The 56979-nt window shown below is 68.8% G+C and carries 56 protein-coding genes, 1 pseudogene and 1 riboswitch (2 of these 58 only partly in view); of the genes and pseudogenes, 23 read left to right on the plus strand and 34 right to left on the minus strand.

Annotation, left to right across the window (positions count from 1 at the left end; genetic code table 11):
* Both HUN07_RS16270 and HUN07_RS16275 read right to left on the minus strand, forming a co-directional pair.
* Positions 1-934: the 5' portion of a class II 3-deoxy-7-phosphoheptulonate synthase gene (locus HUN07_RS16270; RefSeq protein WP_114719430.1), read on the minus strand. It extends 452 nt beyond the left edge of the window; 934 of the gene's 1386 nt are visible here — the first part of the coding sequence; the start codon lies at positions 932-934; its stop codon lies beyond the left edge, outside the window.
* A 100-nt stretch (positions 935-1034) separates the two neighbouring features.
* Positions 1035-1526 carry a polyadenylate-specific 3'-exoribonuclease AS gene (locus tag HUN07_RS16275; protein WP_114719268.1) on the minus strand — a complete coding sequence of 164 codons (492 nt, stop codon included), beginning with the start codon at positions 1524-1526 and terminating at the stop codon, positions 1035-1037.
* A gap of 66 nt (positions 1527-1592) precedes the next feature.
* Here HUN07_RS16275 and HUN07_RS16280 point away from each other — a divergent pair, with 66 nt between their 5' ends.
* Positions 1593-2909, plus strand: a complete 1317-nt coding sequence (locus HUN07_RS16280; protein WP_174911038.1) for a glycosyltransferase 87 family protein — start codon at positions 1593-1595, stop codon at positions 2907-2909.
* 42 nt (positions 2910-2951) lie between these two features.
* Here HUN07_RS16280 and HUN07_RS16285 read toward each other — a convergent pair.
* The 8 genes and pseudogenes from HUN07_RS16285 to HUN07_RS16320 form a co-directional block, all read right to left on the minus strand.
* Positions 2952-3728 (minus strand): annotated as a pseudogene (locus HUN07_RS16285) (DUF4436 family protein); the annotation flags it as partial.
* Between the two features lie 100 nt (positions 3729-3828).
* The gene (locus HUN07_RS16290; RefSeq protein ID WP_397484382.1) at positions 3829-4464 is read right to left on the minus strand and encodes a vancomycin high temperature exclusion protein; all 636 of its coding nucleotides are present in this window, start codon (positions 4462-4464) and stop codon (positions 3829-3831) included.
* Positions 4465-4521: 57 nt separating this feature from the next.
* Complete coding sequence (locus HUN07_RS16295; protein ID WP_174911040.1) at positions 4522-5259, minus strand: lysophospholipid acyltransferase family protein; 738 nt, start codon at positions 5257-5259, stop codon at positions 4522-4524.
* Positions 5260-5326: 67 nt separating this feature from the next.
* Entirely contained in the window at positions 5327-6307 is a 981-nt protein-coding gene (locus HUN07_RS16300; RefSeq protein ID WP_174914800.1) for an ROK family protein, read from the minus strand.
* 44 nt (positions 6308-6351) lie between these two features.
* A complete protein-coding gene (locus HUN07_RS16305; RefSeq protein WP_254622554.1) occupies positions 6352-6777 on the minus strand; it encodes a hypothetical protein in 426 nt (141 codons plus the stop codon).
* Entirely contained in the window at positions 6774-8018 is a 1245-nt protein-coding gene (locus tag HUN07_RS16310) for an ArsA family ATPase (protein ID WP_368077055.1), read from the minus strand. The genes HUN07_RS16305 and HUN07_RS16310 overlap by 4 nt, the downstream gene beginning before the upstream one ends.
* Positions 8015-8452, minus strand: coding sequence for an SRPBCC family protein (locus tag HUN07_RS16315; RefSeq protein WP_114719264.1), 438 nt, complete (start codon positions 8450-8452; stop codon positions 8015-8017). Before HUN07_RS16315 ends, HUN07_RS16310 begins: the two co-directional genes overlap by 4 nt.
* An 87-nt stretch (positions 8453-8539) precedes the next feature.
* The gene (locus HUN07_RS16320) at positions 8540-8926 is read right to left on the minus strand and encodes a polyketide cyclase / dehydrase and lipid transport (protein ID WP_114719263.1); all 387 of its coding nucleotides are present in this window, start codon (positions 8924-8926) and stop codon (positions 8540-8542) included.
* Between the two features lie 169 nt (positions 8927-9095).
* Here HUN07_RS16320 and HUN07_RS16325 point away from each other — a divergent pair, with 169 nt between their 5' ends.
* Entirely contained in the window at positions 9096-10907 is a 1812-nt protein-coding gene (locus tag HUN07_RS16325) for an AMP-dependent synthetase/ligase (protein WP_174911043.1), read from the plus strand.
* An 82-nt stretch (positions 10908-10989) separates the two neighbouring features.
* Here HUN07_RS16325 and HUN07_RS16330 read toward each other — a convergent pair whose 3' ends face one another.
* The 4 genes from HUN07_RS16330 to HUN07_RS16345 form a co-directional block, all read right to left on the minus strand.
* On the minus strand, positions 10990-12117 hold the full coding sequence (locus tag HUN07_RS16330; RefSeq protein ID WP_174911046.1) for a glycosyltransferase family 4 protein: 1128 nt from the start codon (positions 12115-12117) through the stop codon (positions 10990-10992).
* A 37-nt stretch (positions 12118-12154) separates the two neighbouring features.
* Positions 12155-13531 carry a hypothetical protein gene (locus HUN07_RS16335; protein ID WP_254622556.1) on the minus strand — a complete coding sequence of 459 codons (1377 nt, stop codon included), beginning with the start codon at positions 13529-13531 and terminating at the stop codon, positions 12155-12157.
* A 96-nt stretch (positions 13532-13627) separates the two neighbouring features.
* Positions 13628-14653, minus strand: a complete 1026-nt coding sequence (locus tag HUN07_RS16340; protein WP_254622557.1) for an NlpC/P60 family protein — start codon at positions 14651-14653, stop codon at positions 13628-13630.
* A gap of 280 nt (positions 14654-14933) precedes the next feature.
* A complete protein-coding gene (locus HUN07_RS16345; RefSeq protein ID WP_174911049.1) occupies positions 14934-15545 on the minus strand; it encodes a C40 family peptidase in 612 nt (203 codons plus the stop codon).
* A 15-nt stretch (positions 15546-15560) separates the two neighbouring features.
* Positions 15561-15725: riboswitch (cyclic di-AMP (ydaO/yuaA leader) on the minus strand.
* A gap of 503 nt (positions 15726-16228) precedes the next feature.
* On the opposite strand from HUN07_RS16345, the gene HUN07_RS16350 reads away from it, so the two are divergent.
* Together HUN07_RS16350 and HUN07_RS16355 are read left to right on the plus strand one after the other, a co-directional pair.
* Positions 16229-17977: a DEDD exonuclease domain-containing protein gene (locus tag HUN07_RS16350; protein ID WP_174911051.1), complete on the plus strand. Its 1749-nt coding sequence runs from the start codon at positions 16229-16231 to the stop codon at positions 17975-17977.
* Between the two features lie 9 nt (positions 17978-17986).
* Positions 17987-18262, plus strand: a complete 276-nt coding sequence (locus tag HUN07_RS16355) for an Lrp/AsnC family transcriptional regulator (protein WP_174911054.1) — start codon at positions 17987-17989, stop codon at positions 18260-18262.
* Between the two features lie 51 nt (positions 18263-18313).
* On the opposite strand, the gene trpD is transcribed toward HUN07_RS16355, so the two are convergent.
* On the minus strand, positions 18314-19405 hold the full coding sequence (gene trpD, locus HUN07_RS16360; protein WP_174914807.1) for an anthranilate phosphoribosyltransferase: 1092 nt from the start codon (positions 19403-19405) through the stop codon (positions 18314-18316).
* 76 nt (positions 19406-19481) lie between these two features.
* Positions 19482-19925 (minus strand): hypothetical protein, encoded by a 444-nt coding sequence (locus HUN07_RS16365; RefSeq protein WP_174911057.1) that lies wholly within the window; start codon positions 19923-19925, stop codon positions 19482-19484.
* A 126-nt stretch (positions 19926-20051) separates the two neighbouring features.
* Here HUN07_RS16365 and ctaE point away from each other — a divergent pair, with 126 nt between their 5' ends.
* The 5 genes from ctaE (at position 20052) to HUN07_RS16390 (ending at position 26022) form a co-directional block, all read left to right on the plus strand.
* Positions 20052-20663, plus strand: a complete 612-nt coding sequence (ctaE, locus tag HUN07_RS16370) for an aa3-type cytochrome oxidase subunit III (RefSeq protein ID WP_114719255.1) — start codon at positions 20052-20054, stop codon at positions 20661-20663.
* A 63-nt stretch (positions 20664-20726) separates the two neighbouring features.
* Positions 20727-21599: a cytochrome bc1 complex diheme cytochrome c subunit gene (gene qcrC / locus HUN07_RS16375; protein WP_174911060.1), complete on the plus strand. Its 873-nt coding sequence runs from the start codon at positions 20727-20729 to the stop codon at positions 21597-21599.
* Positions 21596-22732 (plus strand): cytochrome bc1 complex Rieske iron-sulfur subunit, encoded by a 1137-nt coding sequence (qcrA, locus tag HUN07_RS16380; protein ID WP_114719421.1) that lies wholly within the window; start codon positions 21596-21598, stop codon positions 22730-22732. Before qcrC ends, qcrA begins: the two co-directional genes overlap by 4 nt.
* Positions 22729-24387, plus strand: a complete 1659-nt coding sequence (gene qcrB, locus HUN07_RS16385; RefSeq protein ID WP_114719253.1) for a cytochrome bc1 complex cytochrome b subunit — start codon at positions 22729-22731, stop codon at positions 24385-24387. The genes qcrA and qcrB overlap by 4 nt, the downstream gene beginning before the upstream one ends.
* A gap of 183 nt (positions 24388-24570) precedes the next feature.
* On the plus strand, positions 24571-26022 hold the full coding sequence (locus HUN07_RS16390) for a carotenoid oxygenase family protein (protein WP_174911063.1): 1452 nt from the start codon (positions 24571-24573) through the stop codon (positions 26020-26022).
* 26 nt (positions 26023-26048) lie between these two features.
* Here HUN07_RS16390 and HUN07_RS16395 read toward each other — a convergent pair whose 3' ends face one another.
* From HUN07_RS16395 to ctaC, 3 genes are all read right to left on the minus strand, one after another.
* The gene (locus tag HUN07_RS16395) at positions 26049-26546 is read right to left on the minus strand and encodes a hypothetical protein (protein WP_174911066.1); all 498 of its coding nucleotides are present in this window, start codon (positions 26544-26546) and stop codon (positions 26049-26051) included.
* Between the two features lie 157 nt (positions 26547-26703).
* A complete protein-coding gene (locus tag HUN07_RS16400) occupies positions 26704-27120 on the minus strand; it encodes a cytochrome c oxidase subunit 4 (RefSeq protein WP_174911068.1) in 417 nt (138 codons plus the stop codon).
* Positions 27121-27162: 42 nt separating this feature from the next.
* Positions 27163-28227 carry an aa3-type cytochrome oxidase subunit II gene (gene ctaC, locus HUN07_RS16405; RefSeq protein ID WP_254622559.1) on the minus strand — a complete coding sequence of 355 codons (1065 nt, stop codon included), beginning with the start codon at positions 28225-28227 and terminating at the stop codon, positions 27163-27165.
* Between the two features lie 300 nt (positions 28228-28527).
* Between ctaC and asnB the strand changes: the two genes are divergently transcribed.
* The gene (gene asnB, locus HUN07_RS16410; protein ID WP_174911071.1) at positions 28528-30453 is read left to right on the plus strand and encodes an asparagine synthase (glutamine-hydrolyzing); all 1926 of its coding nucleotides are present in this window, start codon (positions 28528-28530) and stop codon (positions 30451-30453) included.
* A 68-nt stretch (positions 30454-30521) separates the two neighbouring features.
* On the opposite strand, the gene HUN07_RS16415 is transcribed toward asnB, so the two are convergent.
* The 3 genes from HUN07_RS16415 to HUN07_RS16425 form a co-directional block, all read right to left on the minus strand.
* Positions 30522-31496, minus strand: coding sequence for a carbohydrate kinase family protein (locus HUN07_RS16415; RefSeq protein ID WP_174911074.1), 975 nt, complete (start codon positions 31494-31496; stop codon positions 30522-30524).
* A 109-nt stretch (positions 31497-31605) separates the two neighbouring features.
* A complete protein-coding gene (locus tag HUN07_RS16420) occupies positions 31606-31956 on the minus strand; it encodes a HesB/IscA family protein (RefSeq protein ID WP_114719248.1) in 351 nt (116 codons plus the stop codon).
* A 59-nt stretch (positions 31957-32015) separates the two neighbouring features.
* Complete coding sequence (locus tag HUN07_RS16425; protein WP_174911077.1) at positions 32016-33104, minus strand: glycerate kinase family protein; 1089 nt, start codon at positions 33102-33104, stop codon at positions 32016-32018.
* A 107-nt stretch (positions 33105-33211) separates the two neighbouring features.
* On the opposite strand from HUN07_RS16425, the gene HUN07_RS16430 reads away from it, so the two are divergent.
* The 4 genes from HUN07_RS16430 (at position 33212) to HUN07_RS16445 (ending at position 36417) form a co-directional block, all read left to right on the plus strand.
* Complete coding sequence (locus HUN07_RS16430) at positions 33212-33892, plus strand: DUF3043 domain-containing protein (RefSeq protein ID WP_114719246.1); 681 nt, start codon at positions 33212-33214, stop codon at positions 33890-33892.
* A gap of 65 nt (positions 33893-33957) precedes the next feature.
* A complete protein-coding gene (gene cobU / locus HUN07_RS16435) occupies positions 33958-34530 on the plus strand; it encodes a bifunctional adenosylcobinamide kinase/adenosylcobinamide-phosphate guanylyltransferase (RefSeq protein WP_114719245.1) in 573 nt (190 codons plus the stop codon).
* Between the two features lie 25 nt (positions 34531-34555).
* The gene (gene cobT / locus HUN07_RS16440; RefSeq protein ID WP_174911080.1) at positions 34556-35653 is read left to right on the plus strand and encodes a nicotinate-nucleotide--dimethylbenzimidazole phosphoribosyltransferase; all 1098 of its coding nucleotides are present in this window, start codon (positions 34556-34558) and stop codon (positions 35651-35653) included.
* A gap of 2 nt (positions 35654-35655) precedes the next feature.
* Positions 35656-36417: an adenosylcobinamide-GDP ribazoletransferase gene (locus tag HUN07_RS16445; RefSeq protein WP_254622560.1), complete on the plus strand. Its 762-nt coding sequence runs from the start codon at positions 35656-35658 to the stop codon at positions 36415-36417.
* 63 nt (positions 36418-36480) lie between these two features.
* On the opposite strand, the gene HUN07_RS16450 is transcribed toward HUN07_RS16445, so the two are convergent.
* Together HUN07_RS16450 and gcvT are read right to left on the minus strand one after the other, a co-directional pair.
* Positions 36481-37584, minus strand: coding sequence for a branched-chain amino acid aminotransferase (locus tag HUN07_RS16450; RefSeq protein WP_174911081.1), 1104 nt, complete (start codon positions 37582-37584; stop codon positions 36481-36483).
* A 53-nt stretch (positions 37585-37637) separates the two neighbouring features.
* Complete coding sequence (gene gcvT / locus HUN07_RS16455) at positions 37638-38753, minus strand: glycine cleavage system aminomethyltransferase GcvT (RefSeq protein WP_174911084.1); 1116 nt, start codon at positions 38751-38753, stop codon at positions 37638-37640.
* A gap of 134 nt (positions 38754-38887) precedes the next feature.
* Between gcvT and HUN07_RS16460 the strand changes: the two genes are divergently transcribed.
* On the plus strand, positions 38888-40411 hold the full coding sequence (locus tag HUN07_RS16460) for a leucyl aminopeptidase (RefSeq protein WP_174911087.1): 1524 nt from the start codon (positions 38888-38890) through the stop codon (positions 40409-40411).
* A gap of 73 nt (positions 40412-40484) precedes the next feature.
* On the opposite strand, the gene HUN07_RS16465 is transcribed toward HUN07_RS16460, so the two are convergent.
* Positions 40485-40859, minus strand: coding sequence for an oxidoreductase (locus HUN07_RS16465; RefSeq protein WP_174911090.1), 375 nt, complete (start codon positions 40857-40859; stop codon positions 40485-40487).
* 305 nt (positions 40860-41164) lie between these two features.
* Between HUN07_RS16465 and sucB the strand changes: the two genes are divergently transcribed.
* The 5 genes from sucB to HUN07_RS16490 all read left to right on the plus strand — a co-directional run bounded on the left by sucB (position 41165) and on the right by HUN07_RS16490 (position 46626).
* On the plus strand, positions 41165-42883 hold the full coding sequence (sucB, locus tag HUN07_RS16470) for a 2-oxoglutarate dehydrogenase, E2 component, dihydrolipoamide succinyltransferase (protein WP_174911093.1): 1719 nt from the start codon (positions 41165-41167) through the stop codon (positions 42881-42883).
* Positions 42884-43006: 123 nt separating this feature from the next.
* Entirely contained in the window at positions 43007-43897 is an 891-nt protein-coding gene (locus tag HUN07_RS16475) for a TIGR01777 family oxidoreductase (RefSeq protein WP_174911096.1), read from the plus strand.
* A gap of 81 nt (positions 43898-43978) precedes the next feature.
* The gene (gene lipB, locus HUN07_RS16480) at positions 43979-44740 is read left to right on the plus strand and encodes a lipoyl(octanoyl) transferase LipB (RefSeq protein ID WP_174911099.1); all 762 of its coding nucleotides are present in this window, start codon (positions 43979-43981) and stop codon (positions 44738-44740) included.
* Positions 44741-44792: 52 nt separating this feature from the next.
* Entirely contained in the window at positions 44793-45809 is a 1017-nt protein-coding gene (lipA, locus tag HUN07_RS16485) for a lipoyl synthase (RefSeq protein ID WP_114719415.1), read from the plus strand.
* Between the two features lie 61 nt (positions 45810-45870).
* Entirely contained in the window at positions 45871-46626 is a 756-nt protein-coding gene (locus HUN07_RS16490; RefSeq protein ID WP_114719236.1) for a DUF4191 domain-containing protein, read from the plus strand.
* 91 nt (positions 46627-46717) lie between these two features.
* On the opposite strand, the gene HUN07_RS16495 is transcribed toward HUN07_RS16490, so the two are convergent.
* On the minus strand, positions 46718-47194 hold the full coding sequence (locus tag HUN07_RS16495; protein ID WP_174911102.1) for an RDD family protein: 477 nt from the start codon (positions 47192-47194) through the stop codon (positions 46718-46720).
* Between the two features lie 240 nt (positions 47195-47434).
* Here HUN07_RS16495 and glnA point away from each other — a divergent pair, with 240 nt between their 5' ends.
* Together glnA and HUN07_RS16505 are read left to right on the plus strand one after the other, a co-directional pair.
* Positions 47435-48871 (plus strand): type I glutamate--ammonia ligase, encoded by a 1437-nt coding sequence (gene glnA / locus HUN07_RS16500; RefSeq protein ID WP_114719235.1) that lies wholly within the window; start codon positions 47435-47437, stop codon positions 48869-48871.
* A gap of 285 nt (positions 48872-49156) precedes the next feature.
* Complete coding sequence (locus HUN07_RS16505) at positions 49157-50098, plus strand: NmrA family NAD(P)-binding protein (RefSeq protein ID WP_174911105.1); 942 nt, start codon at positions 49157-49159, stop codon at positions 50096-50098.
* Positions 50099-50137: 39 nt separating this feature from the next.
* Here the strand turns inward: HUN07_RS16505 and HUN07_RS16510 are convergent, their stop codons facing one another.
* From HUN07_RS16510 to HUN07_RS16540, 7 genes are all read right to left on the minus strand, one after another.
* Positions 50138-50641, minus strand: a complete 504-nt coding sequence (locus HUN07_RS16510; RefSeq protein ID WP_174911108.1) for a C40 family peptidase — start codon at positions 50639-50641, stop codon at positions 50138-50140.
* A 280-nt stretch (positions 50642-50921) separates the two neighbouring features.
* A complete protein-coding gene (locus tag HUN07_RS16515; RefSeq protein WP_174911111.1) occupies positions 50922-52022 on the minus strand; it encodes an endonuclease/exonuclease/phosphatase family protein in 1101 nt (366 codons plus the stop codon).
* 140 nt (positions 52023-52162) lie between these two features.
* Positions 52163-52465 (minus strand): putative quinol monooxygenase, encoded by a 303-nt coding sequence (locus tag HUN07_RS16520; protein WP_114719231.1) that lies wholly within the window; start codon positions 52463-52465, stop codon positions 52163-52165.
* 117 nt (positions 52466-52582) lie between these two features.
* Positions 52583-52732 (minus strand): hypothetical protein, encoded by a 150-nt coding sequence (locus HUN07_RS16525; RefSeq protein ID WP_174911114.1) that lies wholly within the window; start codon positions 52730-52732, stop codon positions 52583-52585.
* Complete coding sequence (locus HUN07_RS16530; protein WP_174911117.1) at positions 52719-53702, minus strand: LLM class flavin-dependent oxidoreductase; 984 nt, start codon at positions 53700-53702, stop codon at positions 52719-52721. The genes HUN07_RS16525 and HUN07_RS16530 overlap by 14 nt, the downstream gene beginning before the upstream one ends.
* Positions 53699-54403, minus strand: coding sequence for a hydroxyethylthiazole kinase (locus HUN07_RS16535; RefSeq protein ID WP_174911120.1), 705 nt, complete (start codon positions 54401-54403; stop codon positions 53699-53701). Before HUN07_RS16535 ends, HUN07_RS16530 begins: the two co-directional genes overlap by 4 nt.
* A 60-nt stretch (positions 54404-54463) precedes the next feature.
* Entirely contained in the window at positions 54464-55366 is a 903-nt protein-coding gene (locus tag HUN07_RS16540) for a sulfurtransferase (RefSeq protein ID WP_174911123.1), read from the minus strand.
* Between the two features lie 115 nt (positions 55367-55481).
* Here HUN07_RS16540 and HUN07_RS16545 point away from each other — a divergent pair, with 115 nt between their 5' ends.
* Positions 55482-56168 carry a GntR family transcriptional regulator gene (locus HUN07_RS16545; RefSeq protein ID WP_114719227.1) on the plus strand — a complete coding sequence of 229 codons (687 nt, stop codon included), beginning with the start codon at positions 55482-55484 and terminating at the stop codon, positions 56166-56168.
* A 105-nt stretch (positions 56169-56273) separates the two neighbouring features.
* Here the strand turns inward: HUN07_RS16545 and HUN07_RS16550 are convergent, their stop codons facing one another.
* Positions 56274-56979, minus strand: the end of a protein-coding gene (locus HUN07_RS16550; RefSeq protein WP_174911126.1) for a 3-ketosteroid-delta-1-dehydrogenase. The gene runs 1001 nt beyond the window's last position; only the last 706 of its 1707 coding nucleotides appear in the window; its start codon lies off the right edge, out of view — the gene reads right to left on this strand; it ends in the stop codon at positions 56274-56276.

Here is a 56979-nt window from a genome sequence, read left to right on the forward strand (position 1 = left end):
GGGTCGTGCTCGGGCCGATCTTGAGGCCGATCGGGTTCGCGAGCAGTTCGGCGAACGCGATGTGCGCGCCGTCGAGTTGGCGGGTCCGGTCGCCGATCCACAGGAAGTGCGCCGACAGGTCGTACAGCTTCGGGTGATCGTCGTCGTTGTCGAGGCGCAACATCGCGCGCTCGTAGTCGAGGACGAGCGCCTCGTGGCTGGCGAAGATCTGTGCGTGGTGCAGGCTGGGGTCGGTGACACCGCACGCGTTCATGAACTGCAGGCCGCGGTCGATCTCGGCGGCGAGGGCCTCGTAGCGGGCACCGGCCGGCGACGACGTCACGAACTCGCGGTTCCAGTCGTGGACCTTGTGCAGATCGGCCATCCCGGCGCCGGTGAGCGCACGCACGAGGTTCATCGCCGCGCTGGCGTTCGCGTACGCACGGACCAGACGGGACGGGTCGTGGACCCGGACCGACTCGTCGGCGACGATCGAGTTGACCATGTCTCCGCGGTACGACGGCAGGCCCAGCGCGTCGGTGTTCGACGAGCGCGGCTTGGCGTACTGCCCGGCGATGCGCGCGACCTTGACGACGGGCAGGCTCGCACCGTAGGTGAGCACGACGGCCATCTGCAGCAGCGTGCGGATGTTGCCCTTGATGTGCGGTTCGGTGTTGTCCGCGAAGGTCTCCGCGCAGTCACCGCCCTGCAGCAGGAAGGCCTCACCGCGTGCCACCTCTGCGAGCTTCGCCGACAGCGCCTCGACCTCGCTGGCCACCGTGATCGGCGGCACGCTCTCGAGGACGGTGCGCATGGCCGACGCCTGGTCGGCGGGCCACTGCGGCTGCTGCGCGGCCGGCTTGGCGAGCGCGGCGTCGAGCTGCTCACGCATACCCGCGGGCAGCGGCGGAAGTTCGGGCAAGCGGTCGATCGGAACGTCGACAGTCCAGTTCACCACTACAGGATATTCGCCCCGTCGACCCCGGGTAACCGAAGGCCCCCATTCGACAAGATCAACCTGTGACCCGATCACCGCCGGGAGGCGGTGATCCTCGTCACCGAACCGAGCGGAAAGCCTCGATCGCATCGAACTTCGCGAGGTTGTGCCGGGCGTCCGCGAGCGCGTCGTGCGCATCGTCGGGAACCGGTGGCAGCGGCGGGCAGCCGTTCATCTCCCAGTGCTGACGCAGCTCACGCGTGTAGCGCGGCATGTTCGACGGCAGCTCGGTCATCGCACCCCACAGCTGGCAGAGCGCGACGTGGTCGTATGCCGCGACCCACGCCCACAGTTCGGGTTCGATGCCCGGCCGCGGCACGAGGAACTTCATCAGATCGTCACGGATGCGCGAACGGCTCTTCCACAGCGGCGACGACGGCGGCGGCAGCTTGGGCAGCACGTTCCGGCGCACCCATTTGCCGGCACGCTCGGGATCGAACTCGGTGGACACCGCGTAGAACTCGCGGCCGTCCTCGCAAACCACACCGATCGAGACGAGCTCGATTGTGCGACCATCCTCGATGAACTCACAGTCGTAGAAGTAGCGCACCGGGGGAGCTTATGCCCCCCGCGCCGGGGCACTCGACACCACGCCCCCCGTTCGTAGAAGGATGGCTTGGTGCACACCCCCACCCCCGACTCCGCCGACCGGTCCCCCGCTGCCGCCGCGGACTCGCCATCGGCGACGTCCCGACGGCGCTCGCCGGTCGTCGTCCTCTCACGCGTCGCAATCGTGCTCGCGTGCGCGGTCGGCGCGGTGTACCACCTGTTCGGGATCCCCGGGCTGCGTGACGTCGGCTTCTACTACCGAATCGACCTCGACGTCTACCGGCTCGGCGGGTCGGTGTTCGCCGCCGGTGGCCCGCTGTACGGCTCGATGCCCCCGACCCAGTCGGGAATCGGACTGCCGTTCACGTATCCGCCGCTCGCGGCCGTGGTGTTCAGTCCGATGTCGGCGATCTCACTCGAGGCGGCGGGCGTGGTGCTCACGGCGCTGTCGCTGGTGGCCCTGTTCGCGACGCTGGTGCTCACCCTCGCGTCCATCGGGATCTCGCCTCGCTCGACTCTGGTGTGGACGGCACTGGCCGCCGCTGCAGCGGCCCTGACGTTGGAGCCGGTCTACTCGACGCTCGACTACGGCCAGGTGAACATCCTGCTGATGGTGTTCGTCGCGGCCGACTGTCTGTTGAAGAAGACGCCGTGGCCGCGGGGCATGCTCATCGGGTTCGTCGCGGCCGTCAAGCTGACGCCCGCCGTCTTCGTCCTGTTCTTCCTGCTCCGCAAGGACTTCCGGGCGGCGGTGACGACCGGGCTGAGTTTCGTCGGGTTCGGCGCGATCGGCTTCGTCGTGGCGCGGGCCGACTCGTGGCAGTACTGGACCGACACGCTGCTCGATTCGGGCCGGATCGGCGGACCCGCCTACCCCGCGAATCAGAGCATCACCGGTGTCCTCGCCCGGCTCGGTCTCGACCCGTCCGTCCGCAGCGTGCTGTGGCTGCTGCTGAGCGCTGCCGCACTCGTGCTCGCAGGGGTCGCGATGTGGCGGGCCTTCGCTGCGGGCGCGGCGGCGCTGGCGTTGTTCGTCAACGCGCTGCTGGGACTGCTGGTCTCGCCCGTCTCGTGGTCACACCACTGGGTCTGGGTGGCCCCGCTGCTGCTGCTCGTCGGCGTCGAGGCGTACCGGCGGCGCAGCCTGGTCCTCGGCGCCGGCGTGGTCGCCAGCGGGGCGATATTCGTGATCGCCCCGCACTGGCGCCTCGGTCACGGACGTTGGGAGGGAACCGGCTGGCCCGTGTGGGATCAGTTCCTCGCCTCGTCCTACGTGTGGTGGGCGATCGCCGTCATCGCGGCCGTCGCCGTCCACCTCGGGCGTCGTCGCGCCGGCGAGGCCGGCTCGGTGGCGGGCACCACGCATCTGACCACCGTCCCCTGACGCTCCCCTCGAGGATTCCGCGGCGGTATCGCGCCACCAGCAGAGCACGTACACCGTCAGCGAACCGACCAGCGTCACCACGACCCACATGGTCAGTGCGATGTCGACCCACGAGCCGATCGGCGGGTTGCCCGGCAGGATGCCACGCAGCGGAATGACCGCGAACAGCATCGCGGCCATCCAGCTGAGCATGTCGGTGTGCACCCGTCGGCGGCGTCGCGCGGTCTGCACGGCGACGAAGGCGGCCAGTGCCGCGAGCACGGCCATCATCAGCAGCAGAATCGCCGAGTACACGAGGGTGCCCACGCCCCTGACGAGATGGACCGTCGTGCTCGAGGCGAACTCCTCGTCGACGCCCACCGCGTCCGACCGGACCGTCCAGCCTTCGACATTGTCGTCGAGGTAGACGCTGCTGCGGTGGATCTCGACGCCGTCGCCCGTGCCGGTGTATGCGGCGACCACCATAGGGGCGACGTCGAACCGGTCGAGCGGCCACCGCCCGGCCTGTCCTTGCACCATCAGCTGAGCATCGAACGTGGTCGGCACCGCGCCGGCCGGGAACACCAGCTCGGTGCGCGACGTGCTGGGCGCGAGATGCAGGCTGATCGGTACGGCGAGCGTCTCCCCGTCCGGTCCGGAGAAATCGGAACCCGGCCCGATGGTGACTTCGACGTCGAGTCGGCCCGAGGCGGGGTGCAGCGACGTCGGGGTGACGATCACGGCCACCTCGTCGTGGTCGGTGTGGATCGCGACGACCTCGTCGCGGTCGTCGGTGCTCGACGCGTACACGGCGAGGGAACCGAGGTAGAACACGGCCATCACGGAGACCACGAGCGCCCAGAACAACCGGGGCCGGTTTCGCCGGAACGATGCGAGGGGCACGAGTGGGAAGATACCGCGATCGGAAACCCGGACGGATTTATCGGGCGAGCGCGTCGGCCACCGAATCGACCGGCGGAGAGGACACTTTCGGCTCCCGGCCGGTCAGGACATCGCGCGCCGCCTTCGGATAGGCGAGCATCTCCCGGACCGTGTTCTTCACCAGCGTCGACCGTCGCCCGCCGGCCCGACCCGCGCGGACACCGTCGACATCGATCCCGGCGGCACGCCCCAACGCGACGGTGCGCGGGAGGTGGAAACGCTGGGTGACGACGAGAGCACGCCGGATGCCGAACGTGCGGGCGGCGCGGACGCAGGTGTCGTAGGTGTCCAGTCCGTACGGGTCCTCGACGATCCTCGCGGGGTCGACCCCGGCCGCGACGAGATAGCCGGTCATGGCCGCGACCTCGTCACCGGACTTCCCGTGGGCGTCGCCGGAGACCAGCACGACGGACGCGCTGCCGTCCGCGAGCAACCGCGCCGTCGCGTCCAGCCTGCCCCGGAGGAACTTCATCGGCCGACCGGCTCGCACCCGCGCGCCCAGCACGATCACGACCGGCGCGTACGGCGCATCGGACGGATCGTGCATTCGTCCGGCCGCGGCCGCGCCGATCCACACGAACGGCAGGCCCACCACCGCGACCGCACCCGCCCCTGCGAGACAGGCGCCGCGCAACACGGCTCGAGGAATCAGGGTTGTGGAGTTTCGAGGTTCGGGCACATCCGGCGGCGACTATCCGGCGCGGGTGTCGGGCACACGTGCGGCGTCGGCCGCCGATTCGGCCGGGGGCGCTCCCGGGGCCGGGTTCTTCAGCGTCGCGGCGTAGATGTCGACGTATTCCTGACCCGACAGGCGCATCAACTTGTACATGACCTCGTCGGTGACGGCCCGCTCGACGAAGCGGTTGCCGCCCATGCCCTCGAAGCGCGAGAAGTCGATCGGCTCCCCGATGCGGACGGTGACCTTCGCCGGCTTCCACATGCGCGAGCCGATCGGGTTGACCTTCGCGGTGTCGATCATCGCGACCGGGATGACCTTGACCCCGGACTCGAGCGCGAGGCGGGCCATGCCGGTCTTGCCCTTGTAGAGGCGACCGTCGGGCGAGCGGGTGCCCTCGGGGTAGATGCCGAGGAGCTTGCCGTCCCCGAGGACGCGCAGGCCCGCGTTGAGCGCGTCCTGCGCGGCGGAGGCACCGGTTCGATCGATCGGGACCTGGCCGACGGCGGAGAAGAACCACCGCTGGAAGCGGCCCTTGAGCCCGGTGCCGGTGAAGTACTCGCTCTTCGCGAGGAAGGTGATGCGGCGGTTGACTCGTAGCGGAAGGAAGAACGAGTCGAGCACCGCCTGGTGGTTGCTGGCGAGGATTGCCGGGCCGTCGGTCGGAATATTCTCGGCGCCTTCGAGTTTCGGCCGCCCGAGGAGCAACAGCACCGGACCCAACAACACGTACTTAAACAGCCAGTACCACATGGCGTCCTTCCGTCCGAGCTCGATTCCCCCAGGTCTACCCAGGCCTCCACCTAGGGAATGACTGTACTCAGCAGTCCGGACCGCTGCCACACGCCGCCGCCAGATCCGCCGCACCGATCATCGCGGCCGCCTCGCCGAGCAGGGTGTGCCGGATCCGCGCCAACGGCCGGTGACCCGCACCGGTTGTCAGGCGCGCATAGTGCTCGCGGGCGTCGTCCAGGAAGAGCGGCGCCGACATGCCGACACCGCCGCAGATCACGATGAGGTCGGGGTCGAAGACGTCCGAGACCGTCGCCAGCCCCACGCCGAGCCAGCGGGCAAAGTCCGCGAACACCGCGAGCGCCAGCGGATCTCCGTCCGAGGCCGCTGCCGCGATCCGTCGTCCGGTCAGCGACCCGGGATCGACCGCGACGGCGCGGGCCAGGACGGTCGACGCCGACGGGTCGGCTGCGAGCAGTTCGAGTGCGGTGTCCACCAGCGCGGTGCCACTGCAGTAGCGCTCCCAGCATCCCCGTTTCCCGCACGCGCACGGGCGGCCATCGGGAACGACCTGCGTGTGCCCGAGTTCGGGGGCCACGCCGAAGCTGCCCCGGTACAGCCTGCCGTCGATCAGCAGGGCGGCGCCGATGCCGGTGCCGATCGCCACGATGACGACATTGCGCCCGCCGGCGGCGGCACCGAACCGGCATTCCGCCCACGCGGCCGCGTTCGCGTCGTGCTCGAGCACGACGGGCAGACCGAGGCGCTGACCCAGCGTGCGGGCCACCGGCGCATCGACCCACGGCAGATGCGGCGCGAATCGGACCGTGGTGCGGTCGGAATCGACGAAGCCGGCGACGGCGAGACCCACCGCCGCGATGCGGTGCCGATCGGCAAGTTCGCGGACGGCCCGCTCGATCCCCCGCTCGAGTGCATCCGCGGCGTGCGGCGTCGGCGCCTGCGCCGTATCGAGCACGTCACCGCTCGCATCGACGACCGCGGCCCGGATGCTGGTACCCCCGACGTCCACGCCGACGGTGAGAAGTTCGGTGCTCTCCACCCTGCCGATTGTGCCGACCGCGCCCGGCGGTGCGTGCGGCGGGTACCGCGTGTCTAGTGCTTGATCGTGACGTCGATCGGCACGAACTTGTGCGACGTGAACGGCCCAGACGGCCCAGACGGCCCAGTGGCAGTCGGCTCATCGGCGGTACCGGTGGCGGCACGGTCGTGATCGTCGAGGACCTCACGCAGCACGGCGAGCAGCACGGCGCCCTGACCTGCCAGCAGCGTGACGAGGTCGTGCTGTTCACCGCGCACCAGCGCGGCCAACGCGCACAGCGGGCACCACGAGCAACTGCTGCAAGCGGGCTGGGAGCCGGTGCCCGCGCCGACCGTGTCGGCGACTGCAGCGGCGGCATCGGCTGCGCCCTCCCCGGAGCGGGCCGCCGCGGCCTTCTGCAGGATCGGCTCGAGCCGGTCGAGAACAGTCTCGGCGAGCGCCTTGAGTTCGGCGGCCAGTTCGGCGTGGTCGCCGGTCACCGGGGCCACACTGCGGGATCGGGGACGAACCGCACGACCAGGTCGGATCCGTCGAAGTCGGCGTCGCGCACGACGCAGCGGCGCAGCACCGACGCCAGGCGCACGCGACGACGTCTGCCGTCGGCTCCCACCAGCAAGTCGTCCTCCACTCGTCCCAGCGTCAACGTCCCGGGATCGACGAGCGGCAAGTGCATGCGCATCGCGTACACCGATTCGACGTCGCCCGAACCCGATTCGAGGGCGACGCGCACCGGCGCACAGTCTGCCCCGAGCACCTCGGACGGATCTGCCACGTCCGTGTAGACCGTGCGTGCCACACCACCGAGGGCATCCCACCCTATCGGCTCGTTCGCGAGGTGGTCGGCAGACAGCACCGTCACCTCACCCGTCGTGGCCGTCAACTCGGCCAGGATCTTCCGCTCCGCGGTGCGGCGGGTGTCGCACCAACTCGCGAGCTCCTCCGGCATGTCACCCGAATCCATCTGGGGCAGAGTCTTGTTCACGACAATCGCATCGACGCGGAGCCCGGCGAGCGCCAGCGCGGACAGGACCCGGCGGGTCTCCGCGAGCGCGACTCGCTCGGCGCAGGTCACCACCCGCACCGACGTCCGGTCGCGGTCCTGCAGCAGGTCCCCCACCGCGGCAGTCGCGTCGAGCACCCGATCGAGCATCGCGACGACGAAGGCCAGCCGGGCACCGGTCGAGGTCGCGGCGGCGATACGCCGGTGCTGCGGCCACACGCGCTCCACGTATCCGGAGACGGATCCGGGAATTGCCAACGTGCGCAGCGCGTCCGCGGTCGGCGGGCAGTCCACGACGATGACGTCCCAGCGCGCCTGTTCGGCCAGTCGCACCACTTCGTTGAGCCCGAGGGCCTCCTCGACGCCAGGCAGCCCCGTCAATTCCTCTGGTGCCAGATCGGCGAACTGGGCGCCGTGATCGTGGACACCACCCAGGGCCAGCAGCGCGACGAGTCCGCGGTAGCGCTCCTCGAGCAGTGCCTGCGTGTCGATCTCGCGAGCGTGGAGGCCGGGTCCGACGCGCGACTCCTCGCTCCGCCCGACCGGGCGGTCGAGCACATCCGACAGCGAGTGCGCCTGGTCGAGGGACAGCAGCAGGACCCGACGTCCCGCCTCGGCGAGCGCGACCGCCGTCGCCGCCGCCACCGTCGTCCTGCCGACACCGCCCTTGCCGACGAACAGTCGGACCTGGGTGACCCGGGTGGAACCGGCGGCGCTCAGCCCTCCACCCGCTTCTTCAGTTCCTTGAGCGCGGTGTCGGTGATGACCTTCTCCGCCTTGCGCTTGAACAGACCGATCATCGGGATCGTCAGATCCACCGTCAGTTCGTACGTGACACTGGTGCCGCCGCCGGGTTCACGTTCGAGCGTGTAGGACCCGAACTGCGCCTTCTGGATCTCGCCGGACACCAGCTCCCAGCTCACCGACATCCCGTCGGGCGCCCAGCGGTACCGGAGCACGTAGGTGTCCTTGACCATCCCGGCGTCCAGCACGAATCGGACCTGTTCGGCGCGGCCGTCGGGCCCGGTCGAGAGCACCTCGACCGACTTCGCGGCCTCCACCCATGCCGGGTAGTCGTCGAAGTCGGCGATCACACCCATCACCCGCTCGGCGGGTGCGTCGACGGTGATCGACCTCTTGGTCTTCTCGGCCATGCCTCGGACGCTTCCTTTCAGAACGGCGCGACGTGCGCGTCACCGCACGTCCATCTCACACGATTTCCGACAGGACTCACAATCTCACTACTGCGGGGGTTCACCCGCGGCGCGTCCCGCCTCGAGCTGTTGCTTGAGCTCGAACGTCATCACCTTGCCCGCGAGCCGTCGGGCGTGGTTCATTCCGGCCAGGTCGAGGGACGCCAGCGCCTGCGGGCTCACGCCGGTCGGCTCCGCATGCAGGAAGTAGTGGACGACGGTGCCGTCCATGACCTGCTCGAGCCACACCTCCATCGTGCCGGTCAGCGGACCCGCCACCGTCCAGCGAATCCCCTTCTCCGCCCGATTCTCACGGACGTCGAGAACGAGGTCGGGCCACCACGCACGCCAGCGCGCGGGCACGGATACGCGGGCAGCCACCTTCTCCGGGGCTGCGGCGACAAAAGTCTGGTCGGCGACCTGAATGCTGCTCACTCCCACAGCTTCACACACCGCCCTCACGCCCCGTGATCTGGACTACACCTGGGTGGGAGAAGATCCACCAAGCCGCAGGTAGGTAGCCTTGCCGCGTGCTGTCCTCGGTCGGTCTATCGTGAGGACCAGCAAACCCTACTCGTCAGTATCTGCAGTGTCGGAGGTTGTCGTGCCCGAGTTCAGCGTTCCTGCCACGTTCACAATCCCGGAGGACGCATCCGCGGTCGACTCCGTCTTCGAGTACTCGACGACCAAGCCCGGACACGTCGTCTACCGGCGACAGGTCGGCGGGTCCTGGGTGGACGTCACCGCCCGCGAGTTCGCCGATCAGGTGACCGCCGTCGCGAAGGGACTGATCGCCCGCGGCGTCCAGCCCGGCGACCGCGTCGCGCTGATGTCCGCGACCCGCTACGAGTGGTCCCTGTTCGACTACGCGATCTGGAGCGCGGGCGGCGTCACGGTGCCGATCTACGAGACCTCCTCCGCCGACCAGGTCAAGTGGATCCTCGAGGACTCCGGCGCGATCGGCCTCATCGTCGAGACTGCCAAGCACTCCACGGCCATCGCGGAGGTTGCCGCCGCCGCACCCGATCTGCGGGCCGTGCTCCAGATCGAGCCGTCCGGTACCGACGAGGGCGCGGTTGCAGTCCTGACGGCGCAGGGCGCCGACATCCCGGACGACGAGGTACGGGCCCGCGCGAAGGCCCTGAAGGCCAGCGATCCGGCGACCCTCATCTACACCTCCGGCACCACCGGACGCCCCAAGGGCTGTCAGCTCACCCACTCGAACCTCATCGCCGAGTCCAAGGGCATCATAGATTCGAGTCTCGGCAAGCTGCTGACGACGCCGGGCGTGAGCACCCTGATGTTCTTGCCGCTCGCGCACGTCCTCGCGCGCGCAGTCAGCATCGCGGCCTTCGACGCCGGCGCCTCCCTCGGCCACACCAGTGACATCCCGAACCTGGTACCGACGTTCGCCACCTTCAAGCCCGATTTCATCCTGTCCGTCCCGCGCGTGTTCGAGAAGGTCTACAACACCGCCCGCCAGAAGGCGCACTCGGAGGGCAAGGGCAAGATCTTCGACCTGGCGGCCACCACCGCGGTCGAGTGGAGCGAGGCCAAGGACAACGGCGGCCCGGGCCTGATCCTCAACATCAAGCACGCCGTGTTCGACAAGCTGGTCTACTCCAAGCTGCGGGCGGCGCTCGGCGGCAAGTGCCAGCTCGCGATCTCCGGAGGCGCTCCCCTGGGCGCGCGCCTCGGCCACTTCTTCCGCGGCATCGGCGTCACGATCTACGAGGGCTACGGCCTCACCGAGACCACCGCCGCGTTCGCCGTCAACACGATCGGCAACCAGAAGGTCGGTACGGTCGGAAAGCCGTTGGCCGGCAACTCGGTTCGCATCGCCGAGGACGGCGAGATCCTGCTGTCCGGCCCGGTGGTGTTCTCCGGCTACTGGCGCAACGAGGCCGCGACGAAGGACGCCATCGAGGACGGCTGGTTCCACACCGGCGACCTGGGCACCGTCGACTCCGCCGGCTACATCACCATCACCGGCCGCAAGAAGGAGATCATCGTCACCGCCGGCGGCAAGAACGTCGCCCCCGCGCAGCTCGAGGATCACCTGCGGGCCCACCCGCTGATCAGCCAGGCGATCGTCGTCGGCGACCAGAAGCCGTTCATCGGCGCGCTGATCACCATCGACGCCGAGGCGCTGCCCGGATGGAACGAGCGCAACGGGAAGACCGCAGGAACCACGGTCGCCGAACTGCTGAGCGATCCCGATCTGACCGCCGAGATCGACGAGGCCATCGCGGAGGCCAACAAGCTCGTCTCGCATGCCGAGGCCATCAAGAAGTACCGCATCCTGCCGGTCGACTTCACCGAGGAGACCGGTGAGCTCACCCCCACCCTGAAGCTCAAGCGCAACGTCGTCCACGAGAGCTTCGCCGACGACATCGAGCGGATCTACAGCAAGTAGTTCCACCGCGACCTGGTCCGGCGCCCACCCTCCTCTTCGGACGGTGGGCGCCCGACTTTTCCGTGCGCGGCTCTTGCCCGCGTCAGCCCAGCAGGCGACGCAGCTTGCCCCCCAGCACATCCCAGCGCCAGTTCGCCTTCACCCATTCACGCCCGGCCGCGCCCATCGCGGCGGCCCGGTCCCGATCCTCGAGCACCGAGATCACCGACTGCGCGACGTCGTCCACGGACGTGCCGTCGACGACGAGCCCGGTCTCGTGCTCGACGACCGTCTCCGGCGCACCACCGGAACGGCCGGCGATCACCGGCACGCCGGTGGCCGACGCCTCGAGGTAGACGATGCCGAGTCCCTCCACGTCCAGCCCGGCACCGCGGGTCCGGCACGGCATCGCGAAGACGTCCGCGATGGTGTGGTGCGCCGCCAGCTCCGCGGCCGGGACGCCGCCGGTGAACACGACGTGCTCGGCGACGCTGCACTCGTGGGCGAGCGCCCGCAACCGCTCGGCGTCGGGCCCCCCGCCGACGATCACCAGGACCGCGCCGTCGATGCGCCGCCGGATCGCGGGCAGCGCGCGGATCAGCTGGTCCTGCCCCTTGCGCGGAACCAACCGCGACAGGCACAGGACCGTCGGCCGATCCCCCAGCCCGTAGCGTGCGCGCAGTTCCGCGCGCGCCGCCGGGTCGGGACGGAACAGGTCGGTGTCGACGCCCGACGGCAGGTGCTCGAGCGCGGCGTGCGACCCGAATGCCGCCGCGAACCTGCCCCGCGTGTACTTGCTGACATAGGTGACGGCGTCGGTGTGGTCCCCGATCCGGCGCAGGGCCTGTCGCGCGCCGGGCAGCATGGACCAGCCCACCTCGTGGCCGTGGGTGGACGCGATCACCCGCTGCGCACCGGCGCGGCGGACCGTCGGCGCCAACAGGGCCAGCGGGGCCGCCGCCCCGAACCACACACTGGTGCACTCGTACTTCTCGACGAGCTTGGCCGCACGCCGCGCCACGAACGGCGTGGGCACCATCAGCGTCGTCGGGTGCCGCACCACCGCGTAGGGTTGCTCGGCGTCGAAACGAATGTGGCTGTCCCCGCGCCATCTCGGGGCGTAGACGACCAGTTCGTCCGCGGGAAGCTGGGCCGCAAAGGCATGCAGGTACGACTGGATTCCACCAGGTCGCGGAGGAAAGTCATTCGTCACCAACAGGGTTCGACGCATGCGTCCACCGTAGGTGCCCGCGACCCGGCACCGGGCGTCAGGGTCGGGACAGCTGCCCCTTGATCCAGCCGGCCCACGAATCGACCAACCCGTCCGTCCCGGTGCCCAGGATGCCGCGGATCCGGCTGTCGAGATCGGTCGCGGTGACCGGCCCCCGGGCCAGCTGCCGGTACAGCTCGTCCAGACGCGGCTCGCCGTACTCGGCGGCGATGAAAGCCGCAAGGGACCAGGACGATTCGTAGGCCGCGCGGGCGGTGTCACCGCCGGCCCGGAAGTCCTCGTTCGCCGGCAGCGCCGTCGGCGGACCGGTCCGCGCCACCTCCGCCGCCAGGGTGGGCGCGAGGTCCCCGAATCGCGCCTCGATCCCGTGGTAGCCGATGTAGTCCGCGTAGCCCTCGAGCATCCACATGGGGGATCCGTCCTCGGTTGCCGGACGGGCCGCGACATGGGTGAGTTCGTGCCGCAGGACCGAGACCCGGGTCAGGTCGGTGAGGCGTCCCGCCGCCTCCGGACTGAACACGATCCGCTGCCCCGACGCCGTCCCCGAACGATGATCCACGGCATCGGACACCGCGACCGCGGCGATGTCGGCTCCGCTGTGGTCCGAGCCCACCAGCGAGGAGAACTCCTCCTGCGAGCCGGCCACCATGACGACGGCCCTTCGCGACCAGTCCTCGCCCCACACGTCGGTCACGTGGGCGACGGCGTCCCCGAGGTCCGCCGCGATCAAATCGATCATCGCCGACTGCTCGGGGTGACCGAGCACGATCGACGGGCGCCCCTCTTCACCGGCCACCGTCCGTGTCGTGACGGGTCCGAAATCCCAAGGACCGCGCCACGTTTCACGATTCGATCCGGGCAGTGGCGAATCGTCCACCAGCTTCCACTCGTCACCATGCCGAGCCAACAGAAGCGAGACCGGCTTGCGGGTGGACTGGGCATCCGCGCCGGCGATCCCGTAGCGCAGGTACACCGCCGGGGCCCACACGTCGGAGGCACCGAGCGCGTCCGCCAACCCGGACGGGACCGGCGTCTCCGGTTCGAGCCCGATGTCGTAGGCGAACTCGGAGAAGGGAACCTGCGCAGCATTGTCGGCCCGCCGGACCTCCGAGTCGAGAAAACCCGGTGTCGCCTGCGGATCGAACAACGCCGGCAGCGCCGCCGTGTCCCCTGTCCGCACCGCACGCGCCCACTCGTCCAGCACTGCCTGTGCACCCGTCCGGCGACCGTCGTCGTACGGGTTCCCGACCGGCGCTGCGGGGCCCGGCGCCTCCGGTTCGTCACCGCCCCGGTCGAACGTCGTCAGGGAGAGGACCAGCGCCACCGCGACACCCAGCCCGGCCAGACCTACCCACTCCCACCGACGCACACGCCGCCGCGGCGCGGGACTCGGTGAGTGATCATCATCGGGCACGTCCGAGAGTCTAGGAGCCGCGGACACGGATGGACCCGATACCCCTGGGTATCGGGTCCATCCGGTGTCGGTGTATCGAGCGTTGGGGCGGCGTTCTCAGTAGCGGCGAGCGCCGTAGAAGGGCATCGACGCCATGGAGTCGACCTTCACCGGCGTGCCGTACGTCGAGGCGTGCAGCACGTTGCCGTCACCGGCGTACAGGCCGACGTGCGAGGCGTCGCTGTAGAACAACACCACGTCGCCGGGCTGCAGCTGACTCTTGTCGACCGGCGTACCGCCATCGGCCTGCGCCTGACTCGAGCGCGGCAGAACCTTGCCGATCTGCTTGTACGCCCACACCACGAGCCCGGAGCAGTCGTACGCGTCAGGACCGGTCGCGCCCCAGCTGTAGGGCTTCCCCACCTGGGTCAGTCCGGCCTGCAACGCGGCCGATCCGGTACCCGAGCCGAGGTTCGCCAGGATGCTCCCGGCGTCGACGCCGGCCGGGAACGGCGAGCCTGCCAGCTGTGCACGCTCGGCACCGGTGAGCTGGTCGAATGCCTTGGTGACCGAATCGATCTGCTTCTGCAGCTCGCTCTGCTTGTTCTGGAGCTCGTCGCTGACCTGCTTGGCCTGCTCGGTCGCGGCGCGCGCCGCATCGGCCGAAGCCTGCGAGGCCTCCGCCGCGGCGGTCGCATCGGCGGTCGCCTGCTTGAATCCGGAGACGGCCTTCGAGGTCTCGTTCGAGATCGCGTCGAGCGCCGACATCTGATCGAGCAGCTGCTGCGGCGAGTCGCTCACCATCAGCGCGAACAACCGGTTGGTGCGGGCGCCCTGGTAGCTGGCGGCGGCGAGCTTGCCGACCGTGGGACGGAACTGGTCGATCCGGGACTCGGCGGCGGCAAGCAGGTCACGATCTCCGGCCAGGCGCGCCTCCGCGTCCCGCTGGGCCGCCTGCTTGCCGTCGAGGTCGATCTGCGCGTTGTGCAGCGCCTCGGTGGTCTGTTCGGATTCGCGCGACAGGTCCGCGAGCCGCTCCAGCGCCTCGGTCGGGTTGCTCACCAACGGATCCGCGCCGGCCGAACCGGCGGGCAGTCCCACGAGGGTCAGGGAGAGCACTCCCGTCGCCAGAGCGGCACACATCGAACGCTTCATCTTCTGCGAGGACTTCTGGGAGGGCACAGCGGCGCGACTCTCCGTTTCTGGATTCGTCTCCACCAGACGGCGGTGGGGCCTGCAAGGGGGTCCGTAAGGTCTCGAACAGGTTACGGAATGGCATATGTCCGTGTCTACCCGGGAGTAGGACAATTCGTACATCGTCGCGAAAGCCACAAAAGGCCCGGGACCGACACGTGTCGAAAGACGTGCAGGGCGGGTCCGACCGGAGTCGGACCCGCCCTGCACACGTCGAACGTCTAGCGCGTCACGCGTAGCGGCGTGCGCCGTCGAACGGCATCGACGACACGGGCGCCAGCTTGACCGGCTGACCCGCGGTCGAGGCGTGGATGACATTGCCGTCGCCCGCGTAGATGCCCGAGTGGCTTCCGCCGTAGAACGAGATCACGTCGCCGACCTGCAGGTCGGACTGGGCCACGGCGAAACCGGCGGCGGCCTGGTCGTAGCTCGTGCGCGGGAGGTTCAGACCGGCCTGCTTGTAGGCCCACTGGACCAGACCCGAGCAGTCGAACGCGTCCGGGCCGGCAGCGCCGTACACGTACGGGGCACCGAGCTTGGCCCTGGCGGCCTCGACGGCCTTCTCACCTGCGGTGACGATGGGGGCGAGCGAGGCCGGAACCGCAGCCGCGCTGCCGGTCGCGACGCCGGGCACGATGCCCTCGGGAATGCTCGGGGTGATGCTCGCGATCGCGGCGTCGACCTGCTGCTGCGTCACACCGGGGACCTCGACGGTGCCGACACCCGGGATGTTGATCGGATCGGCAAGGGCGGGGGCGGCGGAAACCGTGACGGCTCCGACGGCAAGTGCGCCGGCAACGGCGGCGCGACGCGCGGAACGCGTGAAAGTAGATGACGCCACGAGAAAGGGGACTCCGTTTCTTCCGTTCGTCCGCCGACCGAGTTAGCTGACGGGTTCGGGCTGGGAAGATCAGCCCTACCCGACGACACCGCAGCGCGGCTTCGACGGGATTCACCCCAGAAAAACTTGGGTTCCCGGCTCGTCCCCTCCGGAGAGGTTCCGATTAGGCGGTCCCAGCGATGCCGTCCCGGGTGGGGCGGCAAGACTCCGCTAGGTCTCGAGAAGATTACGAAAGCGCATCCCTCGTGTCGACTTGGACGCGCGGAAATCGCTCCGTTTTCCCGATTTGCCGGGTTTGAACCCGCTTCGATCGACACATGATCACGACGAGATAACGAGCGGTCCCTCTCCCTCGCGCCCGCGACCGGCACCCCGCGCCCCGCCGGGGACCGACCACACCCCGACAGAAGCCCGTGTATCCGGCGTCACCACTGGTCAACGCCGATCGACACCGCGCCGGGCCGAGGGACGCAGCGCCCCCGCCGACAACGGCACACGACCCACACGCGGCCACCGAAACCGCAGTCCCGCAACGAAGATCACGCGCCACACATTCGACGAACCCGCCGGGCCGGTGTGATCCTCGTCTCTCCAGGCCGAATCGCCACCCGATCCACCGACTTCTGGTGCGTGCCCCCGCGTGCCGCGGGCACTGTCGGTGCCGGTCTCTAGTGTCCCGAGGCGTGAGTGCGCCGCGATCCGCCCGTTCGACCGACGGAACCCAACTGACGTTCGACGAGCTGGACACACCGCTGCGCGAGATCACCTTCGTCGTCGTCGACCTCGAAACCACCGGCGGCAGCGCCGATACCGATGCCATCACCGAGATCGGCGCCGTGAAGGTGCGTGGCGGCGAGATCGTCGGTGAGCTCGGGACTCTCATCGACCCGGGACGCGCGATCCCGCCGTACATCGTCGAGATCACCGGGATCACGACCGCGATGGTGCGCGGTGCACCCCGCATCGACGCCGTCCTGCCCGCGTTCCTCGAGTTCGCCCGCGGTGCCGTGCTGGTCGCCCACAACGCGGGATTCGACGTCGGGTTCCTCAAGGCCGCCGCGGCCCGCCAGGACATCCCCTGGCCCAAGTTCCAGGTGTTGTGCACCGTGAAGCTCGCCCGCCGTGTCCTGAGCCGCGACGAGGCGCCGTCGGTGAAGCTCTCGGCGCTCGCGACCCTGTTCGGGGCCGAGACCACCCCGACGCACCGCGCACTCGACGACGCCAAGGCCACGGTCGACGTCCTGCACTCCCTCATCGGCCGGGTCGGCAATCAGGGTGTGCACAGCCTCCCCGAGCTTCTCGACTACCTGCCGCGGGTGTCGTCCGAACAGCGCGCCAAGCGCACACTCGCGAGCCACCTCCCCCGCACCCCCGGGGTCTACCTGTTCCGCGGCCCGTCCGACGAGGTCCTCTACGTCGGCACCGCGACCGATCTCCGCCGCCGGGTCCGTACCTACTTCACCGGGTCGGAGACGCGGGGGCGGATGAAGGAGATGGTCGCGCTCGCCACACGGATCGATCACGTCGAATGCGCGCATCCACTCGAGGCCGGGGTACGCGAGCTCCGACTGCTCAGCGCCCACGTGCCCCCGTACAACCGCCGATCCAAGTTCCCGATGCGCGGCTGGTGGGTCACCCTCACCGACGAGGCCTTCCCGCGCCTCTCGGTGGTCCGTACAGCGACGATCGACGCGCTGGGGCCGTTCCGGTCCCGCACCGACGCCGCCGACGCCGCACAGACCGTCGCCGAGTTCTGCGGCCTGCGGACGTGCACCACGCGCATCCGCCGGGGCCAGCCGCACGGACCCAAGTGCCCTCCCCGCGATCTCGGCGGCTGTCCCGCGATCTCCGACGACGAGGACGGCTACGCCGTCGCGCCCGAGCGGGCGCGGGCATTGTTCCGCGGCACCGACGACGCGCCACTGCACCGAATGCGCGACCGGATCGAGGAGTTGGCGGCCGCCGAACTGTTCGAGAGCGCCGCACGACTGCGTGACCGCACCGCGGCGCTCGGGCTGGCCCTTCGGCGCATGCAACGGCTCGGGTCGCTGACCGCCGTCGACGAGCTGATCGCGGCCCGGCGGGCGGCCGACGGCGGGTGGGAGTTCGCGGTGGTCCGCTCCGGGCGCCTGGCCGCCGCCGGCGTCGCACTGCGCGGGGTTCCACCGATGCCGGTGGTCGAGGCGCTGGTGGCGTCGGCGGAGACCGTCCTGCCCGATGCGACTCCGCTCCGCGGCGCCTCGCCCGAGGAAGTGGGGCTCGTCGCACGATGGCTGCACGCCGACGGCACCCGCATCGTCCGAACCAGTGCGGGATACGGCGAACCGGCCCACGGAGCGGGTTCGTGGGAGGACTGGTGCACGCTGGCGCGGGGCGCGGCACCGCCTACTGTGTTGGACGAACGACAGCACCGTGCCGCACCAGAGCACTGAAGGAGCACCATGATCAACGCCATCGTCATGATCCACGCCGAGGCCGACCGGATCCCCGAGACCGCGCAGGCGGTGGCCGATCTCGCCGGAGTTGCCGAGGTCTATTCGTGCGCGGGCGACATCGACCTGATCGCGATCGTGAAGGTCCGCGACCACGCACAGATCGCCGAGGTCGTGACCGAGCGGATCAACAAGGTGCCCGGCGTGCTCAAGACCGCGACGCACATCGCTTTCCAGTCGTACTCGAGCGCCGACGTCGAGGCGGCCTTCTCGCTCGGCGAGTAGACCGCCCGGTCCCGGGGCGTCGGAGCCCCGGGACCATCGAACGCGTCCGCCTCAGCGTTTGGCGGCCAACTCCACGGTCAAGGCGGCCCAACGCTCCAGCAGGGCCGCTGCCGCACCGGAATCGATCGCCCGAGCGGCCTTCTCCATGCCCGCCGCCAGCGACTCCTCGAGGCTGCCGGACAGCCCGTCGTACGCGGCGATCGCGCCCGCCGCGTTCAGCAGCACCGCGTCCCGCACGGCGCCCTCGTCGCCGGCGAAGATTCCCCGCGCCACCCGCGCATTGTCGACCGCATCGCCACCGCGCAGCGCGTCGAGCGGAACGCGGGCGATCCCGAGGTCCGTCGGATCCAGCTTCTGGGTCCGCACGGTGCCGCCGGACACGACGTACACCTCCGACGTCGTCGAGGTGGTGATCTCGTCGAGTCCGTCGTCACCGCGCACGACCAGCGCCGAGTTCCCGCGTTCCGCGAGCACCCCGGCGACGACCGGGATGAGGTCCTGGAACGCGCACCCGATCAGACCGGCCCGCGGACGCGCCGGGTTGGTGAGCGGTCCGAGCACGTTGAAGACGGTGGGAATTCCGATCTCCTTGCGCGGGGCTCCCGCGAATCGCAGCGCCGGGTGGAACACCGGGGCGAAGCAGAAGCCGATCCCGACCTCCTCCACACACCGCGCGACGTCCTGGGCACCGAGATTGATGTGCACGCCCAGCGCCTCGAGAACGTCGGCGCCGCCGCTCTTCGACGACGCGGCCCGGTTGCCGTGCTTGACCACCCGCACGCCGGCGGCGGCGACGACGACCGCCGCCATCGTCGAGATATTGACCGTGTGCGACCGGTCGCCGCCCGTGCCGACGACATCGACGACGTCCGGCGACACCGGCACCGTCTTCGCGTGGCCCAGCATCGCGTCGGCGAGTCCGCGCAGCTCCGCGGGGGTCGCCCCCTTCATCTTCAGCGCGACGCCGAAGGCCGCGATCTGCGCCGAGGTCGCGGCGTCGGACATGATCTCGTCCATCGCCCACGCGGTGTCGTCGGCGGTGAGGTCACGACCGTCGGTGAGGGCTCCCAGGACCGCGGGCCAGCTCCGGTCAGTCGCGCCTGCCACTCGTTCCGTGCCTTGCGCTACTGCCTGCCGCACCATCACGACCCTTTCTGCCGGGCGCCCACCAACTGCCGGGTGGGCATGTCGCCCCGCAGCTTAGTGCGCGTGCCGCGGGTCACGACGCGGACGGCGGTTGCAGGCCCTCCCAACCGAGCGCCGTGCCACCCCAGCGCTGCGCCAGGCCCGCCATCCGGGATCGCTCCTGCGAACAATGCAGGGCATCGAGGATCTGGACCCGTTCGAGGACCACGGACACCGTTCCGTCGTCGGCCGACTCCGGATCGCCCGCCAGTTCGTAGCCGTCCTGGGCCGCCACGGCGACCGCGTCCCGGACCTCGGCGACGGGGAGCCGCAGGTGATGCCGGAGCACCGCCTCGGCCTCGGGGATCCAGGCGGGATCGCCGCCGGCGCCGCGTTCGAGAACCGTCGACGACGCCTCCGCGTCGTCGAATCCCGACACGACCACGACGAGATCCGGACGAGTTCGATCGAGAGGGGCCGGCGCGCTCCGAGACAGAAGACCGTTGATCCAACGTGCGACGCCGCGCCTGAGTTCCATGCGCTTACCTTGCCATGTTCGCCGGGACCCGCTGACGCGACCGGATAACACGCTCTGACGTGGGACGACGCGCCGACATAGGACCCGGCTACCCGTCTGTTACGACAAGGCGTCATACTTCTCAGCGTGACGAGCGCAGTAGGGACTTCAGGATCGGCAATCACCCAGCGCGTGCACTCGCTGAACCGGCCAAACATGGTCAGCGTCGGCACCATCGTGTGGTTGTCAAGCGAGCTCATGTTTTTCGCAGGGCTCTTCGCTATGTACTTCGTTGCGCGGGCGCAGGCGGGCGACAACTGGCCGCCGGAACCCGTGCATCTCAACCTGGCACTGGCAGTGCCGGTCACCCTCGTACTGATCGCCTCCTCCTTCACCTGCCAGATGGGCGTTTTCGCCGCGGAGAAGGGTGATGTCTTCGGACTTCGGCGGTGGTACCTGGTGACTCTCGCCATGGGCACGTTCTTCGTGCTCGGCCAGGGCTTCGAGTACATCACGCTCGTCAAGGAAGGGGTGACGATTTCGAGCAGCGTGTACGGCTCGGTGTTCTTCATGACCACCGGCTTCCACGGTCTGCACGTCATCGGCGGCCTCATCGCCTTCGTCTTCTTGATCGTCCGCACCAAGGTCAGCAAGTTCACGCCTGCACAGGCAACTGCGGCGATCGTCGTCTCGTATTACTGGCACTTCGTCGACATTGTGTGGATCGGCCTGTTCGCCACGATTTATTTCATCCGTTAGCCAGCTGGACGCCCAGGCAGCCCCCTGACGCTTCAGTCGTCCCGACATACCAAAGGGATACAGATGAGTTCATCCCCCCCTCCCGCAATCGAGGGTGACATGCCCCACCGTCCCGCAGCAGCCTCTGCGGCCAAGACGCGACGTCAGCGCAAGATGCGCCGTCGCGTCACCGGCGCGCTGATCCTCATGCTGGGCCTGGTCAGCGCTGGTTTCCTCGCTTCCGCCTTGACGCCTGCACCGCAGGTCGCCACCGCGAGCGACGACTCCGCCGCCCTGATCCGCGAAGGCAAGCAGCTCTACGACACCTCCTGCATCACGTGCCACGGCGCGAACCTGCAGGGTGTCCAGGACCGCGGCCCCAGCCTGATCGGTGTCGGTGAGGCAGCCGTGTACTTCCAGGTGTCGTCCGGTCGTATGCCCGCCGCACGCAACGAGGCCCAGGCTTCCCGCAAGCCGGCCAAGTTCGACGCGCGCCAGACCGACGCCATCGGCGCCTACGTCCAGTCGCAGGGTGGCGGCCCCACCCTCGTCCGCGACGAGAACGGCGAGATCGCACAGTCGTCGCTGCGTGGCGGCGATGTCGCGCGCGGTAGCGAGCTGTTCCGCCTCAACTGCGCGTCGTGCCACAACTTCACCGGGCGCGGCGGTGCGCTGTCCTCCGGTAAGTACGCCCCCGTTCTGGATCCGGCCAGCGAGCAGCAGATCTATGCCGCCATGGTCACGGGCCCCCAGAACATGCCCAAGTTCTCCGACCGCCAGCTGACGCTGGAGGAGAAGAAGGACATCATCGCCTACGTCAAGCAGTCGAGCGAGAACAAGAACCCGGGTGGTTACGGTCTCGGCGGCATCGGACCGGGGTCCGAGGGCCTCGCTATGTGGGTCATCGGCATCGTCGCTGTCGTCGGTGCAGCACTGTGGATCGGAGCAAGGTCATGAGCGACGCCGGCAGCGGCGATACGCCGAAGAAGTACACGGACGACGAACTCGACCGGATGAGCCGGGACGAACTCGTCGAACTCGGTACCAATCTCGACGGCGTCGATGTCGCGTTCCGTAGGGATCGCTGGGCGGTCGAGGGCACCAAGGCCGAGAAGCGCGCCGAGCGCTCGGTGGCCTTCTGGTTCATCCTGGCGGGCCTGTCCGCGATCGCCTTCATCGGCATCTTCCTGTTCTGGCCCTGGGAGTACGCGGGCCCGGGCGAGGACACCTACTGGGCGTACAACCTCTACACGCCGCTGATCGGCTTCACCATGGGTCTCGCGATCCTCGGTGTCGGCGTCGGCGCGGTGAAGTTCACCAAGAAGTTCGTCCCCGAAGAGGTCTCGATCCAGGACCGCCACGACGGCGGTTCGGCCGAGGTCGACAAGAAGACCCTCGTCGCTCAGCTGAGCGACACCCTCGACACGTCGACGATCGGCCGCCGCAAGGTCATCAAGCGCAGCCTGATCTTCGGTGGTGGCGCGCTCGGCATCATGTCGGTCATGCCCCTCGGTGGCCTGATCAAGAACCCGTGGGCCAAGGGCGACAACTCCCCGCTGTGGGTGTCCGGATGGACCCCGCGCTACAAGGGCGAGACGATCTACCTGCGTCGCGACACCGGTCGTCCGCACGACATCGTGCTGGTGCGCCCCGAGGATCTCGACGCCGGCTCCATGGAGACGGTGTTCCCGTTCCGTGAGTCCGAGCGTGGCAACGACGAGGAGCTGTTCAAGGCTCTGCGCGGCATCCGCAATGCGGTCATGCTCATCCGCCTGCGCACCGAGGACACCCAGAAGGTCGTCAAGCGCAAGGACCAGGAGAGCTTCAACTACGGCGATTACTTCGCGTACTCGAAGATCTGCACCCACCTCGGCTGCCCCACCTCGCTGTACGAGCAGCAGACCAACCGAATCCTGTGCCCCTGCCATCAGTCGCAGTTCGACGCGCTGCAGTACGGCAAGCCGATCTTCGGTCCCGCCGCTCGTGCTCTTCCGCAGCTGCCTATTACAGTGAACGAAGAGGGCTACCTCGTCGCCAACGGTGACTTCATCGAAGCCCTCGGCCCGGCATTTTGGGAGCGTCGACCGTGACCACTACAACCCCATCCAGAGTTGCCGCCCAAGCGGAGGCAGTCGACTCCCGGTACCACATCGCGGCCGGAATGAAGCGACAGATCAACAAGGTCTTCCCGACCCATTGGTCTTTCATGCTCGGCGAGATCGCGCTGTACAGCTTCATCATCCTGCTGATCTCCGGCGTCTACCTGACCCTGTTCTTCGATCCGTCGTTGGCCGAGGTCACCTACAACGGTGCATACGAGCCGCTCCGCGGCGTCGAGATGTCCCGCGCCTACGCGACCACGCTCGACATCTCGTTCGAGGTCCGCGGCGGTCTGTTCGTCCGTCAGATCCACCACTGGGCCGCACTGATGTTCGCAGCGTCGATCATCGTGCACCTGCTGCGCATCTTCTTCACCGGCGCGTTCCGTCGCCCGCGTGAGGCGAACTGGGTCATCGGCTCGCTGCTGCTGATCCTGGCGATGTTCGAGGGCTTCTTCGGCTACTCGCTGCCCGACGACCTGCTGTCCGGCACGGGCCTGCGCGCCGCGCTGTCCGGCATCACGCTCAGCGTCCCGGTCGCCGGCACCTGGCTGCACTGGCTGATCTTCGGTGGCGACTTCCCCGGCACCCTGATCATCCCGCGCCTGTACGTCGCACACGTGCTGCTGCTGCCCGGCATCATCCTGGCCCTCATCGCCGCGCACCTCGCGCTGGTGTGGTACCAGAAGCACACGCAGTTCCCCGGCCCCGGCCGCACCGAGCAGAACGTCGTCGGCGTTCGCATCCTCCCGGTGTTCGCTCTCAAGGGCGGCGCGTTCTTCGCGTTCACGTTCGGCATCCTCGCCCTGATGGGTGGTCTGCTGCAGATCAACCCGATCTGGAACATCGGCCCGTACAACCCGTCGCAGGTGTCGGCTGGTTCGCAGCCCGACTTCTACATGATGTGGACCGACGGCATGGCGCGTCTGTGGCCTGCGTGGGAGATCTACCTGTTCGATCGCTACACGATTCCCGCGGTGTTCGCTGTCGCGCTGATCATGGGCATCGTGTTCGCACTGCTGATCGCCTACCCGTGGATCGAGAAGAAGTTCACGAAGGACGACGCTCACCACAACCTGCTGCAGCGTCCGCGCGACGTTCCGGTCCGTACCGGTATCGGTGCGATGGCCATCGCGTTCTACCTGGTGCTGACGATCTCGTGCATCAACGACATCATCGCCTACCACCTGGACATCTCGCTCAACGCGATGACCTGGATCGGTCGTATCGGCATGGTGGTCCTGCCTCCGATCGCCTACTACGTCACCTACCGGTTCTGCCTGGGTCTGCAGCGCAGCGACCGCGCGGTGCTCGAGCACGGCATCGAGACGGGCATCATCAAGCGCCTGCCGCATGGTGAGTACGTCGAGATCCACCAGCCGCTCGGCCCGGTCGACGATCACGGCCACCCGATCCCGCTGGAGTACCAGGGTGCCGCGATCCCGAAGAAGATGAACAAGCTCGGATCGGCCGGCAAGCCCGGTTCCGGTAGCTGGGTCTCCCCGGACCCGGTCGAGCAGAGCCAGGCTCTCGAGGCCGCCGAGCATGCCGGCGAGCACGAGCAGCTGAAGGTGCTCACGGAGTACCAGGACCGCGCCCGTGGAATCGGGTCCGGAAACGGCTCCGGCGACGGCGAAGCGCACTAGTTCGCCGAGACTGACGAGGAAGGCCCCGAACCGATATCGGTTCGGGGCCTTCCTCGTTGGCGTCCGGACACTCGGTCGGGTCGGCCGCCTGGCTGGACTGCCAGGTCGAGGAAGCCGGAAAGTGCCCGAAGCTGCCCGGCGGACCTCTACTGTCCTGGACAACGACGAGGTTCCGGGGGTCCGATGGTGGCGAGTTATGTCTACGAACGGTATGCCCCGGTGCGTGCCGAGGTCACCGAGTTCGACCTGCCAGTGCAGGGCGCGATTCCGGAATGGCTCGACGGCCGCTATCTGCGCAACGGCCCCAACCCGATCGCGGACGTGCGTCCGGACGAATACAACTGGTTCACCGGCGACGGCATGGTGCACGGAATCCGGATGAGCGGTGGACGCGCGCTGTGGTACCGCAACAGGTGGGTCGACTCGGAGGTCACGTCGAAGGCGCTGCACCGATCCGCTCCCCCGGAGCACGGCCGCTCACCGCTGCACGGACCGTCCGCGAACACCAACGTCATCGGCTTCGCGGGCCGCACGCTCGCGCTGGTCGAAGCCGGCGTCGCATGCGCCGAACTCTCCTACGATCTGGACACGGTCGACGTGTGCGATTTCGACGGCACGGTGCGTGGCGGCTACACCGCGCATCCGATCGAGGAACCGGAAACCGGCGAGCTCCACGCAGTCTCGTACCATTTCGGCCGAGGCGACACCGTTCTCTACACCGTCGTCGGACTGGACGGCCGACTTCGCAGGAAGGTCCCGATCCGGGTCGGCGGCAGCCCAATGATGCACGCATTCTCGCTGACCCGCGACTACGTGGTGATCTACGATCTGCCGGTCACGTTCGACGTCCGCAGCGCCGTCACCGCGAACGTCGCGCGACCGCTCCGTCCCTTCGCCGCGCTCGCGCTCAGTGCCACGATCGGACGCGTCCGCGTGCCGCGTCCCGTCCTGAACCGTCTGCCTCCGACCCGCGCCGGGAGCTTTCCGTACCGCTGGGACAGCCGCTATCCGCCCCGCGTCGGGCTGGTCCCCCGCCACGGTGATCCGACACCGCTGTGGCTGGAGGTCGAGCCGTGCTACGTCTTTCATCCGGTCAACGCCACCAGTGACGACGGGAAGGTGGTCGTGGATCTCGTCGTGCACGAGCGGGTGTTCGACGCCGACCGCACCGGACCGTCCGAGGGGCGTCCGCGACTGGAGCGCTGGCATCTCGAGCCGCGGGTCAGCAACCGGGTCCGCCGGACCCGGCTCGGCGACGAGCACGTGGAGTTTCCGCGGTTCGACGAGCGCTTCACCACCTCGCTCCATCACGATTGCTGGCTCGTCGTCGGCTCCGACGACCTGTCCGGCGAACACCGGCTCATCAGGTCGGATCGTGCCCATGGTGTCCAGGCCATGCGCGACTTCGGTCCGCGATCCGCGGTGGGAGAGTTCGTGTTCCACCCGGAGGCTCCGGACGCCCCGGAGGGCCACGGCGTGGTCATGGGACTGGTATCGGATCTCGGGTCGAAGTCGACGGAGCTGCGGATCCTGGACGCGCGGACGCTCGAGGATCAGGCGTCGATCGCGCTGCCGCAACGGGTACCCGCCGGCTTCCACGGGAACTGGATACCGGACACCGCATCGGCCCTCTGATGGCCGCGCCACGCCACAGGTGGGAGTCAGGCTCGGTCGACAGCGGTGCACAGCTCCCCGATCGCGCAGATCACTCGGTCGCTGTGCGGGTCCATCCAGACGGGAGCGCCGTCGCAGAGACGGGGCACCAGCAGGTGGCGACCACGCGAGGGCCACTGCACGAACTCGTAGCCGGCCAACTCTGTCTGGGTTGTGTCCGCAACCCACACCGCAGCTTCGGCGAACGGGGCTTCGACCGACAGTCCGTTGCACACGCTGAATCCGCTCACGCCGCCGGTTCCGCTCCACCCGATCGTGACGGCGTACTCGGCGCCGATGGACAGTTCCCACATCAGTCTGTCGGGCTGAACGTCACGCCCATGACGCAGGCAACGCAGGTCCCGAGTGACCGCGACGACTGCATCCACCCACGAACCGGGCAGGTCGAACCTCCTACCCCGACTCTCGAAGTAGTCGGGTACGTCGTCGATGATCGCGAAGCGCCACAGGAGACGGTCATGGCGTTCGGCCTCGGAGATCCGCATGACGAGCATCCTCCCGGATGCGGTCCGACTCTGTCCGGCCCGACCGCTTTCCGCTGTCGCGGACAGTGCAGCCGGGCGACCTGCGCGCGGAAATGGCTGAAGGCGCCGAACCCCTTTCGGGTTCGGCGCCTTCAGCCGTTGCTGTGAAGCGTTGGAGCTAGTGCTTCTCCGGACCGAGGTGGTACTCGAAAACCAGGCCTGCAGCAGCGGCGATCACCAGAACCACGCCGACGACGATCATCCAGGCCTGGAAGAACGCCAGCGAGATCGCGGCGATCGCAGCGGCACCGGCCAGCAGGATGGGCCAGAAGCTACCGGGGCTGAAGAAGCCCAGATCGCCGGAGCCGTCGGAGATCTCCGCCTCCTCGTAGTCCTCGGGGCGGGTGTCCAGACGGCGGGCCACGAACCGGAAGTACGTGCCGACGATCAGGCTCAGTCCGGCCGAGAGAACGATTGCGGTGAGGCCGGCCCACTCGATTCCGGTCCGCGACATCGCGGTGAAGACACCGTAGACGATCGCGACGAGAATGAAGAACACCGTCAGGATCTCGAAGAGCTTGGCTTCGATCTTCATATCAGTTCTTGTCCTTGGTCAGAGATTCTCGGAATTCGCGGGTCACTTGCCGCTGGTCGATGCTTCGCGCACCGTGCGGTCGGTGTTGAACGGCGAGGTGGAGGTCGCGGTGGGCGACTCGCCGATCGATGCCAGCGCCTCGGCAGTGGTCAGGCCCTTGCCGCCTTCCTCGACGGACTTGCGAGCCTCGATGTACTGCTCGAACTTCTCCGGCGTCACAGCGCGGACCTCGAAGTTCATCATCGCGTGGAAGGTGCCGCACATCTCGGCGCAGCGGCCCACGAACGCGCCTTCCTTCTCGATCTCGCTGATCTGGAAGACGTTGTCCGAGTGGTTCTCCTTCGGGTTCGGGTTCACGTCACGCTTGAACAGGAACTCCGGAACCCAGAACGAGTGGACGACGTCCGACGATGCGAGCACGAACTCGATCCGCTTGCCGGTCGGCAGCACGAGGATCGGAACCTCGTTGCTGGTGCCGACGGTCTCGATCTTGTCGTAGTACAGGTAGGACAGATCCTGGGTGTTCTTACCGTGGATCGGGCCGGTCTTTTCCCGACCGTGCTCGTCGAGGCCCTCGGGCTTCGACGCAGCCAGCGCAGCAGCGGTGGCGGCCTCGTCGGTGCCCTCGTACTTCGCCGTGCCGTCACCGAGATCGATCGTGCGGTAGCCGAACTTCCAGTTCCACTGGTACGCCGTCACATCGACGACGACGTTCGGATTGTCCTTCTTCTCCGTGACGTAGTTCTGCACGACCACGGTGAAGTAGAAGAGCACAGCGATGATCACGAACGGAACTGCCGTGTAGAACAGCTCCAGCGGCACGTTGTATGCCGTCTGCCGGGGGAACTCGGGCGAGTCCTTCTTCTTACGGTGGAAGATAACCACCCAGAAGGTGAGACCCCACACGATGACACCCATGACGAGGGCGGCGATGACCGACCACGTCCAGAGTTCGCGCATACGTTCGGCCTGCGGGGTAACTCCCGATGGCCACCCGAAGCGAAGCACCGAATTGTCGATTGAACAACCCGACAGCAGCATGGCAGCTATGCCCAAAGATGCTGCCAGCCCGGCTCGCCGAAGGATCCGACCTTGCGCCACGTTCACGCCTTCCTGATCGCCGCAATTCCACTAGGGCACACCCGAAGGGAAGGCCCAATTACTACGCAGCGTAGACCAAAGGCGTCGATCCTCCACTGTCGGGTCGGCACCCGTGTTGCAGTCAGGACCAATGACCCTCCACCGTACGCGCGCGACCTGGGATTCAGCTGAGTCCCGAGAACCCGAGGATGGTGCGGGCACGATCCGGGAACGGAAACTGCGGCATACTTCCCTGAGGAATTCGGACCGTCTCCGGAAGGCCGACTCCCTACCGACAATCGACTCTGAATCGAGGTACTGGACGCCGTGTGCGGACTGCTCGGACTACTCACCACCGACGGCACCAGCGACGACGCCGTCGCGCGCGTCGATGCGGCCATGCACTGTCTGCGTCATCGCGGGCCCGACGAACACGGCACCTGGCACGACGACGATCTGATCTTCGGCTTCAACCGACTGTCGATCATCGACATCGAGCACTCGCACCAGCCGCTGCGCTGGGGTCCCCCGGAGAACCCGGAGCGTTATGCCCTGACCTTCAACGGTGAGATCTACAACTACCTGGAGATCCGCGCCGAACTCGCGAAGGATCACGACGCCCGGTTCCGTACCGAGGGCGACAGTGAGGCCATCGTCGCCGCGTTCCACTACTGGGGCGCGGACGCGGTCCGCCGTCTGCGTGGCATGTTCGCGTTCGCGGTGTGGGACACCGAGACCCGTGAACTGTTCGTGGCACGCGACCCGTTCGGCATCAAGCCGCTGTTCATCGCCACCGGAACGGGCGGCACCGCGTTCGGCAGCGAGAAGAAGAGCCTGCTCGAACTGGCGGACGTCATCGGCATCGACACCGACCTGGATCCGCGGGCGATCGAGCACTACACGGTCCTGCAGTACGTGCCGGAACCGGAGACGCTGCACGCGCAGGTCCGTCGGCTCGAGTCCGGCTGCTACGCACGACTGGCGCCGGGCAAGGCTCCCGAGGTGACCCGCTACTTCACACCGAAGTTCCCGGCCGTGCCGTTCGCCGCCGGCAGCGAACAGGCCCGCTACCGCGAGATCGCGGAGGCGCTGGAGGACTCGGTCGCCAAGCACATGCGCGCCGACGTCACCGTGGGCTCGTTCCTCTCGGGCGGCATCGACTCGACCGCGATCGCGGCGCTCGCCATGCGGCACAACCCGAACCTGATCACGTTCACCACCGGTTTCGAGCGGGAGGGCTACTCCGAGGTCGACGTCGCCGCGGAGTCCGCGGCGGCGATCGGCGCCCGGCACGTCGTCAAGGTGGTCTCCCCCGCCGAGTTCGCGGCCGCGATCCCCGAGATCATCTGGTACCTGGACGATCCGGTCGCCGACCCGGCACTGGTGCCGCTGTGGTTCGTCGCGAAGGAAGCCCGCAAGCACGTCAAGGTGGTCCTCTCGGGCGAGGGCGCGGACGAGCTGTTCGGCGGCTACACGATCTACCGCGAGCCGCTGTCGCTCAAGCCGTTCGAGTACCTGCCGGCTCCGCTGCGCCGGGCCGCCGGCCGGCTCTCGGATCGGATCCCCGAGGGCACCCGCGGCAAGAGCCTGCTGCACCGCGGCTCGATGACGCTCGAGGATCGCTACTACGGCAATGCGCGCAGCTTCAGCGACGCCCAGCTGCGGGCGGTGCTGCGCGACTTCCGCCCCGAGTGGACACACCAGGACGTGACCGCGCCGATCTACGCGCAGTCCCGGGACTGGGATCCGGTGGCGCGCATGCAGCACCTGGACCTGTTCACGTGGATGCGCGGCGACATCCTGGTCAAGGCCGACAAGGTGACGATGGCGAACTCGCTCGAGCTGCGCGTGCCGTTCCTCGACCCCGAGGTGTTCGACGTCGCGTCGCGCGTGCCGCTGGATCAGAAGATCACGAAGACGACGACGAAGTACGCACTGCGGCAGGCACTCGAGGGCATCGTGCCGCCGCACGTGCTGCACCGCGCGAAGTTGGGCTTCCCGGTGCCGCTGCGGCACTGGCTGGCCGGCACGGAGCTGTTCGACTGGGCACACCTGCAGATCGCCGAGTCGCAGACCGACCACATCTTCGACAAGGCCGCCGTCACCCGCATGCTCAACGAGCACCGCGAGGGCGCGTCGGATCACAGCCGACGGCTGTGGACGGTCCTGTGCTTCATGGTGTGGCACGGCATCTTCGTCGAGAAGCGCATCGTGCCGCAGATCCAGGAACCGGCCTACCCGGTCAACCTGTAGCGGCCCACCGCCGAAACGCCACCGCCCGGGTCCTCGTCGAGGACCCGGGCGGTGGCGTGTGAACGTGCTTACGGGAGCAGCGCGGAGATCTCGTCGGCCGCGTCCTTGCCGTACGCCTCGGTGAGACGCTTGATCGCGTCGTCGCGCTGGAACGTCCATTCCTGCGTGCCGACGGTCTCGAGGACGTAGACGGCGACCAGGGAACCCAACTGAGCCGAGCGTTCCAGGCTCAGGCCCGCACTGTGGGCGAGCAGGAAGCCGGCGCGGAACGCGTCGCCGACACCGGTGGGGTCGACCTTGCCGCGCTCGGGCACGACGCCGACGCGGACCCAGTTGCCCTCGCCGTCGACGATCTCGACACCCTTCGCGCCGAGGGTGGTGACCCGCAGCCCGACCTGGGCGCGGATCTCTTCCTCCGACAGCCCGGTCTTCTGCTGCAGCAGACCCCACTCGTACTCGTTGGTGAACAGGTACTTGGCGCCGGCGATGAGCTTCTTCGCGTCGTCGCCGGACAGGCGGGCGAGCTGCTGCGACGGGTCCGCCGCGAACGGGATGCCGAGGAGGCGGCACTCGTCGGTGTGGCGGACCATGGCCTCGGGATCGTTGGCCCCGATCAGCACCAGGTCCAGGCCGCCGGCGGACTTCGAGAGGGCGGCGAGTTCGATGTCGCGGGCCTCGCTCATCGCGCCGGGATAGAACGACGCGATCTGCGCCATGTCCTCGTCGGTGGTGCACACGAAGCGGGCCGTGTACGCCGTCTCGGACACGCGCACGCCGCCGCAGTCGACGCCGTTGGACTCGAGCCACGCGCGGTACTCGGCGAAGTCGGCACCGGCCGCGCCGACCAGCAGCGGCGAGCCCCCGAGCACGCCCATCGCGTAGGCGATGTTGCCGCCGACGCCGCCCCGACGGATCACGAGATCGTCGACGAGGAAGCTCAGCGAGATGTGCGCGAGCTGATCGGCAAGCAGCTGCTCGGCGAAGCGGCCCGGGAACCGCATCAGATGGTCGGTGGCGATGGAACCGGTAACCGCAATAGTCACGCGCGGATCCCTTTCAGCTCGGATGGTCTGGTCGGAAACGCAGTCTGACGCGGAGCCCGCCGGTGAGGCAGACTCCGCGTCAGAGTGCGTGGATAAGGTTGTACGGGACTCAGTTGAAGGAGTCGCCGCAGGCGCAGGACCCCGTGGCATTGGGGTTGTCGATCGTGAAGCCCTGCTTCTCGATGGTGTCGACGAAGTCGATCGAGGCGCCCTCGACATACGGCGCGCTCATCCGGTCGACAGCAAGGTTGACGCCGCCGAAATCGACGATCAGGTCACCGTCGAGGTTCCGATCGTCGAAGAACAGCTGGTAGCGCAGTCCCGCACAGCCACCCGGCTGCACGGCGATGCGCAGCGCGAGGTCGTCGCGCCCCTCCTGATCGAGCAGTGCCTTCGCCTTGGCGGACGCAGCCTCGGTCATCTTGACGCCGTGGGTGGCGGTCTCGTTCTGCACAGTCATGGGCTCTCCCTGTCGCTCGTGCCAAACCCGTGATCGCTTCAACGGTACTCTGCGGACCTCTATTCCTCATGTATCGGCCCGATATGGGTGAACCCCGACGCACCCCGCCAACCGTCGGCAACGCACGACGTCAATGCCGCGAGCCGGGACGCGGCCTCGCTCATCGCGCGCTCGACGGATCCCGCGAACTCGGTGACCGAGAACGCCGCGACGATCCCGACCGCCCGGGCGGTGTCCCGGTCCACGGCGACCTGGCCGGCGATCACGACGGTCGGCACACCCATCCGGGTCGCGGCGGCGGCGAGCGCGGTGACGAGCTTGCCGCGCAGCGACTGGTGGTCGAACTTGCCCTCTCCGGTGAGCACCAGGTCCGCGGACTCCAGCTGCCGCGCCTGTCCGGTGCATTGTGCGACGATCGCGGCGCCCGGTTCACGACGAGCACCGAGTGCGAGCAGCGCGGCGCCCAGGCCTCCGGCCGCACCCGCGCCCGGCAGGTCCGCGATCGGGCCGGCGCCGGCAGCGTCCAGCTCCGTCGCCCACTCCGAGTTGCGCTGCTCGAGCTCCTCGACGGCGGCGGGGTCGGCACCCTTCTGCGGACCGAAGATCCGTGCGGCCCCGTGCTCGCCGAGCAGCGGGTTCTCGACGTCGGTGGCGGCGACCAGCTCGATCGCCGCGAGCCGTCGGCGCGCCCGGTCCAGACCGCCCAGCGCGGCGATCATTCCGCGCCCACCGTCGGTGCAGCAGGACCCGCCGAGACCGACGACGATCCGTCCGGCGCCCGCGTCGATCGCGGCGTCGATCAGCTGCCCCACCCCACGGCTGTGCGCATCGAGGGCGCTGCGCGGGGCCGGTGGCCCGTCGAGCAACCCGAGGCCGACAGCCTGCGCCGATTCGACGTACGCGGTGTCGGCGGCGAGCACCCAGCGCGCGTCGGCCGGCCGGCCGAGCGGTCCCTCCACCCGAACGGACCTGATTCCCCCGACGGTGGCCGAAATCACGTCGACGAATCCCGGGCCGCCGTCGGACTGCGGTGCGAGCACGACGACATCGTCGGGTCGCGCGGTCTCCCACCCGGAGGCCATCGCCTCGGCCGCCTGTACAGCAGTGAGGGTTTCACCGAACGAGTCGGGGGCGATGAGCACACGCATCAGCGGAGTGTATGGCGCTGCCCCGACCTCGGCATTTCGGGGCGGGTCCTGGTGGTTCCACGGTGGTCGGTTTCGCCAGCACGGCAGTTATCCCATAGCCTGGATGCGTGAAGCTGCTACGCCGAGGCGACTCTGACAATTCCGACAAACGCGATGGTGCGGCCGCCGGAGAGATCACCGAGTCGACCGCGACGACCGCGGAGACGATCGAGACCGCCGGGGCCGCGACCCCCGGCAAGGGCCGCCCGACGCCCAAGCGCCGCGAGGCCGAGGCCAAGCGTCGTGGCCCCGTCGCACCCGCTCCGCTCACCGCCAAGGAGGCCCGGGCCCGCCGCAAGGCCACCCGTGGTTCCAAGGAGGAGCGCAAGGCGGCCGCCGCGGAGCGCCGTGCCGACTCCGCCGACCGTCGTGCCCGCATGCTCGCCGGCGAGGACAAGTACCTGCTGCCGCGCGACAAGGGTCCGGTCCGCGCGTACGCCCGCGACATCGTCGACAGCCGCCGCAATCTGGTCGGCATGTTCATGCCGCTCGCGCTGGTGCTGATCATGGCGATGTTCCTGAGCCCGGTCATACAGAACTTCGTCACACTCGCGATGCTCGTGATGATGCTGTTCATGGCCGGCGAGGGCTACTTCCTCGGCCGCATGATCAACAACAAGGTGCGCGAGCGCTTCCCCGACAGCACCGACGGCGGGTTCAAGCTGGGCTGGTACGCGTTCGTGCGCGCCTCGCAGATCCGCAAGATGCGCGCACCGAAGCCGCGGGTCGGCCCCGGCGACGCCGTCTGACCCACACACCGACTCGGGCCGGTCCTCGCACTGCGGGGACCGGCCCGAGTCGATTGGTAGCGTCTATGCCCGTGCCCTCCCCCGATTCGCCCCGCCCCCGCCGCACACTCGTCCTCGGCGGCGCCCGGTCGGGCAAGTCGGCACATGCAGAGGGCCTGCTCGACGACGTCGAGGCCGGCGCGCCGGTGCGGTACGTCGCGACCGCCCGCCGGTACCCGGACGACCACGACTGGGAGTCCCGGATCGACCAGCACCGCAGCCGCCGACCGGCGTCGTGGGCGACGGTCGAGACCGGCCGCGACGGCGACCTCATCGATGTCCTCACCGATCCGGACGCGCATCCCCCGACGCTCGTCGACGACCTGGGCACCTGGCTCACCGGTGAGCTCGACGACGCGAACGCGTGGGACGCCCCCCGCGGCACCGTCGAGCCGAACATCGACGCACTGGTCCGCGCGGTCGACGCGTATCCGGGCCGGTTGCTACTCGTGAGTCCCGAGGTGGGCCTGGGCGTGATCCCCGAGACTCGCTCGGGAAGGCTGTTCCGCGACGAGATCGGCGCCCTCAATTCCCGGTTGGCCGCAGTGTGCGACGACGTGATCCTCGTCGTCGCGGGCATCGCCCTGACGCTCAAATGATCGGCGCTCAAATGAAAGGCCTAGCGTGACAAGCGAATCCGTGAGTCCATCCGCCCCCGACTTCGAACCTCCCGTCCCGCCGGACGCAGAGATCCGGGATCAGGCCCAGGCTCGCCAGTTGCTGCTGACCAAGCCGACCGGATCCCTCGGACGGCTCGAGGACCTGTCCGTGTGGGCGGCCGCCTGCCAGGGTGTCTGCCCGCCGCACATCTTCGCCGATCCCCGCGTCGTCGTCTTCGCCGGCGACCACGGCATCGCCCGCGGCGGCGTATCGGCGTATCCGCCGGAGGTCACCGCGCAGATGGTCGCCAACTTCCGCGACGGCGGGGCCGCCGTCAACATCCTCGCCTCGATCGCCGGTGCCGCGGTGCGCGTGGTGGACCTGGCAGTGGACGCGGACACGGATCCGTCGGTGTCGGCCTACAAGATCCGCCGCTCGTCGGGATCGATCGACCGCGAGGACGCGTTGACGCACGAGGAGACGCTGCGCGCGATCGCCGCGGGCCGCGCCATCGCGGACGAGGAGGTGGATTCGGGTGCCGATCTGCTGATCGCGGGCGAGATGGGCATCGGGAACACCACGCCCGCGACGGTCCTCATCGCCGCCCTCACCGACACCGAACCGGTCGCTGCCGTCGGACGCGGCACCGGCATCGACGACGCGGGATGGATGCGCAAGACGGCCGCCGTGCGCGACGCCCTGCGTCGGGCCCGGCCCTACGTGCGGGACGCGGTGGGCCTGCTGCGCACCGTGTCGGGCGCCGACCTGGCCGCGATGGCCGGGTTCCTCGCACAGGCCGCGGTCCGCCGGACCCCGGTGATCGTCGACGGTCTGGTCGTGACGTCGTCGGCGCTGGTCGCGGAGGAACTCGCCCCCGGCGCCCGCGAGTGGTGGGTGGCCGGCCACCGGTCCACCGAACCCGCCCACACGATCGCGCTGCGACACCTGGGACTCGACCCGATCCTCGGCCTGAACATGCGTCTCGGTGAGGGTTCGGGTGCCGTCGCGGCGCTGCCGATCCTGCAGGGCGCGGTGGCGACACTCGCCCACATGGCCACTTTCGACCAGGCCGGCGTGAGCAACAACACCGAACCCGAATCCGAACCGACGGAATCGAACTGATCGTGCGCGCCGCGGTGACCGGCCTCTCGCTGGCGCTGTCGTGGCTGACGGTGCTGCCGGTCCGCGGCCCGCACGACATCGGTCGCCCGGAAGGTCGGCGCGCGATCGCGGCGGCGCCCGCGGTCGGTGCCCTGCTCGGCGCCGCGGTCGCCGGCGCGCTGTGGGTGCTGTCGGAGACCGGACTCGATCCCACACTCGCCGGACTGCTGACGGTCGGTGCACTGGCGCTGGCCACCCGCGGCATGCACGTCGACGGACTGGCCGACACCGCGGACGGCCTCGGGTGCTACGGAGCGCCGGAGCGCGCCCGTGAGGTGATGCGCAGCGGTGGCGCTGGTCCGTTCGGCGTCGCGGCGCTGATCGTGACCATCGGCGTGCAGGCCCTGTCGTTCGGCGCGCTGGGCGCGGCCCAGCAGTGGGCGGGCGTGATCGTGGCCGTCACCGCGGGCCGGGTCGCGGTCGTGATCGCCTGCCGGCGCGGAGTTCCCGCCTCCAGCCCACGCGGCTTCGGCGCGCTGGTCGCCGACTCCCAGGGCCGGTGGGCTGTCGGACTGTGGACCGTCGTTCTCGCGGCCGCGGCCGTGTGGGCGGTCCCCGACCGGTGGTGGCAGGGGCCTGTGGTGATCGTTGCAGTTCTCGCCGTCGCCGCCTTCCTGATCCGGCACTGCGCGCGTCGGTTCGACGGCATCAACGGCGACGTCCTCGGTGCCACACTGGAATTCGCGGTCGCCGCCACCGCGGTCGGGTTCCTGCTCGGAGGCTGACCCCGAGAAGCGAATCGGGCCCTCCCGCAGCAGCGGAAGGGCCCGATCGTCGACTGCAGAAACTCAGCGCAGCTTGGTCATCCAGCCGTGGGTGTCGGCGAACGTGCCGCGCTGGATACCGGTGAGCGTGTCGCGCAGCGCCATCGTGACCTTGCCCGGCTCGCCGTCGGCGATCGTGAACTCGCCCTCGGCGGACTTCACCCGGCCGACCGGCGTGATGACGGCGGCGGTACCGCACGCGAACACCTCGGTGATCTCACCGGAGACGGTCTTCTCACGCCATTCGTCGGTGCTGATCCGGCGCTCCTCCACCGCGAAGCCGGCGTCGGTGGCGAGGCTCAGCAGCGAGTTGCGGGTGATGCCGGGCAGCAGCGAACCGGACAGCGACGGCGTCACCAGGCGCGCGTCGGGACCCGAGCCGAAGACGAAGAACAGGTTCATCCCGCCCATCTCCTCGACGTACTTGCGCTCGATCGCGTCGAGCCACACCACCTGGTCGCAGCCCTCGTCGGAGGCCTGCGCCTGCGCCAACAGCGACGCCGCGTAGTTGCCGGCGAACTTGGCGGCACCCGTGCCGCCCGGTGCAGCGCGGACGTACTCACGCGAGAGCCACACGCTCACGGGCTTGACGCCCCGCGGGAAGTACGCACCGGCCGGGGAGGCGATCAGCAGGTAGCGGTACTCCTTGGCGGGGCGGACACCCAGTCCGGCCTCGGTGGAGAACATGAAGGGGCGCAGGTACAGCGAGTCCTCGCCGCCGGCCGCGGGAACCCAATCGCTGTCGACGTCGAGCAGTGCGTCGATCGATCCGACGAACAGGTCGTCCGGCAGCTCCGGCATCGCGAGGCGGCGCGCCGACTGACGCAGCCGCTCGGCATTGGCCGTCAGACGGAACGATGCGATACCGCCGTCCGGCTGGCGGTACGCCTTGAGTCCCTCGAAGATCGCCTGCCCGTAGTGCAGCACCATGCCGGCCGGATCGAGCTCGATCGGGGCGTACGGCAGCACCTCGGCGTCGTGCCAGCCCCGGCCCTCGGTGTACATGATCGACACCATGTGATCGGTGAAGTACCGACCGAACCCGGGCGCTTCCAGAATCTCGCGCCGCGCCTCTTCGGTCGCGGGAGAGGGATGCTGGATGCGCGCGAATTCGAGGCCGTCTGTCATAAGCCGTGATCCTATCTAACGGAGTTGCGCCGCTTTTTCCCTGGTATCGAGCGTTACTTGGTGTGGACCGGCACGAACGGCGGCGTGACGACCTCGCAGCGCAGACTACGCCCGCGCACATCGACGCTGACCTCGTCGCCCGCCTTCAGCGCAGTCCCGGTGTCCAGCAACGCAAGTGCGATCCCCACCTTGAGGGTCGGGGAGAACGTCCCCGACGTGGTCTCACCGATCGGAGCGCCGCCGAGGGAGACGGTCTGTCCCTGCCGCAGCACACCGCGGTCGAGGGCCTTGATTCCCCACAACCGCCGGACGGGCCCGGCCTCCTTCTCCGTGACGAGCGCCTCACGGCCCCAGAACTGCGGCTTGGACCACCCGATGGCCCACCCGCAACGCGCCTGCAACGGCGAGATGTCCAGCGAGAGCTCGTGTCCGTGCAGCGGGTAGCCGGCCTCGGTGCGCAGCGTGTCACGAGCGCCCAGGCCCGCGACCTCGCCGCCCTCGGCGCGGACCGCGTCGAGCAGAGCCCGGAACAGGGCCTCGCTGTCGTCCCAGCGCGGCAGCACCTCGAAGCCGCGCTCACCGGTGTAACCGCTGCGGCACACCCGCACCGGGACACCGTTCCACTCCATGTCCGCAAAGCCCATGTACTCGATGTCCGCGATCTCGATGTCACCGCGCAGTCCCAGCGCGGCGAGGACGTCGCCGGACTTGGGGCCCTGGACCGCGAGCACGCCGTAGTCGCGGTGCTGGTCGGTGACCGTGACGCCGGCGGGCGCGGCGGCCGCCAGGCGGGCGACGACCTCGGCGGTGTTCGCCGCGTTCGGCACCAGGAACACCTCGTCGTCGGCCACGTAGTACGCAATCAGATCGTCGACGACGCCGCCGGTCTCGGTGCAGCACAACGTGTACTGGGCCTGGCCGGGGCCCACCTTCGCGAGATCCGCGGTGAGCGTCCCGTTGACGAAGTCGGCAGCACCCGCACCCTTCACCAACGCCTTGCCGAGGTGGCTGACGTCGAACAGGCCCACCGACTCGCGGACCGCGGTGTGCTCGGCGACGGTGCCGGCGTACGAGACGGGCATCTGCCACCCACCGAACGGCGCGAACGTGGCACCGAGGTCGACGTGGACGGAATGGATGGGGCCCTGCAGCAGGCTCGCGTCGCTCATGAGGGACAACGCTAGCCGACGCCGTCGGCGCACTAACATCGGAATTCGGCCGTCGACTTCCCACGCGACACACCGGCCTGTCGCACCCAGACAGTCGCAACCCGACAGTCGCAACCAACCAATCTGGAGATGCCGTGCCCGCAACTTCCTCCCCCACCCGTCCCCTCGGACCCGACGTCGCACTCGCCGGTTCCCTCGGCAAGCGCGTCGATGTACTCGTGATCGGTCTCACCACCGGATCCGACGGCCCCGAGGCGCTCCTGGGCAGCGGGGTGGACGAGGACGTGCTGGCGGCGCTGCTCGACGACCTGCAGGCCGTCGGCGCCACCGGCAAGGCCGAGGAACTCACCCGCGTCCCGGCTCCCGCCGGACTGCCGGTATCGAGCGTCCTGGCCGTCGGCCTCGGCGCCGCCGACAAGATCGACGCCGAGCAGGTCCGCAAGTCCGCCGGCGTCGCCGCCCGTTCCCTGTCCGGGGTTGCCACCGCCGCGACGACGCTGTCCTCGGTCGACCTCGGCGCGGCCGCCGAGGGCTTCTTCCTGGGCGCGTACACGTTCGCCGAGTTCAAGTCGAGCAAGTCGGCGCCGGGGCCGGATGCCCAGCCTGTCGGCCGCGTCGAACTGCTCGTCGAGTCGCCGCGCGCGAAGGAGCCCAAGGCCGTCCTCGCCCGGTCGGTCGCGATCGCGAAGGCCGTCGCGACGGCCCGCGAGTTCGTCAACACTCCCCCCAGCCACCTGTTCCCGGCCGAGTTCGCCGACCGCGCCAAGGCACTCGGCACCGGCGCCGGGCTGACGGTCAAGGTCCTCGACGAGAAGGCGCTCGCCAAGGCCGGCTTCGGCGGCATCGTCGGCGTCGGCAAGGGTTCGTCCCGTCAGCCCCGCCTGGTGCAGATGACGTATTCGGGCAGCAAGCGCCGCGGGGTCAAGAAGGTCGCGCTCGTCGGCAAGGGCATCACCTTCGACACCGGCGGCATCTCCATCAAGCCGGCCGCCGGCATGGAGAACATGACCTCCGACATGGGCGGCGCCGCTGCTGTCATCGCGACCGTCGTGCTCGCCGCCGAGCTGAAGCTGCCCGTCGACGTCACCGCATGGGTGCCGATGGCCGAGAACATGCCGTCGGCCACCGCGCAGCGCCCCGGCGACGTCCTGACGCAGTATGGCGGCACCACCGTCGAGGTGATCAACACCGACGCCGAGGGTCGCCTGGTCCTGGCCGACGCCATCGCCCGCGCCTGCGAGGACGCGCCCGACTACCTGATCGACACCGCGACGCTGACCGGCGCACAGATGGTGGCGCTGGGCAACCGCACGCCCGGCGTGATGGGCACCGACGAGTTCCGCGACCGCGTCGCGGCGATCTCGCAGGAGATCGGCGAGAACGCGTGGCCGATGCCGATGCCCGCCGAGCTGCGCGGCGACCTCAACTCCCGGGTCGCGGACCTGGCGAACGTCACCCCGCACCGCTGGGGCGGCATGCTCGCGGCCGGTCTCTTCCTGAAGGAGTTCGTCGCCGACGGCGTGCAGTGGGCGCACATCGACGTCGCCGGTCCGGCGTTCAACACCGGAGGCCCGTTCGGCTACACCGGCAAGGGCGGCACCGGGGTCCCGGTCCGCACGATGATCTCGGTGCTCGAGGACATCGCCGCCAACGGATAGTTTCCCCACTTGCTCGTTGCACGTCCGACGGGCCCGTCCAGACCTGGGCGGGCCCGTCGGGCGTGCGCCGCGTTCACAGCTCGGGGTCGCCCCGCAGCAGCTCGCGTTCGCGCTCCCGCTTGCGCTCCCGCTTGCGCTCGATCCGGCGCCGCGCGTCGAAGTCGCGCATCCGCTGCGGGTAGCCCGTCTTGCGGACGTCGTACACCGGGATGTGCAGGTCCTCGCCGAGCCTCCGGGCGCCACGTTCACCGCCGACCTTGCGGCGGGTCCATTCGCCGTCCGCCGCGACGAGCACCACCGTCACCTCCGTCACCGTGGTCTGGGGTTCGACGTACGCCTCGACCCCGTGGTGCGAGTGCGCCCAGTCCGCGAGGTGCCGTGCGTCGGACTCCGCGTCGGACGTCGGACGCGACGACCGCCCGCGCGTGAATCGGCCGAACAACCCCACGTGAACTCTCCTCCCTGCCCGCCACGGACCGGTCCGCGACGATCTGTCCGATTTTGCCAGCAGACGCGCTCGACGACGAGGAATTTCACATGACCCGCCCCTCGGAGGACACGGTCTGGGCATCAATGAAAGGATGGGCGCAGCGCGCCGCACGACGGGTCCGAAGCGCAGCACACCACCGGAGTGAGGCGCCTCGGAAACGTCGTACACCGCCGCAGGAACCGTGCATCTCGAGCACAATGGTTTTCGACCACAAGTCGACAAAACTCAACAACCCGAACACAACCGTCGAGGAGTCAAAAGAAATGGCCTTCTCCGTCCAGATGCCAGCCCTTGGTGAATCCGTCACCGAGGGAACTGTCACGCGGTGGCTCAAGCAGGAAGGAGACACGGTCGAAGTAGACGAGCCTTTGCTCGAAGTCTCCACCGACAAGGTCGACACCGAGATCCCGTCCCCCGTCGCCGGCGTTCTGACCAAGATCGTCGCTCAGGAGGATGACACCGTCGAGATCGGTGGCGAGTTGGCCGTGATCGGTGACGCCGGTGAGGCTCCCGCGCCCGCCGCCGAGGCCGCTCCCGCTCCCGCCGCCGCCGAACCGGCCGCTGCTCCCGCGCCCGCCGCCGAGGCCGCTCCCGCACCTGCCGCAGCCCCCGCCGCTGCGCCTGCTGCCGGTGCCGCGTCCGGCACGGCCGTCACCATGCCGGAACTGGGCGAGTCCGTCACCGAGGGCACCGTCACCCGTTGGCTCAAGGCTGTCGGTGACGAGGTCGCCGTGGACGAGCCCCTGCTCGAGGTCTCCACCGACAAGGTCGACACGGAGATCCCGTCGCCCGTCGCCGGCATCCTCCTCGAGATCAGTGCGCAGGAAGACGACACCGTCGACGTGGGCGGTCAGCTCGCGGTCATCGGTTCGGGTGCGCCTGCCGCCGCAGCACCGGCCGCTCCGGCTCCGGCTCCCGCGCCGGCAGCTCCCGCTCCGGCCCCCGCCGCAGCACCGGCTCCGGCCCCCGCCGCTCCGGCAGCACCTGCTGCTCCCGCAGCACCGGCCGCTCCCGCTGCCGCTCCGGCCGCCGCTGCGCCCTCGGGTGACGCGCCGTACGTGACGCCGCTGGTTCGCAAGCTCGCCGCCGACAACAACGTCGACCTGGCGAAGGTCACCGGCACCGGTGTCGGCGGACGCATCCGCAAGCAGGACGTCCTCGCCGCCGCCGACGCCGCGAAGGCCCCTGCCGCGGCACCGGCTCCCGCCGCCGCCCCGGCCCCCGCCGCCACCGCCGGCGTGCGTCCGGAGCTCGCTCACCTGCGTGGCACCACGCAGAAGGTCAACCGGATCCGTCAGATCACGGCCGTCAAGACTCGCGAGTCGCTGCAGACCACGGCGCAGCTCACGCAGACCTTCGAGGTCGACGTCACCCGGATCGCCGCGCTGCGCGCCCAGGCCAAGGCCGACTTCGCCGAGCGCGAGGGCGTCAACCTGACGTTCCTGCCGTTCTTCGCGAAGGCCGTGGTCGAGGCGCTCAAGGTTCACCCGAACGTGAACGCGAGCTACAACGAGGGCGCCAAGGAGATCACCTACCACGCGGCCGAGCACCTCGGCATCGCCGTGGACACCGAGCAGGGTCTGCTCTCCCCGGTGATCCACAACGCCGGTGACCTGTCGCTGGCCGGTCTGGCCCGCGCGATCGCGGACATCGCCAAGCGTGCCCGCAGCGGTGGCCTCAAGCCTGACGAGCTCTCCGGTGGCACCTTCACCATCACCAACATCGGCAGCCAGGGCGCCCTGTTCGACACCCCGATCCTGGTTCCGCCGCAGGCGGCGATGCTGGGCACCGGCGCGATCGTCAAGCGTCCGGTCGTGGTCCAGGACGAGAACGGCAACGAGTCCATCGGCGTCCGCTCGATGTGCTACCTGCCGCTCACCTACGATCACCGTCTGGTCGACGGTGCGGATGCGGGTCGCTTCCTGACCACCATCAAGCAGCGTCTCGAAGAGGCGTCGTTCGAGGCCGATCTGGGCCTGTAAGGTCCACCGGATCTCGATCACGACACCAGTCGTCGCCAGGGGCACCATTTCCGCAAGGAGTGGTGCCCCTCGGCGTTTCGGTCACCGCCTGTGACCGGCCGTCACCGCTCGAGGAGAAATGCCATGCGAATCGTCGTCGCCGGCTCGTCCGGAATGATCGGGCAGGCCCTGGTCGCGTCAATGAGGACCGGCGGCCACGACGTGACGAGGCTGGTGCGCCGTCGCCCCTCGAGGGCCGACGAGTTCGAGTGGGACCCGCAGCACGGCGTCGTCGATGCCGAGGTCCTGCGCGGCGCCGACGCGGTCGTGAACCTGTGCGGGGCGGGCATCGGCGACAAACGCTGGTCGGGCGCCTACAAGCAGGCCATCCGGGACAGCCGGCTCACCGCGACGGACGTCCTGGCCCGCGCCGTCGCCGACGCGGCGGTGCCCGTTCTCGTCAACGGCAGCGCGGTCGGCTACTACGGCGATACCGGTGACCGGGTCGTCGACGAGAGCGCGCCGTCGGGCAGCGGATTCCTGGCGGCGGTGTGCCGGGACTGGGAGGCCGCGACGGCGCCCGCCCGCGCGGCCGGCGTGCGGACCGTGTCGCTGCGCACCGCGACGGTGCTCGCGCCCACCGGCGGCATGCTCGGGAAGCTGCGTCCGCTGTATTCGCTCGGTCTGGGCGGCCGACTCGGCAGCGGCCGTCAGTACATGTCGTGGATCTCTCTCGCCGACGAGATCGCGGCCATCGAGTTCGTAATCGCCCGCGACGACCTCCACGGCCCCGTGAACCTGTGCGCGCCGGAACCGGTCACCAACAAGCGCTTCAATGCGGCGCTGGGCGGGGCCCTGCACCGTCCCGCACCGTGGGTGGTGCCGGGGTTCGCCGTCTCCGCGCTGATCGGCGAGTTCGCACAGGAGGCGGTGCTGTCCGGGCAGCGCGCAGTTCCGACGGCCCTCGACGGCGCCGGATTCACGTTCCGGCACAGCACGATCGACGACGCACTCGCCTACGCCTGCGCCCGCTGAGCACGGACCGAGCGGCACCGTGTGCCCGTACCCGGACCGCCGGGTCGGCGCCGGCGGATGCCAGGCGTAACGTCTGGGTCCATGAGCAGTGCCACCGCATCGGCCCGATTCAGCACACAGCCGATGGCCGTCGAACATCTCGGACGCATCGACTACATGACGGCGTGGGATCGCCAGCGCGATCTCGCCACGACCCGCGCCGACGACGTCGGTCCCGACACCCTGTTGCTGCTCGAGCATCCGGCCGTCTACACCGCCGGCCGTCGCACCGCCCCCGAGGACCGTCCCGTCGACGGGACGCCCGTGATCGACGTCGACCGTGGCGGCAAGATCACGTGGCACGGCCCCGGCCAGTTGGTGGGATACCCGATCGTCAAGCTCGCCGAGCCGGTCGATGTCGTCAGCTATGTGCGACGGATCGAGCAGGCCCTCATCACCGTGTGTACCGATCTGGGGATCACGTGCGGACGCGTCGAGGGGCGGTCCGGCGTGTGGCTGCCGGCCTCCCTGGTCGACGGCAACTGGCTGCCAGAGCGCAAGGTCGCCGCGATCGGCGTCCGGGTGCAGCGCGGGGTGACGATGCATGGCTTCGCACTGAACTGCAATTCCGTCCTGGACGGCTTCGACAACATCGTGCCGTGCGGAATCAAGGACGCCGGTGTCACGACGCTGTCGCGCGAGTTGGGTCGCGACGTGACGATCGACGACGTCACTCCGGCGGTCACGGTGGCGGTCATGGCGGCGCTCGCCGGCGAGCTTCCGGTGACGGTTCACGACATCGAGCGTGTGACCTTCGACACTGCACTTCAGACGCCCGAGTTCACCACCGTCAGGTTCGGCTGAGCACCCCCGCCCAGCCCCGGACGACGGATCGGTCAGGCGTACCATCGAGCACGTGACTGTCGCCCCAGAAGGACGGAAGCTTCTCCGCATCGAGATCCGAAACGCGGAAACGCCGATCGAACGCAAGCCCAACTGGATCCGAACCCGCGCCAAGATGGGTCCGGAGTACACCGAGCTCAAGGGCTTGGTGAAGAACGAAGGCCTGCACACGGTCTGCGAGGAAGCCGGCTGCCCCAACATCTACGAGTGCTGGGAGGACCGGGAGGCAACGTTCCTCATCGGTGGCGAACAGTGCACGCGCCGTTGCGATTTCTGCCAGATCGATACCGGTAAGCCCACCGCGCTCGACCGTGACGAGCCGCGTCGTGTCGCCGAGAGCGTCCGCTCGATGGGCTTGCGCTACTCCACGATCACCGGCGTCGCCCGCGACGATCTGCCCGACGGTGGTGCGTGGTTGTACGCGGAGACGGTCCGCCAGATCCACGCTCTCAACCCGGGCACCGGCGTCGAGAATCTCGTCCCCGACTTCAACGGCAAGCCGGACCTGCTGGCCGAGGTGTTCGAGTCCCGTCCGGAGGTGCTCGCGCACAACCTGGAGACGGTGCCGCGGATCTTCAAGCGGATCCGGCCGGCGTTCCGGTACGAGCGCTCGCTGGGTGTCCTCACCGCGGCCCGCGACTTCGGTCTGGTCACCAAGTCCAACCTGATCCTCGGCATGGGCGAGACCCCGGAGGAAGTGCATCAGGCGATGGTCGACCTGCACGAGGCCGGCTGCGACATCCTCACCATCACTCAGTACCTGCGGCCGTCGCCGCGGCACCACCCCGTGGAGCGGTGGGTCAAGCCGGAGGAGTTCGTCGAGCACTCCAAGGCAGCCGAGGAGATCGGCTTCGCCGGTGTCATGGCCGGGCCGCTGGTCCGCTCGTCATACCGTGCCGGTCGCCTGTACGCGCAGGCGATGGCACATCACGGCCGCGCTCTCCCCGAGGGGCAGGCCCATCTCGCCGAGGCCGGTAGCGCCTCGCAGGAGGCCAGCTCGGTCCTCGAGCGCCTCGCCACCCGCGCCTGACGTGCTCGGTCCCCTCACCGCGCGCGTAGTCGGGCGCGGTGAGGGTCGTATCCTGTGAGGTATGGCGAACGGCAGTAAGTCCGGAAAAGCGGGCAAACCAAGCAAGGAAGCGAAGGCTGCGGCGAAGGCGGCCCGCAAGCAGGCGTCCAAGGAACGCCGGACTCAGCTCTGGCAGGCGTTCCAGATGCAGCGCAAGGAAGACAAGCTGCTGCTGCCGCTGCTGATCGGCACGCTGGTGCTCAGCGCCGTCGTGTTCTTCCTGATCGGCCTCATCTTCGGGATCGAGTGGTTCCTGCTGCCGATCGGCATCCTCATCGGCGTCCTGCTCGGCTTCATCATCTTCGGCAAGCGTGTCCAGAAGACCGTCTACGGCAAGGCCGAGGGTCAGGCCGGCGCGGCCGCGTGGGCACTCGAGAACATGCAGGGTTCGTGGCGCGTGACGAATGCGGTCACCGGCACCACCCAGCTCGACGCGGTGCACCGTGTGATCGGCCGACCCGGCGTGATCCTGGTCGCCGAGGGTTCACCGCAGCGCGTCAAGGGTCTGCTCGCGCAGGAGAAGAAGAAGACCGCGCGACTGGTCGGCGACACCCCGATCTACGACTTCATCGTCGGCAACGAGGAGGGCCAGGTCCCGCTGTCGCAGCTGGCCAAGCACCTGGGCAAGCTGCCGCGCAACATCGACACCAAGCGGATGGACACCATCGAGTCCCGCCTGGCTGCCCTCGGTAGCCGCAGCGGCTCCGCGCTCCCCAAGGGCCCGCTGCCGCCCGGCGCGAAGATGAAGGGCATGCAGCGCACGATCCGTCGTCGCTGACGCGCCGCTCCCCCATGTGACCGAATGTCACATCGGTTCAGTCGGACTGAACCGATGTGACATTCGGCGTTTCACGGGTGGGGCGACTCGCTCAGCGGGTGCGGACGAGCGCGGTGCCGGTGGCGCGGTCGTGCATGCCGCGTCCGTCGACGTCGGTGATGACGGCGGGCGCGATGAACACGATGAGCGCCTGCCGGGCCAGGGCCCGCAGGAAACCGACGCGCACCGGGCCGTCGACGCGGGCCACCTGCAGGCCCATCATGTACTGGCCCGGGGTGAACGAGAACAGCGAGACGCACACGAGGCCGACGGCGAACCACAGCATCAGCGTGTAGGTGCCGACGAGGGAGTTCTCGAGGGGCGCCTCGCCGATCAGCAGCATCACGACGCCGGCCGAGGTGAACCAGTCGATCGCCAGCGCGGCGATGCGGCGGCCGGTCGAGGTCAGGGCGCCCGGTCCGTCGGCCGGCAGGCCCAGCAGTTCGCCGCGGTAGACCTGCGCCTGCGTCTGATCCTTGGGCAGAGCCGCGGAAGGTCCGGAGAGCCAGGAGCCGGTCATACGTGACATGCCGTCCAGGATAGGCGTCGACGTGCGCATACCGGCGGGCCGTCGCCCCATCGGTGCCGCTCGTCACACCCGTGACCGGTGTATCTGGTCACATTCACCGCGCGTACGTCGAGCGAACTCCGACGTGTAACACCCGCGAAACATAGGCTTGATTAACGGGCAACACCGGCTCTCTACCGTCTTGCCTCGACGAAACCGCCGAAACCCAACCGGCAGGTAACCGACTGAAGGAGCACCAACGTGGCTTTCACCACAGCCGAAGAGGTCATCAAGTACATCGCCGACCAAGAAGTCGAGTACGTGGACATCCGATTCAGCGACCTGCCCGGCGTTCAGCAGCACTTCTCCATCCCCGCGTCCGCGTTCAACCAGGACGTGTTCGAGGACGGCCTCGCGTTCGACGGCTCCTCGGTGCGCGGCTTCCAGTCGATCCACGAGTCCGACATGATGCTGCTCCCCGACGTGTCGACCGCGCGGATCGATCCGTTCCGCAAGGCACGCACGCTGAACATGGACTTCTTCGTCCACGATCCGTTCACCCGCGAGGCCTACAGCCGCGACCCGCGCAACGTCGCCCGTAAGGCCGAGGAGTACCTGGTCAGCACCGGGATCGCCGACACCGCCTTCTTCGGCGCCGAGGCCGAGTTCTACATCTTCGACTCGGTCCGCTACGACTCGGCGATGAACGGCGCATTCTACGAGGTGGACTCGATCTCGGGTGCATGGAACACCGGCGCCGAGGTCAACGCCGACGGCAGCCCCAACCTCGGCTACAAGGTCCGCGCCAAGGGTGGCTACTTCCCCGTCGCCCCGTACGACCACTACGTCGACCTGCGTGACGCGATCTCGACCAACCTGACCAACGCCGGCTTCGAGCTCGAGCGCGGTCACCACGAGGTGGGCACCGGTGGTCAGCAGGAGATCAACTACAAGTTCAACACGCTGCTCGCGGCGGCCGACGACCTGCAGCTGTTCAAGTACATCGTGAAGAACACCTGCTGGCAGTACGGCAAGTCGGCCACCTTCATGCCGAAGCCGCTGTTCGGCGACAACGGCTCGGGCATGCACGTGCACCAGTCGCTGTGGAAGGACGGCAAGCCGCTGTTCCACGACGAGGCCGGTTACGCGGGCCTGTCGGACCTGGCTCGCTGGTACATCGGCGGCATCCTGCACCACGCGCCGTCGCTGCTCGCGTTCACGAACCCGACGATCAACTCCTACCACCGCCTGGTGCCGGGCTACGAGGCCCCCATCAACCTGGTGTACAGCCAGCGCAACCGTTCCGCGGCCGTGCGTATCCCGATCACGGGCAACAACCCGAAGGCCAAGCGCCTCGAGTTCCGCGCACCGGACTCGTCGGGCAACCCGTACCTGAACTTCGCGGCGCAGATGATGGCCGGCCTGGACGGCATCAAGAACAAGATCGAGCCGATGGCTCCGGTCGACAAGGATCTCTACGAGCTCCCGCCGGAGGAGGCCCGCAACATCCCGCAGGCCCCCACCAGCCTGAACGCGGTCATCGATCGCCTCGAGCAGGATCACGACTACCTGACCGAGGGTGGCGTCTTCACCACCGACCTGATCGAGACCTGGATCTCGCTCAAGCGCGAGCAGGAGATCGCCCCGGTCAACCTGCGTCCGCACCCGTACGAGTTCTCGCTGTACTACGACTGCTGAGTCAGATAGTGCGCTGACCTGCTGCACTACGTGACGCCACCCGCGTCCGTCCCCAGCAGTTCCCGAGTCGACCCGCTCCGCGATCACAGATCCGATCGCCGAGCGGGTCGACTCGTCTGTATCCGGCCACGGATGCGGCAGCGAACTCCGGTACGTTCCCGAGCGGCCTAGCCTGATTGAAGTGCCACATGCACGACTGGCGCCGCGAGCCGAGGTGCATGCCAAAAGGGCTCGACGCACCAGAGACAGGTTCGATCACACTTCCACGCGGACGGAGACCGACCGATGGATGCCGACAACCTTGTTCTCGTTCCCGGCGCCGGCGGCGTGGGCCGCGTCATCGTCGACCGACTGCGCGCGCTCGACGTACCGGTTCGTGTGATGGTCCGCCGCGTCGATGATCGCGCCGACGAGTTGTCCGCGCTCGGCGTGGAGGTCGTCGTCGGCGATCTGACCAGGCCGGAGACCGTTGCGGCCGCGCTCGAGGGTGTGGGGCGGATGCATTTCGGAATGAGTGTGTCACCGGACCATCTGCTGGCGGCGACCGTGGTGGCCACCGTGGCGCGGGAATACGGGAGGCTCGACGGTCTGGTGAACCTGTCGCAGATGACGGTGTCGCAGATGACCACCACCAGCACGGCGGAGTCGCACCAACAGCGACTGCACTGGCTGGCGGAGCAGGTATTCGACTGGTCAGGGTTGCCGGTGGTCCACGTGCGACCGACGGTGTTCCTGGACAATCCGCTGTTCACCACGCTGGCTGCGCGGTCGATCCGGGAGAACGGGACGCTCGCGCTGCCGTTCGGTACCGGGCGCACGTCACCGGTCGCCGTCGACGACGTCGCCCGGGTGGCCGCCACCGTTCTGCGCGACCCGGCCCCGCACGTCGGACATGTCTACGAACTGACGGGTCCACGCACTCTCGACATGGTCGGCGTGGCCGAGGAGTTCTCACGGGCGCTCGGGCGCTCGGTGCGCTATGTGGACGTACCGCCGGACCGGTGGCTGGCCGATGTGCTCCCGAAGGCGGGACTGCCACGACACACCGAGCAACACATCGCAACCATGGCCCGGCTGCACCGGGAGAATCGCTACGCCCGCGCGACCGACGACGTCTGGCGCCTGACCGGCGTGCCGGCACAGACTGTCGAGGCGTTCGTGGCCGCACGCCGGGACTTCTATCTGCTCGGCGGAGATGGGACGAGCCCGTCACTCCGATCGGAGTGACGGGCTCGTAGCTAGTTTCATCAGAGCACGAGGCTCTGATCAGTAGCGGCTCGCGCCGGAGAAAGGCATCGCGTCGATCGACGAGACCTTCACGTTCTCGCCCTCGGTGGGCGCGTGGACGACCTTGCCGTTGCCGATGTAGATGCCGACGTGATCCGAGCCGTAGAAGCCGATGACGTCACCGGGCTGGAGGTTCGACTTGGAGACGGGGGTGCCGCCCGAGACCTGGTCGTAGCTGGTACGCGGGACGGACTTGCCGGCCTGCTTGTAGGACCACTGGACGAGGCCGGAGCAGTCGAACGAGTTCGGGCCGGTCGCGCCCCACACGTAGGGTGAGCCGATCTTGGACTGGGCTGCGTTTGCGGCGGCCTGGCCGGTGGAGCCGGCGACCGGGGTGACCTCGACCGAGCTGCTGCCCCAGCTGGGCGCCGTGAACGGCTGCGCCATGGCGGGAGCGGCGGGGATCATGATCGCGCCGGCGGCGACGGCGCCGAGCAGCAGGCCGCGGGTGGTACGGGTCAAGCGGGTGTTCTTCAGGGCCATTCGAGGGTCCTCCGAGTCTTGCTGTGGTCCGACACTTGGTCTGGCATCGGTGTTCGGGCACAACCCAGAGTTCCGTCGTTACCGGATCGATACACCGGTAGATCTACCCGCATGGGTACCTGTTTCGTCCCCCGGCTACCTACGCGCCTCGGAAAACCCACTCTGACCAGCGCATATACCTCGGACTACGTGTGTTGCCGGTCACTCTCGGAGCCGTGACGGCGCTGTGACGGGGGTCATCACAGCGCCGTTACGTAGTCGCCGGGCGCGAATCGGTCGGTCAGGAGGCGGATCCACCGAGCGCCGGCAGGCACCGGTAGGTCGCCATGACGGCCTTGTGGTCGGTGGGCCACGGCAGCGGGGAGTCGACGAATCGGTCCTGCGTGCTCTCGATCACCCGCTCGTTGCGGACGATCGACTCCCGCGGTCCGACGATGCCGGCCGACGTCAGGCGCAGGCGGGAGTTCCGGCTGGCGAAGATGTAGTCGATGCGGTCTCGCTCGTCGGCCTCGGGCGCCCACGTGAGTTCGGAGACGGGGACGTCGGGATTTCCGGCCGGCCAGGTGAACCCGGGGTGGGTCACCGGGTTCGGGTACATCCGCCGGTAGGAATCGGCATATCCGGCCTGCTCGAGCAGCCGGGTCGATTCCCACGGCAACACGACGCCGTTGTGGTCGAACAGGTCCCTGGCCTCCGCCGTCCAGTCCAGGTTCGACGGCTCGTTGAAGTCGCCGCCGATGATGACCGACCTTCCCTTCTCCCGTTCCAGCGCCGCATCCTCCAGGAACGCGGAAATCACGGCAGGACGGCCCGAGTCGATGTTGACTCGCTGGACCACGTCCGGGTCGGTGACAGGACCCGGCATCTTGCCCCAGCCGAACTGCGAGAACTCGCCCGGGCTGGGGATCCCGCCGCCGTACCCGCGCGGAAGGTACGTCGCGTACCACCGGTACTCGAGGTGCGCCGAGTACACGGCGAGCTCTGGTCCGCCCGGCACCGACACGACCGCCTTGACCATGTAGTCCAGCGCGCCCGTCTCCTCGACCGGGAACCGGGACAGGATGCCGGTGTCCGACGACGTGGCGGTGTGGAACCGGGACCCTCGCCGGCCGAGGATGTCGGCGAGCGCAGTTGTCGCGTCGCCCGATTCGGAGAGCAACACGATCGATGCCCGGGTGGACTCGATGATGTCGGCGACCCGCTCGAGACCGTTCGGGATCTTGCTCCCGCTGTGCCAGATATTGATGGACAGGACGCGCACTTCCTGGAACGGGAACGCTCCGGCGGACGCGGCCGTGCCGATCGCCCCCGCACCGAGGGCCGCCGTTCCTGCAGCCACCGTGAACGCCTTCATTGCCTGACGCCGTGTCAGCGAAGTCATCACACCACTCTCCTCATCGTCTGCCGCTATGGCGCAGCGATGAGACCAAACGGAACTGAACGGTCCGCGAACCGGACATTACCGGCACGCGGGCGGAGGATGACCAGCCGAAAGGTAGTGGTCTACGGCGACATACGACGTCAGCCCGGTAGCTTGGCCGCCAGGATGTCGACCTTGCTGATGTGGGGGTGCCCGACGAAGAGTTCGTCGGCCCGCGCCATGAGCGCCGCGGCGACCTTGCCCGCGAGATGGGCCTGGCGGCCGGCGTCGTCGGGGAAGGCGTCGAAGATGCCGAAGGTGGCGGGCCCGAACTGGAGGGCGAACCACGCGACGGTGTCGGGTTCCTCCTGCACGAGCGCCAGGGCACTCTCGAGGAACTGTGCCGCCTCGTTTTCCTTGCCGCGTTTCGCCTCGACGCGGACCAGCAGTGCGGCGGTGACCATCGGATACCTCCAGCGGTCGTACGGAACGAACCACTCCTCACTGTTCTCGCATGCTCCGACCGCGTCAACGACGACGGGAGGCCACGCGCCGCGCGGCCTCCCGTACGTGTGGATCGATCAGTCGATCTCGGCGAACCGCGGAATCAGGTGCTCGGACACGTGCTTCGCCTCGTCGATCAGCGGCCAGCCCGCGAGGATCAGGCCGATCAGCCCGGTGCGCTCACGCAAGGTCCGGACGTGGCCGGTGATCTCGTCAGGCGCGCCCACGTAGTACACAGCGGACGACCCGGTCGCGAAGATGTCCAGCGGTGACCACGCGGTGATACCCGCGTACAGGCCGTCGCCGAGGTACAGGTCGTCGGGTTCGGGGATCTTGCCGGCGACGATGGTGTCGACCCAGCCCTGCCGCTGGGCGTCCCGCGCGATGAAAGTGCGCAGGTCCTGTTCGCCGCCCGTGCGCCTGCGCACCGCCTTGTCCAGGATGTCGCTGATCTGGTCGATGCCGGCCTTCTCGAACAGCGATCGGAAGCGCTCGATCGCCTCGTCTCGGCTCGGCTCGGCTCGGGCGGACGATGACACCGGACAGCGCGCCGAAGTCGGTGAACTCGCGACCGGCCGCGGCCGCCGCCTTGCGGGCACCGTCGAACTTGTCCTCGATGAACGACGTCTCGCGCAGCATCGCGAGGTACGCATCGAGCACCTTGCCCGAGTTCTCCAGTCCCGCAGGCGAATCACCGGTGCCCCACAGCGGCACCTCGCGGTCGGCGAGCGGGTCGATGCGCAGCGGCGTGTTCGGGAAGTTCGACTCGGTGCCCTCCCGGTAGTACCGACGGAAGTCCGCCCAGTACTGCTCCCCCAACTCGTAACGCCGGTCGTGTTCGACGTTCATGTCGTACTTGGTGAGGATGTTGTCGCGACCGTTGACCGAGTTGATCATCAACCGACCGCCGCTGAACGCGTCGAAGGTGAGCGCCTTCTCGGCGAGCAGCCGGGCCGGGATCATGTTCGCGTACACCGCGACGAGGAACTTCATCCGCGAGGTGTGCGAGGCCGCCCACGTCGCCGACACGAACGGATCGTTGGGCCACGTCGCGACGAGTGCGCCGTCGAAACCACCGTCGTCGATGGTCTTCGCGAGTTCGATCTGACGCTGCCCGTCGACCGGGAACAGCCCGCCCGGCGTCCACGGATAGTCACCGTCTGCCTGCGTGAGGTACCAGAAAGTCTTGACGCTCATCGGTTTCCAGCCTCCACGGCGAGTACGGTCGGGTCGATCGTCTCGATGCGGGCGCGCCCGGCGAGGGTTGCGGCATCGACGGTGTACAGGGCGTCGAGGTACGCGACGGCGAACGAGCCGGGACCCGACGACGTCTCCTGCGCGATCTCGGACGCGACCGCGACGTGGGCATGCGCGGCAGCGAGCCCGATCAGCGGTGTCGGTGCAACCGCCAGGTAGGCCGCCACGAGTCCGCCGAGCGAGCACCCGGTGGAGGTCACCCGCGGCAGCATGTCGCTGCCACCACCGATGCGGACACCGACCACGTTGCCGTCGACGTCACGTCCGACGAGGTGGTCCACCGGACCGGACGCCGAGACCGCGTCGGCATGGGCGAGCAGCGCGACGGCAGCGGGAACCGCGGTAGCCGGGTCGTCGGAGCTGTCGACACCCCGGGTGTCGCCACCGAAGCCGGCCAGCGCGATGATCTCGGACGCGTTGCCGCGGATGGCGGTCGGCCGATGCTTCAGCAGGTCGACGGCCAGTCCACTGCGCCACGGCAGCCCGCCGACGCCGTGGGCGTTGCTGGCGCCGGCCGCGAGCACGACGTTGGTGAGGAAGTTCGCGGACACGATGTTGGTGAGCGAGTGGACGAGGGGCACCTGGGCGCGCAACGCGTCCAGGGCATCGGCGAGGCGGCCGCCGGTGACAGCTTCGGTCATGAAAAGACCTTGGGGAGGGCGTGATTCGGGCGAACGCGGATCAGGACCTACGACATCGGGTCACTGATCACCGCCGGGAAGGGTCACGAGTGGCGGCGCCGGATCCGCAGTCCACTCCTCGAGGGAGCCGTCGTAGATCTTGATGTCGTCGTACCCGGCCAGCACCAGGCCGAGCGCCGACAGGCACGCGGAGATACCGCCGCCGCAGTACACGACCACCGGGTCGACGGCGCCGGCCAGCGCGCCGGATGCGAGGGCACGCACCTCTTCCACGTCACGCATCCGGCCGGTCTCGTCGAGCAGGCTCTTCGCCGACAGGTTCCGGCTTCCGGGGATGTGGCCGCGACGCGAGTAGCGGGTCTTCTCGGCGCCGGAGAACTGACCCGGGGCCAGCGCGCAGACCAGCGTGCCGGGCGCCGTGCCGTCGCTGATCGCGGCCACGTCGTCTCGGTCCACCCACCGCGGCAGGTACTCGACGTCCGAGGTGGCGTCGACCGGCAGAAGCGCCGGGACCTCGTCGCCGGACTCGACGGGCAGGCCCGACGCACGCCACCGGGCGAGTCCGCCGTCGAGGACGCGGGCGTGGATGCCGACGCTGCGCAGCAGCCACCAGAACCGCGATGCCCACGTCATCGACCCCTGGTCGTAGACGACGACGTCGGAGTCCCACGAGATGCCCAGCTGCGCAAGCTCTTCCGCAAGCTGCCTCACCGGCGGCCGGCTGAAGTGCAACTCCTTGGCGGTGTCGGAGAAACTGGTGAGCAGGTCGATGTGCCGCGACCCCGGCACGTGGGCGTCACGCCACAGTCCGGCACCGGACTCCGGACGGTAGTCACCGTCGAATCTGGCCGGCGCGAGTTGGAGCGTCACGTCGAGAACGACGGGCCGGACCGCACCCCCGAGCTCGGAGGCGAGTTCCTCCGTCTGAACCAGGGGCCACTCAGCGCTACGCAACTTCCACATCCTTCGACGACGACGTACACGAACGTAAATGACGACTTGCGTATACGCAAGTATTCAGACGTCGTCGGTGGCATAATCATCGGGTCCGGAAAGAGACACGACAGATGGGGCATCGATGACGCACGGGGACGAACTGACGGATCTTGGCCCGCTCACACCCGGCGACGCCTCCGGCCGCTCCGATCAGACGTCCAAGCAGTACCTACGCCTGCGCGCAGACATCCTCGACGGCAAGTTTCCGCAGGGCGCGGCACTGCACGAGACGCAACTCGTCGAGTCCTACGGCGCCTCCCGCACCCCCATCCGGGAGGCGCTCAACTGGCTCGCCCACGACGGGCTGCTCGAACGCGCCGCGCGCGGGTTCCGGGTCCGCTCCGGAACGCCCGAGGATGTGATCGAGATCTACGCCGCACGGGTCGCACTCGAGTCCGAGGCGGCCGGCGCCGCCGCCCTGCGACACACGGACCTCGACATGGCGAGACTGGAACGACTGCACGATTCCTGCTGCCACGCCGCCGACGACGTGCAGGTACGGAGCGGAAACTTCCGGTTCCACGAGGCACTGTGGCAGGCAGCCCACAACACGACAATCACGTCGCTGCTGATCCGCCTCACGACCCAGTTGCGGATCTACGACAGCGGCCCGCCGTCGAACTACGGCGAGCCCGACCTCCTCAACACCGAGCACAACCTCATCCTCGAGGCGATCCGAGCCCGCGACGAGCGGGCGGCCCGCGAACACATGCGGACGCACCTCGAGCGCAGCCGCGAGCAGCGGATCCGCCTGTTCGCGAACGGCTGAGAACCGCTGTGTCAGCCTGCTGACGCCGAAAACGCCGCGGAGCCGCATACGGCGGGAGTCTCCCGCCGTATGCAGCTCCGACGCTTCAGAAGGGGTGGTGCTGGGTCAGGACTGCGGCGACCGCTCGGCGGCGTCGCGTGCGGCGATGTAGCCGAACACGAGACCCTGCCCGATCGTTGCCCCCGCCCCGGGGTAGGTGTGGCCGAACGCGTTGGCCGCGGTGTTGCCGATGGCATACAGGCCCTCGACCGGGCTGCCGTCCTCGCGCACGACGCGCGCCCGCTCGTCGGCCTGGACACCGCCGCACGTGCCGAGATCGCTGAGCGTCATCTTCACCGCGTAGAGCGATCCGCCCGTCAGCGCCCGCAGGTTGGGGTTCGGCTGCTGGGTGGGGTCGCCGTAGTAGCGGTCGTAGGCGCTCTGGCCCCGCCGGAACTCGCTGTCGGTTCCGGTTGCCGCGTCCTCGTTGAACTTTCGGAACGTCTCCGCGAACGCCTGCTCGGGAAGGCCGACCTTGCGGGCCAGTTCGGCCGCATCGGACGCCTGGTGGGCGATGCCGGCCTTGTACCACGACTCCGGAAGCGGCTGACGCGGGAACAGTCCGGCCGCGAAAATGTAGCTGTTGCGGTACTTCTGGTCGAACACGATCCACATCGACTCCACCGGGTCACCGGCGCGCTCGCGCTCGAGAACCTTCTGCCCGTAGGACATGTAGTCGATGGACTCGTTGATGAACCGGCGACCGGTCTGATCGACGATGAACGACCCGGGCAGCGAACGCTCGGCGAGCATCACGGTCGGCGGGCGACCG

The sequence above is a fragment of the Rhodococcus sp. W8901 genome, from assembly GCF_013348805.1.
GTDB lineage: Bacteria > Actinomycetota > Actinomycetes > Mycobacteriales > Mycobacteriaceae > Prescottella.

What these genes read in the sequence shown, in the direction of transcription:
- HUN07_RS16295 (WP_174911040.1), bottom strand. Translation starts at nt 5,259, where the DNA reads ATGTGGTACTGGCTGTTTAAGTACGTGTTGTTGGGTCCGGTGCTGTTG.
- HUN07_RS16315 (WP_114719264.1), bottom strand. Translation starts at nt 8,452, where the DNA reads ATGGCCGAGAAGACCAAGAGGTCGATCACCGTCGACGCACCCGCCGAG.
- HUN07_RS16330 (WP_174911046.1), bottom strand. Translation starts at nt 12,117, where the DNA reads ATGCGTCGAACCCTGTTGGTGACGAATGACTTTCCTCCGCGACCTGGT.
- HUN07_RS16340 (WP_254622557.1), bottom strand. Translation starts at nt 14,653, where the DNA reads ATGTGTGCCGCTCTGGCGACGGGAGTGCTCTCCCTGACCCTCGTGGGA.
- HUN07_RS16355 (WP_174911054.1), top strand. Translation starts at nt 17,987, where the DNA reads ATGATCAACGCCATCGTCATGATCCACGCCGAGGCCGACCGGATCCCC.
- trpD (WP_174914807.1), bottom strand. Translation starts at nt 19,405, where the DNA reads ATGGTGCGGCAGGCAGTAGCGCAAGGCACGGAACGAGTGGCAGGCGCG.
- HUN07_RS16365 (WP_174911057.1), bottom strand. Translation starts at nt 19,925, where the DNA reads ATGGAACTCAGGCGCGGCGTCGCACGTTGGATCAACGGTCTTCTGTCT.
- qcrC (WP_174911060.1), top strand. Translation starts at nt 20,727, where the DNA reads ATGAGTTCATCCCCCCCTCCCGCAATCGAGGGTGACATGCCCCACCGT.
- qcrA (WP_114719421.1), top strand. Translation starts at nt 21,596, where the DNA reads ATGAGCGACGCCGGCAGCGGCGATACGCCGAAGAAGTACACGGACGAC.
- HUN07_RS16390 (WP_174911063.1), top strand. Translation starts at nt 24,571, where the DNA reads ATGGTGGCGAGTTATGTCTACGAACGGTATGCCCCGGTGCGTGCCGAG.
- HUN07_RS16395 (WP_174911066.1), bottom strand. Translation starts at nt 26,546, where the DNA reads ATGCGGATCTCCGAGGCCGAACGCCATGACCGTCTCCTGTGGCGCTTC.
- HUN07_RS16400 (WP_174911068.1), bottom strand. Translation starts at nt 27,120, where the DNA reads ATGAAGATCGAAGCCAAGCTCTTCGAGATCCTGACGGTGTTCTTCATT.
- HUN07_RS16420 (WP_114719248.1), bottom strand. Translation starts at nt 31,956, where the DNA reads ATGACTGTGCAGAACGAGACCGCCACCCACGGCGTCAAGATGACCGAG.
- HUN07_RS16425 (WP_174911077.1), bottom strand. Translation starts at nt 33,104, where the DNA reads ATGCGTGTGCTCATCGCCCCCGACTCGTTCGGTGAAACCCTCACTGCT.
- cobU (WP_114719245.1), top strand. Translation starts at nt 33,958, where the DNA reads ATGCCCGTGCCCTCCCCCGATTCGCCCCGCCCCCGCCGCACACTCGTC.
- HUN07_RS16450 (WP_174911081.1), bottom strand. Translation starts at nt 37,584, where the DNA reads ATGACAGACGGCCTCGAATTCGCGCGCATCCAGCATCCCTCTCCCGCG.
- gcvT (WP_174911084.1), bottom strand. Translation starts at nt 38,753, where the DNA reads ATGAGCGACGCGAGCCTGCTGCAGGGCCCCATCCATTCCGTCCACGTC.
- sucB (WP_174911093.1), top strand. Translation starts at nt 41,165, where the DNA reads ATGGCCTTCTCCGTCCAGATGCCAGCCCTTGGTGAATCCGTCACCGAG.
- HUN07_RS16475 (WP_174911096.1), top strand. Translation starts at nt 43,007, where the DNA reads ATGCGAATCGTCGTCGCCGGCTCGTCCGGAATGATCGGGCAGGCCCTG.
- lipB (WP_174911099.1), top strand. Translation starts at nt 43,979, where the DNA reads ATGAGCAGTGCCACCGCATCGGCCCGATTCAGCACACAGCCGATGGCC.
- HUN07_RS16490 (WP_114719236.1), top strand. Translation starts at nt 45,871, where the DNA reads ATGGCGAACGGCAGTAAGTCCGGAAAAGCGGGCAAACCAAGCAAGGAA.
- HUN07_RS16495 (WP_174911102.1), bottom strand. Translation starts at nt 47,194, where the DNA reads ATGTCACGTATGACCGGCTCCTGGCTCTCCGGACCTTCCGCGGCTCTG.
- HUN07_RS16505 (WP_174911105.1), top strand. Translation starts at nt 49,157, where the DNA reads ATGGATGCCGACAACCTTGTTCTCGTTCCCGGCGCCGGCGGCGTGGGC.
- HUN07_RS16510 (WP_174911108.1), bottom strand. Translation starts at nt 50,641, where the DNA reads ATGGCCCTGAAGAACACCCGCTTGACCCGTACCACCCGCGGCCTGCTG.
- HUN07_RS16515 (WP_174911111.1), bottom strand. Translation starts at nt 52,022, where the DNA reads ATGACTTCGCTGACACGGCGTCAGGCAATGAAGGCGTTCACGGTGGCT.
- HUN07_RS16520 (WP_114719231.1), bottom strand. Translation starts at nt 52,465, where the DNA reads ATGGTCACCGCCGCACTGCTGGTCCGCGTCGAGGCGAAACGCGGCAAG.
- HUN07_RS16530 (WP_174911117.1), bottom strand. Translation starts at nt 53,702, where the DNA reads ATGAGCGTCAAGACTTTCTGGTACCTCACGCAGGCAGACGGTGACTAT.
- HUN07_RS16535 (WP_174911120.1), bottom strand. Translation starts at nt 54,403, where the DNA reads ATGACCGAAGCTGTCACCGGCGGCCGCCTCGCCGATGCCCTGGACGCG.
- HUN07_RS16540 (WP_174911123.1), bottom strand. Translation starts at nt 55,366, where the DNA reads ATGTGGAAGTTGCGTAGCGCTGAGTGGCCCCTGGTTCAGACGGAGGAA.
- HUN07_RS16545 (WP_114719227.1), top strand. Translation starts at nt 55,482, where the DNA reads ATGACGCACGGGGACGAACTGACGGATCTTGGCCCGCTCACACCCGGC.